Source organism: Pseudomonas sp. KH_040 (assembly GCF_057839305.1).
The window spans coordinates 1,656,298-1,713,043 of record NZ_CM174487.1 but is presented as its reverse complement, the minus strand read 5'-3'; the positions used below and the strand labels follow the sequence as shown (position 1 = coordinate 1,713,043).

The window sequence follows — 56,746 nt, the reverse complement described above, 5'->3', positions numbered from 1 at the left end:
GAGCCGGGTCGATAGATTCGACGGCACGCGGTGCAGGCGTTCGGCGGCGCGGGTGATTGACCCCTCTTCGGCCACGGCCTGAAAGATCCGCAGTTGGCTGAACTCCACAACCTTTCTCCAGAACAGAACAAGTTACTCACTATTATTCAATTTTAAAGAAAGTCAATCAGTCCTAGCCTGACGGTCATTGATCCTTCAACGGAATCCCGACCATGTCGCCATTGATTCGCTTATCCGCCTGCTTCGTGGCCCTGATGATGGCCATGGGCATCGGGCGTTTCGCCCTCACCCCGCAAATGCCACACCTGCTCAGCGAAGGGCAGATCGACCTGACGGCCGCTGGTCTGATTGCCGCGGCCAATTACCTCGGTTATCTGCTCGGCGCGGTGGACGCGATGTTTGCGCATCGCCCGCAGCAGGTGCAACGGCGCCTGCACGGCGGCTTGTGGTTGTGCGTGCTGCTGACCCTGGCGTCGTTCTGGGCCAATGGCTTCTGGTCGCACTTGCTGTTGCGCTTCGGCACCGGGGTGGCGAGCGCCTGGGTGCTGGTGATGATCACGTCTTTAAGCCAACCCTTGGCGGCGGCAGCGGGTCGCCCAGGTTTGGGTGCTCTGGTATTTGCCGGGCCAGGTCTGGGGATTTTTCTGACGGGGGTGTTGGCGCTGGTCTCACATCTGCTGAATCAGACGTCCGCAACGTTGTGGCTGATTTATGCCGCAGCGGCGTTGGTGATGATGTTGGGTGTCTGGCGTCTGCTGCCAACGCCTGTCGCAACGACAACGGCGGTTGCTGCGCCGGTCAGTCCGTCGAATCGGGGCATTGGCCGGCTGGCGGTGATCTATGCGCTGTACGGCGTCGGCTACATCATTCCGGCGACCTTCCTCTCGCAAATGGCCAATGCGCAGTTTCACGGGCAATGGCAGGCGGATCTGTTCTGGCCCTGCTTCGGTCTTGGCGCTGCGATTGGCGTGTTGCTGGTGAGCCTGCGGCGTCAAGATCGCGCAACGACCCGTCACTGGTTGATGGCGACGCTGTGGCTGCAAGCGGCCGGGGTGTTTGCCTGTCTGCTGGGCAGCGGACTTGGCCTGGCAATGGGTGTGATCCTGTGTGGCATGCCGTTTCTGGCTTGCATGCAACTGGTCATGCAGCGCTCGCGGGAACTGGCGCCGCACGCCACCCAGCGCAACGCAGGGATGCTCACTGCCTGCTTTGCGGTCGGCCAGCTCAGCGGCCCGCTGCTGGCCGCGTTGAGCAGCCATTTCAGCGGCGGTTTGCAGCCCGCATTAGTGATCGCCGGCAGCGGTTTGCTGCTGGCCGGCGGCCTGGCGATGCAATCGACTAACGTTGGCCGAGCGCTTTGCGCAAACGCCGGCGCAACCACTGCTCGGCGCTGACAAAGGTGATACCGAGCAACACCAGCACCGCGCCGATGATGAAGTTCACGCTCAGTTGTTCGCCGAGCAGCAACACGCCAAAGGTCACGCCGAACAGCGGCGTCATGAACGAGAACACTGCAAGGTTCGCCGCCAGATAACGGCGCAGCAACCAGAACCAGATCAGGTAACTGAAGAACGATACGACGAGCCCCTGAAACAGCACACTGGCGACGGCCACAGTGGTGAGGCTGACATGAGTGATCTGGCCGCTGAAAAGCGCGATCAACAGCAGGCCGAGGAAACCGACGATCAACTGATAAAACAGGGTCAACGTCACCGGCGCTTCCGACAATCGCGAGGCGCGCACCACCACCGTGGTTGCGCCCCAGCAGGCACCGGCCAAGACACCAAAGGCATCGCCCAGGAGCATGCGCCGATCAAGGTCATTCCAGGACACGCCGCCAGCGAAAGCAATCGCAATGCCGATAAACGCGAGCAGAATCCCCAACCATTGCAACGGTCGCAGTCGCTCACTGGCCAACAGGAAATGCACGCCCAGCGCGGTAAAAATCGGCGCGGTATAGAGGAACACCGACATGTGCGCGGCAGTAGTCAGTTGCAACCCTTCGGCGATGAAGAAGAACTCCAGACCGAACAACGCACCGGCCAGCAGCCCGCCACGCCAGGTCACGCCAACCTGATCCCAGCCGCCTTTCCAGCAGATCAGCAATCCCACCAGCAACGCAGAGATCCCCGAGCGCGCGGCCGCTTGCATGACTGGCGCGATGTCGGGCGCCGCCCATTTGATCATCACCTGCTGCACACCCCAGATCAGGCACAGACCGATCATCACTTGCAGGGCAAAACTGTCGGCATTGCGCCGCTCGACACTCACCGCAACACCTCGAACACACACAACATGGCAGGCCATCCAATGGTCAAAAACAATGCCGGGGATTATCAATCAGTCAGAGGGAAAAAGCCGTCTGGAAAAGACATTTAGTTCTTCAGTGGCGGCAGGGGTGAATGGCTGTCGGCTGCGCCGCCATTCGCTGGCAAGCCAGCTCCCACAGTGACAGGTTGTCCGCTATTCCACTGTTCGACACAAAACCCTGTGGGAGCCTGGCTTGCCAGCGATGGCGTCAGTTCAATCAACCCTGCTCATGGATCTGAATGCAGTCGTTTAGCCAACAAAAACCCAACACTACAAGCCACTGCCGTGGCAAACGTCCCCCACGCCCAATCCATCAATGACACCTGCACCGACCACCCGCGCAACGTCGCCCAATTGGTCAGGTCGTAAGTGCCATACGCCACCAGCCCCAATAACGCCCCCCGCTTCGCCGCCCATTGCCACGTCACGGCCGGCAGCACCACAAACACCACACAACCAAAAACATACAGGCAATAAAAAACCGCTGCCGGAACCAGCAGCGGTTTTTCGAGCATCAGCGGACCGAGCAGTTCGCGATAGGTCGGCGCCATCAACAGGCCGAGCCAGATACCGTCGAGCAACAGAAACGTCACCAGCGTGGCAACGTAGGCAATCAGCGCTTTTTTCATCGATCCGACCTCGTGTGTGCCCCATGCAACATGGGCCACCCAAGGCTCAGGTTAGTTCAATGCGATCGGCATGAATGACGATCTTGCCTTCCTTGTACAGCGCACCGATGGCCTTCTTGAAGTTGCCTTTGCTGACGCCGAACAGGCTGCTGATCAATGCCGGATCGCTCTTGTCGCTGACCGGCAATGTGCCGCTGTTGTCGCGCAACTTGGCGAGGATCTTCGAGTTCAGGCTGCTGGCCGCTTCCTGGCCAACCGGTTGCAGGCTCAGAGCGATCTTGCCGTCGGCACGGATTTCCTTGATATAGCCCTTCTCGATCATGCCGGCGCGCATGAACTTGAAGATTTCGTTCTTGTGAATCAAACCCCAGTGCTTGTTGTTGATGATCGCCTTGAAGCCCATGTCGGTGGCTTCGGCAACCAGCAGATCAACTTCCTGGCCCTGGCTGTAGTTGGCCGGGGTCTTGTCGAGGTAGCGATCCAGACGCGCGGTCGCGGTGATGCGGCGGGTGTGCTTATCGAGGTAGACATGCACCACGCAGTATTCGCCGGCGGTCATCTGGCGCTTTTCTTCGGAATACGGCAGCAACAGATCCTTCGGAAGCCCCCAATCGAGGAACACACCGATGCTGTTGACTTCAACGACTTTCAGACTGGCAAATTCGCCGACCTGAACTTTTGGTTTTTCCGTGGTGGCGAGAAGTTTGTCTTCGCTGTCCAGATAAACAAATACGTTGAGCCAATCTTCATCTTCGGTAGGAATATCTTTCGGAATATAACGATTGGGCAAAAGAATCTCGCCGTCAGCACCGCCGTCCAGATATAAACCGAAGTTAGTGTGTTTCACCACTTGCAAACTGTTGTAACGCCCGACTAAAGCCATTTTCCGAAACCCTCATTGCGTGGGCGGCATTCTACCCGTTTTTGGCGTGCCCGTCGGGCGGCAGATCCGCACGCTGTTGAAACCCGCTCAACGCCTTGATTTTCCTTGCTCACGCCAGTGCTTGAGTGCCGCTCGTCAGGCAGGCACAAGCGCTCGCGGGTGAAAACCTGAATGTCGTAACACCTGAATGTTCTTATTTAAAACAGCAGGTTAGCCGAATATTTCGAACATTTAATCGAGAATAATGCAGCAATGAGGTTGGTTATTCCCGGGGATATTTACCAAGCAATTGTCAAGTTATTCCTGTACGATGCCTGGCCGAGTTACTTTTCTACAGGTTAATGGCCGCCATGCGTGTAAAAGCATCCACCAGCAAAGCAAAGCCAGCTCCAGCCGTTGAAACCAGCGAATCGATCAACGATCAGATCGCAGCGTTCCTCAAGTCCGGCGGCGAGATTCAGCAAATTGCCAAAGGCGTCAGTGGCCAGACATTCGGCCCGTCCAAGCAGATCAGCCTGGGCAAGAAGTAATACCCGGTTTACACCCGTCCAGAGGCGCTTTGAGCTTCGAAGCGTCTGGACTGGCACCGCGCAACATACCCTCCGCATTAAACAAAAATCCTTTTAAATCGACGAACGGCCTTCAACGCCGAGCATTCGCCGGTATCCTTGCACGCGTCTAGATCAAGCGTTTCAGCAGGCCCGCCGCCCTGCCCTCGCTGTTCATGGAGTGACGCATGCGCAAACCATCTTGTTTATTACTCGTAGGCCTATTGGCCAGTGCGACCGCGCACGCGCAGATTTTCCAGCGTGAACTGGGCGACTTCGACCTCAAACTCGGCACCACGCCGACACGTAGCATGGCCCAGGGTCTGGTCAAACCCGCGGCAATCGGTTCCTTCCACGGCGGCCTCGACCTGAGCCACGACAGTGGCCTCTACGTTGGCCAGTACGCGCCGAGCATGGGCATCACGCCGGGCAAGAACCTCGAGATCGACTCCTACGTCGGCTTTAAACAGCCTTTCGATCAAACCCTTGGTTACGAAGTCGGGATGATCCACTACAGCTATCCCAAGGTAGAAACGCTCGACAGCCAGGAGCTGTTCGGTGGTTTGACCTTGCTCGGCAGCCGCTTCGGCGTGGCCTTCAGCAACGACCCGGATAAACAGAACAACACCTTGTTTGCCGATCTTGGCGGCAATCAACCGTTCGGCATCGGCGTCAGCATGAAATACACCACCCACCAACTGAACACGCCGGTAGCTGTGGACGGTGGTTATGTCGGCAGCTTTACCGATTGGTCAGTGAAATTGTCCCGGCCATTCATGGGCGTCGATCTCGACCTGATCTACAGCAACTCCAGCCTCAGCGGCAGCGATTGCTCGGCCTACTCCGGGCACAACAGTCAGTGCGACGGCCTCGTCACCCTCAAGGCTGAACGCGCGTTCTATTGATCGGCTGAACTGCCGGGTTCATTCTGCGTTCACATAGGAATCAGTCCCTCGAAGCCAGGCTCACGCAAGGATTCGCCCATGTCTCGCTGGTTCAAACACATCGCCGCGCTACTGATCTTCACCCTCGCCCTCGGCGCCTGCAGTCGCGTCGGCCTGGCCTATCGCAATCTCGATGTGATCATTCCATGGACGCTCGGCGATTACCTGGACATGAACGGCGAGCAGAAAGACTGGTTCAACGAACGCCTCAAGGACCACCTGAGCTGGCATTGCACCACGCAATTGCCGGGCTACCTGGACTGGCTTGATCGCCTGCAGACAATGGTCGAAACCAATCAGGTCACCGATGCCGCGCTGCAGGCCCGCACGGTGGAGGCCAAGCAGGCCATCGCCGAAACAGCGCGGGAAATCACCCCGTCCGCCGTCGAGCTGTTGCAAGGTCTGGACGACAAACAGGTGGCGGAAATGAATGACGCGTTTGCCAAGGATTTGCGCAAGCGTCAGCAGGAATACCTCAAACCACCGCTTAAGCAGCAAATTGCCGAACGTGGCGCGCGCATGGTTAAACGTCTGAACGATTGGCTGGGGCCACTGAGCGCCACGCAGGAGCAGCGGGTCATGGCGTGGTCGACCGCGCTGGGCGATCAGTACACGCAATGGATCGCCAATCGCGCCCATTGGCAGAAGCAGTTCAGTGCCGCAGTCGCACAACGCAAAAGTCCCGAATTCCCACAGAGAATCGAGACGCTTCTGGTCAATCGCGAGACCTTATGGACAGCGGATTACCGCAAGGCCTTTGCCGATACTGAGGCGCAGGGACGCTCGCTAGCAGTGGATCTGATGGCCGAAAGCACGCCGCAACAGCGGCAGCGGTTGTTGAAGAAGATCGAAGGGGTGCGCAAAGACTTCAACGACCTCAAATGCCTCAAGGCCGCGAAGCAGAATTAGAAGATCAAAACATCGCAGCCTTCGGCAGCTCCTACACCGATTTCTGTAGGAGCTGCCGAAGGCTGCGATCTTTTGCCCTGTGGAAAATCAGGCGATCTGGGCTTTTGACGCCACTCCATCAAACGTCGCCTCAGCCAGCGCATCCTCCTGCTCATCCAGCACCTGACGCGGGTGATCGTTGCCGGGAATGCTGCTGTCGATCAGGCTCAGCAAGCTGGAACCGCGCGGCGTCAGGACAAAATTGTTACCCGTGCTGCCCTCCTCATCCGGACGCGGTGCGATGTAGCCGCGCAACAGCAGCAACCTTTCATAGTCGCAAGCCAGCGTTTTCAGATGATCCAGATTCTCGATCGGCTCGCCAGCGCTGGCTTTCGCCGCGGCATAGTCTTCGGCGTAGGCCCGTGGGGCAAAACTGTGGCCGGCGCTGTTCTGCACTTCGTGCAGCAAGCGTTCAATCAAATCCCAGTTATAAGTCGTCATCCTGATACAACCTCCGGTGCGCGTGATTTATGGCGCGTTCATAGGTTGTGACCGGAGTGGCTGTCAGCCGTTCAGCCGCATTTCCCGAGCCGACCGACCGGCGGTCTGTCGATTTTCAGCAGGGTTAAACGACTAGTCTGAAACAGACGGTTTCAACCCCGCAGGAGAAATCATCATGAACATTGAGAATCATCCGGTGGTATCGCGCGAAGAATGGCTCGCCGCCCGTAAGCAACATCTGATTCACGAGAAAGCCTTCACCAAGGAACGCGACCGGCTGAGCGCGGAACGTCGCGCTTTGCCATGGGTGAAGGTCGACAAGGACTACCACTTCCAGGGTTCGAACGGTGAATTGAAACTCACTGACTTGTTTGGCAAACACAGCCAACTGGTGGTTTACCACTTCATGTTTGCCAAGGATTGGGAGGAAGGGTGCCAGGGTTGCTCGTTCCTCAGTGACCATATCGATGGCGCCAATCAGCATCTGGCCCATCACGACATCGCCGTTGTGGCTGTTTCTCACGCCCCATTCAATGAGTTCCAGGACTTTAAACGGCGCATGGGCTGGAAGTTTGATTGGGTGTCGTCAGAGGGTTGTGACTTCAACTACGACTTCGGTGTTTGCGCCCGGGCAGAAGATGTCGCGGCGGGAAAGGCTACGTACAACTACGAAAAAACTGACAGCGCCGAGGAAGAAATGCCCGGGCTGAGCGTGTTTTATCGCAATGCGAATGGCGACATTTTCCACACCTACTCAACCTATGCTCGCGGTCTCGACATGCTGGTCGGTGCCTACAACTACCTCGATCTCACGCCCAAAGGCAGGAATGAAGACGAGATCATGGAATGGGTTCGGCATCATGATCGTTATGAGCAAGGTGCTAAATCGAGTTGCTGCCACGAAGAGCAATAAGCACTGAACTTTTCCCGCGCTCAAGGCCTCAACCGGTTAACCCGCCTTAACCGGAACTGAGGCCTGCCCCGATGAAAACCCTGATCAAGCTCACCCTCGCCGCCACCCTCGCTTGCGCCCTGCCCGTCTGGGCCTGTACGCCGGAGGAGGCCACCGCCAAACGTGAACAACTGGCCAAGGAAGTCGCCAAGCTCACCGAACAGAATCCGGCCAAGGCCAAAGAGATCAATGCCGAGTTGCAGAAAATGGATCTTGGTACGGCCAGCAAGGACCTGCCGGACAAGTGCCAATTGATTGATCAGCGGTTGAAAGAATTGAGTACGGCTGAGAAAAAAGCCGAAAGCTAAAAGCCAGGTCAAAACATCGCAGCCTGCGGCAACTCCTGCATCGATCGCTGTAGGAGCTGCCGCAGGCTGCGATCTTTTGCGCCTGAAAATGCATTAATGCATTTATTTATTTGCATTACTGCATATCCCTGACTAGGGTTACCTCGAGCAAGGAGATCGGAACCGGCCACAGAAGATGGCAACCGTTAAGCACCGATCGCTCAGCAATACCGCAACACCCTCACAAGCAAGATGCTTGTTTTCATTCATGGAGGATTGAAAAAATGTTAACCACAGTAGCAACACGATTCACCGGCGAATCACTGCCAAGGTGCCTGGCCAGCCATCTGCTCGACCCGCAACTGGTCGAAGTCGAGGCCGCTGAACAGATCAGCGCCCTCGCCGCTGGCAGCCTCAACTTCAACATGCAGAAACAGACCCAGACCAACTGGTGCTGGGCCGCCGTGTCCGCCTCGGTTGGCAACTATTACGGCACCGGAAACTGGACGCAGTGCGGCGTGGCCAGCACCCAGCTCGACCGCAACTGCTGCAATCAGCCGGGCCCGTGCAACGTCTACGGCTATCTGGATTCCGCTCTGCAAACCACCCGCAGTTACAACGGCATGAATCAGGGCTCGCTACAGATGTCGGCCATTCAGAACCAGATCAGCATGGGCCGCCCGGTCGGCTTGCGCTGCGCCTGGTACGGCGGCGGTGCGCACTTTCTGACGATCTACGGCACCAATGGCGATTACGTATTGGTTGCAGACTCGATCTACGGCTATTCGACCCGCGCGCTGAACGCGTTCCCCCGTGCCTATAACGGCGGCGGCAACTGGACCCACACTTACTTCACCGTGAAAAACTAGGAGGGCGACATCATGCAACTGACTTATCCAAAGGCGCCTTCCAACGGCGTACAGACCTTGCGTCCGGCGCTGCACGCCGCTTTGCAAACCCAGGGCTTTGGCGCCAATCGCCAGTTCGCCAATGCAGCACCTGCGAAGATCAGCCTTAGCGAGGCCTATCGTGGCTACTCGCTGAGTCTGGATGACCTGAGCCAAGGCAAAGGCCTGAAAGATGCCCGCCTCGGCGACTGGCATTACCTGGTGTTTGCCGACGGCGTAACGATTGCCGATGCGCAGTTGGCCGAGGTGCGCGGGCATGTTGAATTCGCCTCGCTGAATCACGGCGATCACGCCGCAGCTACGGTGGGTGCGCTGAAACTGGCGGAACAAGCGCCGCAATTACACGGCAAAACCGTTGAGCTGCGCGTGCTGTTTGTCTCGGCACTGCACGTTGTGGCGATCTGGCTGCATGCCGATGGGGAAGATGTGCTGATCCCGATCGAGCCGACGCCCAAGGAATTGGCGGGTACCGGGTTGTACAGCGAAGCAGCACTGCTTGCCGCATTGAAACCAGCGGCCGATCAGGCTAAACGGCGCTTTGACGCCGACACCAGTGGCCAGCTCGGCAACTGATGGACGAAAAAAAACCGGACAGTGTCCGGTTTTTTTTGTGCGCCTGAAACGCCTTACTCAGCCGCAGGTTCTGCCGGCTTGCGGCGCTTCAGCGGCGCCATGCCATCGCTGCTCACCAACGAGTCCGGCTTCGGACGGTTGGCGCTCTTGCGCTTGGTCGGCGTCTTGGCAGCGGTTTTTTTCTTGTCGCCCTTGGCGTCAGTCTTTTTCTTCTTCACGCCAACGGCTTTGCCCGAAGCCTTGACCTTTTTCGGTCCGCCGTAGGTGCCTTTGACTTCCTTGATGGTACGGCGCTCGAAGCTCTGCTTCAGGTAGCGCTCGATGCTCGACATCAGGTTCCAGTCGCCGTGGCAAATCAGCGAGATCGCCAGACCGTCGTTACCGGCACGGCCGGTACGACCGATGCGGTGCACGTATTCGTCGCCGCTGCGGGGCATGTCAAAGTTGATCACCAGATCCAGACCATCCACGTCCAGACCACGGGCCGCGACGTCGGTCGCTACCAGAATCTTCACGCCACCCTGCTTCAGACGGTCGATCGCCAGTTTGCGATCCTTCTGGTCTTTCTCACCGTGCAGCACGAACGCTTTGTATTCCTGAGCCACAAGGCGGCCGTAGATACGGTCGGCCATGGCGCGGGTGTTGGTGAAGACGATGGCCTTCTGATAGGTCTCGTTGGCCAGCAACCAGTTCACAATCTGCTCTTTGTGCTGATTGTGGTCGGCGGTGATGATTTGCTGGCGGGTGGTCGAGTTCAGTTGGCTGACCGCGTTGAGCTGCAAGTGCTCAGGGTTGTTCAGCACCTTGCCGATCATGTCGCGCAGGCCAGAACCACCGGTGGTGGCCGAGAACAGCATGGTCTGCTGACGGTTCGGGCATTCGTCCACCAGACGCTGGACGTCTTCGGCGAAGCCCATGTCGAGCATGCGGTCGGCTTCGTCGAGCACCAGCACTTCGACTTCTTTGAGGTCGAGGTTGCCGGCGTTGAGTTGCTCGATCATCCGGCCCGGGGTGCCGATGAGGATGTCCGGCACTTTGCGCAGCATCGCGGCCTGGACCTTGAAGTCTTCACCGCCGGTGATCAGGCCGGACTTGATGAAAGTGAACTGCGAAAAGCGCTCAACTTCCTTCAACGTCTGCTGGGCCAGCTCGCGGGTCGGCAGCAGGATCAGCGTCTTGATGCTGACGCGAACCTTGGCCGGGCCGATCAGGCGATTGAGGATTGGCAGAACGAAAGCGGCGGTTTTGCCGCTACCGGTTTGCGCCGTCACCCGCAGATCACGCCCTTGGAGCGCCAGCGGAATGGCCGCGGCTTGCACAGGCGTTGGCTCGACAAATTTCAGCTCGGCCACAGCTTTAAGCAGGCGTTCGTGCAGGGCGAATTGGGAAAACACGGGTGCTACCTCGAAGATATGCAAAAAAACAGCTGCATAGGTTACCGGTTTCGAGCGCTCAGGCCGAGTTTCTTTATACAAACGGCAAAAAATAACGCCATCGGGTGGACTCAACAGCGTCCTGAAAACGCCTTCCGAGCCATCGAAACATCTTCTATCTGTCAGCACACCTCAGGAAGTCAGAGAGCGAGCTTTTGAGTCAAGTCGCTGTTCCTTATCACGAAAAATCACCAGCAAAACCATGCCTGCAAACGTGAATAAATGGCCGGCAGCCATGCCATACCATATCCCTTTGGCGTCAAAACCTCCCGCATAAGCCAGCGCAAGTCCCAAACCGAGACCTATCGGCCAGTTACCCAAGAGGCTGATAAAAAGCTGTTTTCCGGTTTCACCATAGCCCTGCATAACTCCGCGCAAAATAATGGCTACCGAATCAAAGACAAACAAGAACAATGCAATCTCGATGAAGTCTTCGGTGAGCTGCAAGGTATCAGCTGACCCAGAGGAATCGGGTAAAAACAAAATGGGAATATCCCCTTTGAAAGCAAACATAACCAACAGCAATACGATCGAAAACAACAAACCAGCAAACAGGACAGAAATGATGTTGCGCCGTGATTCCGACAACGAAATAGACTTTGAAACCAATATCGCAGAAGCGTCACTGAAGCCGAACATCAAAACGATGACGATTTCTATAGAGAGCACAGCCAAGGCATTGGCCGCAATCGCCGACTCGCCGAAGGGTGACATGAAAAACGCAGCAACCATGGTCGAGGCAATAGTCGAGAGTTCGAGCAGCCCGATCGGTGTGCCAATAGAAAGAACCTGCGATACCAAGTGCCGACTGAATTTGAATCTATTCGCAGAGAACACGATTCGCCGCTTTCGATACAGATGATCACCCGCCACCAAAATCGCCATGAAGCTGCAGAGCAATGTCGAAATCCCGACACTCGGAAGCCCCACGTCGAACACCGTGAACAGACAGTAGCCAACGAGCAACTTCGCCAACAAATACAGCAGCGATTGCTTGAAAACCTCCCATGGTGCATGCAGCACAGAAAGATAAGTAACCAGAATGGTAAATACAAAAGACGGCAGCAAACTGATCGTGAGAGAGAGAAAAAGCGGAAACATAAGACTGGTCAGTTCACGCGGCTGCTCGAGAACATTGAGCAACCATTCGCCACCTATCAAAAAGGGACTCGCCAGCAATGACACAACCGCCAACGCGATTACACTGTTCAGGACAACCTGCGTGGCCTCTTTATACGCGCCGGCCTCAACCAACTTCCCTAGCATCGGGATGATCGCAAGAATAATTCCATCCCCGAGAATTTTTATAAAAAAATACAGGTTAAACGCCAGGGAAGCGGCCGCAAGTTCTTGCTCCCCCAGTCGCCCAATAAAAAAATAATCGATCGCTCCCGAGGCAAATACGATCAAATTCGAAACAGCCAGAGGCAGCGCCAGTCGGTAAACACCTAATATATTACTCAAGCGAATCATCAATAGTCCTTTAGCGTCTTTCTGGCAATGCACTGTATTAAACAATGAGGGCCACCATCGTCCATTATAAATTCAGACAGATCTACTTCGACCAACGTACAGCCGAGCTTCTGGAACACTGCCCTGGTTGCGGGGCAAAGTACAGTTGTCAATAGCACACCGTCGCCGAGATTGACAAAATTACAGGCAAACGGCGTTTCGGTTACGTCCACTGGAATGCAGTCAATCCCTTCCGTCCTTAATCGGTCTATTTCCTCTTCGTCAATCTTTCCAGCAGCATAGACAATCGTATGCTTATCAATAACGCCCAAGGCGACGTCGAGATGCCTCAGTGTGACGTCGTAATTGACTATTAATGCCTTCCAGCCGTTGTCTATGAATAAATCCTGAATTTCAGTCGCACCTGAATGGGATGTCCTCAATTGGTTCGTCCCGATGACAACCAGACCGTTTCGTACAACGATGACGTCTCCGCCCTCCAACGTCCCTTGTTGAGCCTCATGTGCTAGAGGCCATCCATGATCAGATGCAAACTCTTTGATCAACTGCGTCTCTTTCTCTCGCTCACAAAAACCCATGTTATTTACATAGACGCCGAACGGCGTAAAAATGCTGCTATCTCGGGTATAACATTGATAGGGCAAATCAAGCTCAGACTTTACATATAGGCAGTGAATATCCCGCTTTTCCAACTCACTGACTAACCTGGCGTACTGGCCCAAGGACTTCTCGGTCGGAAACTCAGGACAGGCGTGACTGAGCAAAGGCTGAGACAACAAAACCGCTTCGAGTTTTTCGTATTCGTTATCTATACATGGTGTAATCAAGATTCCGCTCCCTTGGATATCTTCCTGCACCAAGACTCAATTACGCTATGCGTCCCGGTAAAATAAGTATAGCAGTGTTCTGCCTTGTTATAATCCGGCACTGCCAATAGTACCTCATGAACTTTCTTGAGGTTGTGATACGGCACCGTCGGCAATAAATGGTGAGTCAAATGCAAACCATTGAAATGCGGATGAACCATTTTCCTCAGGAACCCCGTGGAAGGATGGTTTCTGGCGAAGCTCATGATTCCACCGGGAACAAGACCAACATGATCCGATATGATCACAAAGCTGATGATCGCGTGATAAACGGTTGCTCTGGAAATAATCCAGAGCCCGACGAAAACAGCAACGGCCTCCAGATCAGAAAAATAAAATATTAATCCAAGGACTGCACTCCACCATAGCAAACAATTCAATGCCAACTTCAGTTGCACCGGCAAACCAAAAGCATTACCCAACCACGACTCCAGGCTTAATAGCTCAGAGCAGTAAAGCTTTATCCAGCCCTTTTCAACCAACTGGGGATCATGCAGATAGTCACTGTCTTTTTCCGGATCGCCGAGATATCGATGGTGCTGCCCGTGAATACTTCTATATGAATCAAGCGATAGGATCATCGGCAATGCACAAAACAACTTGGTCATGACGTCATTCAGTAAAGCACTAGCGGAAAGATTACGGTGTGAACCTTCGTGCACCAATACGACGAGTGCACGCTGCCGCGCGCCCATAAGAATGACGCTTAACGGAATGAACCAATAACTGAAATTCAACACCAGGCAAACCGAAAACGCAATGATGAAATATTCCAAAGCGATATAGCAGATGCTTTTCAGAGTCGACTGACGCATGAGAGCAGAGATATCCTCGCGCAACTTCAACGCGTCCAAATCTGATCTTAACTTCTTTAAATCCAGTCTGATCTTATCCTCAAAAAGATTCCTCTCCATGAAAGGCCCCCTCCACCAGAACACCACCTTTGATTGAAAAAAATCTGTTCCCGACATTCTCAACAAAACGTCGATCGTGAGAAACAATTAATGCCGCAGAGTTCATGCGCCTGATTTCATCCTCCAACATTTCCTGGGACTTGATATCAAGGTGGTTCGTGGGTTCGTCCAACAGCAAAAAATTTGGTTTGGTCTGCCGTAGCGCCAACAGAGACAGTCGCGCCCTCTCGCCGAAGCTGGTTCGCAGCATGCTTTTTTTTGTATCAAGATAGGTGAAGCCCGCCGAAGCCAGCAGTGCAACAGCCCTAGTTGAATCGGGCTCAGCGTTTTCTAAAACAAAATCGAGTATGGACTTATCAACTGATAGCCTGGACGGGCTCTGCTCGAAGTACCCGACTCGAGCGCTAGGAGTCAGTTCCAGCGCGTCGCTCGACAATCCCGCGATAACACGAAGAAAAGATGACTTGCCAGACCCATTGGCGCCGGTGATAACAATCCTGTCACCTCGTTTTATTTCCAACTCTGGAACCGTGAACAACAACTCTCCCGAAGGATTATTCACCTTGAAATCATAGAGTTTGATCAGATACTTCGCCTCGATCGACTCGGTTTCCAATTTGATTTGCACAGTATCAACGGTCTGCCGATCGGGTAACGTCGTCTTTAGCACTCTTATCTTTTTTTCGATCTGCTTGGCTTTCTGAGAGGCCTTGTCAGAAAAATTATTGACACCCAACTGACGTTGTAATTTCGCACTTTGAGTCAATCTTTCAATTTCTGACTTTCGGTCCTGCAGGGAGTTCTCGAGTTCGCGTTCCTTCTCATACATAAAGCCTTTTGCACGAGAATACGAGTAGGGAAATCTGTATACCCCTATCCGATCAAGGAAAAGTGTTTGCTGAGTCACAGCGTCGAGAAAAAAACGATCATGGCTGGCAACCAACAACGTATTGACCCAGCCAACGGTTTGCAAAACATCAACGAGAATATCTGTCCTGTACATATCCAAGTGATTGGTCGGTTCATCAAGGATCAACAGATCAGGCTCGGATATCAGAGCAGCTGCAAACATCAACATTTTGTTCCAGCCACCGCTTAACTCACGGATTTGCAACTCCCGATACTTCTTCGGAAATTTCAATGACTCAAAAGTGTAGTCAATTTTCCAGTCATCCACGGCATCCGTGAGATAACCACGCAGAAAAACGTCGCATGTCACATTACCTTGAGCGAGCTCAATCAAACCTTGATGGACATAGAAGGATTTCAGACCTTTTTTTCTGGTCAGTGATCCGCTGTAATCATCTGAACTACCGGAGATACATTTGAGCAGGGACGACTTGCCGGAACCGTTGCTACCCACCAGGCCTAATCGGTCACCCTCGGCAAGAGACAGCGCCACGCCTTCAAATACCGGTTCTGCGCCGTAACCCAAAGATAAATCTTCTAGTTTAACCAGGGACATGATTAGATTTACTCCAGTCTCTTACCAGGCACTTTCTTTTATATGATTTCACATCGGCCAATGCTGCGACTTCCTGATGATGCAGATTTACAGAGTAACCAAACAGAGCGATCAGTCTTTCGTTGAAATGACCAAGCAACTTCGGCATTTCGCAGTATGTCGGGCCGCTGTAAATCGTCTGCAATAAAACGTCGGTAGCGCTGGTTTGAATAACGCGAAACTCATTCAGATTAAGATCGTGTTCCACCAGGACATCATCGACAGCTGCGAGAATCGATGCACTGGGCACTACGCGATTATCCGCAGTCAGAAACGCGTCATCACTTCTGCCGTTGACTTCAGAAATCCGCGCCCCATGACGCCCACAACTGCAAGCTTCATGAGCAGAAACTTCGCGAGCGAGATCACCGTGTTCAAATCGAATCAAGGGCATGAACCAGTTGTTCAGATCTGTACAGATGACCGTCCCCAACTCGCTGGCATCTTTATCAATAATTTCGACATGCACACCGTCCTCAACCACGTGATACATACCGTGACTGCATTGAGTGGCGATTAAACCAAACTCCTCGGAACTGTACTCATCAAACACGGCAACACCCAACTCCCTAGCGTAAAAATCACGCTCGGATTGCGGGCTGTATTCAGAATTTGTCACTATTGCCTCTACACCATAGTCGCTCAGCCGCAGGCCCATTTCTTTGATGAGTGGCAGGTAACTCGGTAACGTCGATATTACGCGTGGCCGGAGAAACTCGAGGTGTTGACCCAGCGGTGTGGCCGGGAAGAGATCGGGCAATTGAAATGTTCGATACGTTCCGTCAAAGGAAGAAACCCACAACCCGGCGTGGTGGATCAAATAGATCCAGTCACCTGACTCCAGCGGACGTTTCAGACAGCTGTTATAAAACCGCAACACCTCCGAGTAGTCCCGCAAGATATCCGGTTGATCGTGAAAGCTGATAAACGGTGTGCCGCTGGAGCCGGAGGTCCTCGTGGAGGGTGTACTGATTATTTTATCTGGCGAGGAGACTCGTTCGACCATCTCAAATTCCCGCAACTGCCTTTTTGTCACGATCGGCAACTTGGAAAAATCCTCAAGGCTAGCAATCGCCCCGGGCTCATACCCTACGCTCGTGTAGAGCTGCCGATAGAACGGTACTTTTTCATAAGCGAAATCAACCAGGCGCTTCAATCGTTCAAGTTTGAACTGATTGATATCTTCTTTAGAAAAATGCTGGAACTTCTCCATCGCCTGCGCGTTGGCTGACCAAAAACGCAACGCATCAAGTTGTATGACCCGGGAATCGGTATCCGGTTTCGAAACGCTCTTCGCCAGTTCTTCAATCTGTTCGATCGCATTCGTAAACTTCTGACAATCGTATGTCATTAATCCGGCATCCATGCTCAAGTTACTAATCCTCTACCGTGCAAGATTTATGATGCATCAGTACACACAGCCTGGATGAGCGTCCAGGTTGATCCGGGGAGATATGCGGAATGCCTCTGCTACCGCAAGCCTCACCGTCCTTGATCTGTCCATCGTAGATCAGGATATCGCCCGAATATGTCTTCCACAGAGCGTGTTCAAAGGCAAGTTCAAACGTTTCCTGCAGGCCTATCGATTCATCGTCTTCGCCAAAATGAGCCATTTTCACGTCAGGCATGAACAACGCCCCGCCATGCCCTTCCCAGCCAGTCTCGAGAAGTGAAGTAATGGCTGTTTCGCGAACACCGTAATACATATCCGAATGGAGGAATGGCGTTAGTGTTCCTTGTGACGCCATTTCGTCTTTAGAGATGATGATCGACAGTTGCTCAACGAAGAAGCTTGCTCCAGAACGTTCTACCTCCGCCAAAACGTCAAGGAGCCTGTTGACGAACAGGTCGCCAAGTTCAGTTTTACCGCGAACAGAATGCGCACGACTTTGCCACCAACTCAGACCTCCCACCTCTGAGTCGCGGACATCGTAGCTCCTCAACTCCAGCGTAAGATGAATATTCCCGTCAGGTCGGCCGGTAAGTCCTGCCGCTTTTTCCAGAATCGACATTGATTCTGCGACCAGATCGCCCTCCTCCGGATACTTCATCACCCAACGCCATTCAGAAGGTGCGAACGCTTTGACTAGCTCAATAGGCCAATCGGCGCGCGCGAAGTGACGCTTCAACCCTTCGTTCAAGAACCCTTCTTTCCAGACCAGCAATGCCGACTGATGACCCAGTGCACCGTCGCGTTCAGACAACGCTGCATAATCGCCATCGACAATCACGCTCTCGCTGGAATGACAAAGTTCATAATTCTCTACTATCGACGGTAGTCTATGCATTAACGTAATCCTCAAATGCATAAGCCTTGATATTTTTTATCTTGTTATCCGAAGACCACAGGTAAATATCCGGCTTGGCTACACCATTGAAAAAACTGCTTTTAACCATAGAATAAGGGAGCATGTCTTCAAACACGACTTTGGAGCCGACATGGAGCTCGGCATCAAACTCATAGGTACCCACTACATCACCCGACATGCAGGACAAGCCACATAACGTGTATGAAAACTGACTCACTGCAGCCACTTTTCCATTGATGACGCGCGGGCTATATGGGATCTCGAGCACATCTGGAATGTGCGCAGGTACGGAAATATCCAATATCGCGTTTTTATTTTCCCTTCCGTTAATATCCAGCACCCCTGCTACCAGGTACCCGGCGTCCAGCACCCATGCTTCGCTCGGTTCCAGGTAAATGTCCAGATTATACTTATCGCGAAACGTCTTTAGTCGGTAAATGATCCGATCCAGATCGTAACCCGGCGAGGTGAATAAACTTCCTCCACCAAAGTTTATCCACGTCAAATTCCCGCCTCGTATGACCACGTCGAGTTTTTGCTCGATGAGGTCCAGATTAGTACAGAACTCCTGTGCATCTCTTGACTGGCACATATTATGGATTAGGATCCCGCTGTAGGCAGTGTCCAAAGCATCGAGTTCGGTAAGCTTGATTCCCAAGTGAGAGTTGGGTCTGCAAGGATTATATAAATCCTTTTCCACGACGGATATTTCCGGATTAACCCGCACGCCGATTCTGGCATGTAGCTTTATATCGTGACTCGCTTGCAAGCTCTGGAAAAGCTTGAGTTGCTCTGCAGAATTAAAAACCAGAAAATCAGCTTTCGCGGAATATTCCAGAATTTCCGCCTGGGTAAATGCGGGCTTATAAATACTCAGCACCGCTGGTTTTCTCAACCCGCCTTCAGTGACACTTCTGAATTCGAAAGACGAACCTGTTGAGTAACCAGACACACGCCCATCAAAAAACTCATTGAGGATACCGACAGCATTGAACGACTTCATCGAAAACAGCACCGTACATCCTGCACGTTGCTCAATCATGTTCATAATGGATACATTGCGCTCGAGCAATGACGAATCACATAAATAATAAGGCGTCTTAACTTCAGTGTTCATGGCCATCAAGACATCTTTCATGTCGCATGCCCGCCCAGCTTGACAAGTTTATGATAAAAACCATGTTCCATCTGTCCATACTCTGGCCACATTTCTGCCAACCAGTTATGAGCTTCCTGCATTCTTTTATTCGGAATAGCAGGAAACAAGTGATGTACCAGGTGAAAACAGTCATGTCGTGGAAATGCTATAGATCGCATAACCGGGTTCTTGATATAGCAATTCCTGGATTTATAGAGAGCATCCACATTATCAAGGAGGCCACCATGATCAAGATAATCTGTCAGGTATTTTATAACTTGGTATGCAGTGGCAAATGGCACAAGGAAATAGGCAAAAAATACCAGCGGGGAAAAGGTTGCGAAGATAATGAGAAGTACGATATAGCTGCCCCGGACAATTTTCGCCCACAATGGATCTCGCTTCACATAGATCTTCACAAATATATATTCACGCACGTGTCGCAACGACATGGCAAACAACAATTGCTTCCATACCGCGACGGGCGTAACCGCCTGAGAGAACCCAAACTTTTCAAAGCCACGGAAATCCCCGTCCGCTTGGTAGTCTCCCAAATATCTGTGATGGCTGGCATGCTCCTCTCTGAAGTCATAGTAAGAGCCAAACTCGATAATCCCGAGAATGACTCCAATCCGTTCGTTCCATTTTCTTTCCCGAGTGAAATACAAATGAAAACACTCGTGCGACATGTTATTTATTGCCCGCCATCGAGTACCAATGAAGAATATCAACGGGAAATACAAGACCATGCCCAGCATCAGGCTATAGGTAAAGACAAAATAACTTAACGCCGCAGCCACGATACCGGCGGAGATATGCATAATTGCAATACCGCATGCCATCAGCCTGGAGACTTTACCTCCTTTGAACTGAGCAATTCCCTGTTCTAGCATTTCCCATTGAGTATTCATAAGCGATCCTTCGCTATTCAAGTGTACCGTTGATATTTGCCTGACCTTCTCACATCCAGTGTTGCACAATGGAACGAGCCACCGAATGACTGAAAGTTTCGGAAGTCACAAGGAATCACCTCGTATCCCCAACGTCTGAAGGCGGCAATAAAATCGGCTTCCTGCCGTTCGACAATAACAGTGCGGTCATCCAGCGAGAGCACGTTGGTGTGAATCCATTTGCTGGTCATATATAGCGGGTGCGAGTCTGGAATCGTACTGGGAGGCGGGACCAAAATTTCCCAATCCTTGAAAAACTCCGGCAGTTTGCTTACCCATGCCTTATTGACCAGCACTCGACCGGGAGACAGCGGCATGATTGTGGTGTCGATGTGCATGGGTGAGGCGTCATCAAACTCATAAATATGTATTTTATAGTTTTCTCCAAGCTCTCTTTGCAGCCACTGCACCCCCAACATGTTAGTGACATGGCTGCGTTGCCCGACGATGTCTGCACCAATCCGAAGAAAATCGGCAGCGTCAAAGAGAGGCTCATGCTCCTCGATCACTTGATCAAAGTACTCCTCGGGAAAGGAGTGCCCCTGTTTCCACATCGTATCCCTGAGCATTGGCTTCGGCGCGGATGTAATGTGCGCACCGCGTTTAAAGTAATCGTTCAGAATATCCCTGAATGGAAAAGTCTCAAAGTAGCGACTGCGCCAGGCCATGGGTGTTTCGATAATCTTGTTGCCCAACGCAAACATGCCATCTCTAGGCATGGCGCTGTAATACCCTCCATTCGTAGAGAAGAATGGCGTGACAATGGGTCTGAAATGATCGTGTTCGTTAGGCCTTTTGACCGTAATACCCAATCCTTCGAGCAGTGATGCCAGCCCATCAACCTCTTTTCGAGCGCGCGTCACGTGTTCTTTGTCAAAGCGCTTGCCAGAGTTATCAATAAAAAACTGCTGGGTTCTTTGAGGTATCACTGCCTTCAGGTTCGTGTCCCACTCTGGAATCCTGAAGTCATCAATAATACCTACGATGACCTCTTCCAGCGGATCCCACTCGGTGTAGACACTCACAGGTGATTGAGTGACTTCCTGTTCGATCAATTCACTCTTTTGAATACTTTGAAATTCCATTTTCAATAATCCATGCGCATTACTTTGGGGGCGATCACCGATCTCGATAGCGATACCGCATCGATGTACTGTGGATCGTATTTGCTGCTACTGAGTTTTCGCTGCATTTGTTCAGTAGACAGTTCTACTTTCCCCGCATGGCCAACCAGCCAGACCCAATCCTGTTCATCAACTTCGAAGTAGGTGACGTGGTGAAATACCTTCTGCATCCGCTCGTAAGACTCTTTCAGGGTCTTGCACCGCCATAAGCAAGAGTTACCTGCCTGGGTAATGAATGCGCCATCCGGACTCAGCAAGGATTTTACATCGGCCCAAAAAGACTCATTATAAAGCCCTTCTGTTTCCGGCCCTTCATCGGGTATATCCATCACGATGAGGTCGTAGGTTTTTCCCTTGCCGAGCAAGTTCGTTATGTACTCCTTGCCATCACCGATAATTATTTTTATGGCGCTGTCATCATTGGCACTGACATACCTTTTTATTTCTTCTTCGGTGTATCCATACGGAAGGTGTTCACCGCAGGCTCGCATGCACTCTTCGTCGATATCTACATGAGTGATTTGACTCACCCCTGCTTCCTGAAGAATTTTTACCGCCACCCCCTCGGACGAGCCAATAACCAACGCCGACTGCGGTAAATTTGGCATACTGAGAAGCGCTGGCATTACTTGCCCTTCATGATAAGCCAATTGGCTTAACTCGGAGCTTTGCCGCTCGTTATTACAGAACAGGGTTCTACCGTGGGCGGTATCCGCAATAAGGATATCCTGAAATCTCGTGCGCCCCTGGAAATGCGTTCTGTATATCTGCCACGTTCTGCTGACCCCATCCGATATAGGCTCTTGCAACAACATAGGTTCAGAAACTTCGCTCATCCTCACTACCCTCCTCATGCTGTAACATCCTCATCCATTGATGACTTACATTGAGCTTTACTTACTGACAGCCACGCCTCACAGTCTTTATTTGATGCTCATCACAATCGAGTGCAGCACAGATAAACTCGAAAGCCTTATCCGGATCGCACTGCGTCCCACAAGTGAAAATATCGAGAAATAGCGCGCCGAGTTCCGGGTAGGTATGAAAGGAAGCATGAGACTCTTCCAGTAAAACCAGAACTGTAACGCCTTGCGGATCAAACTGTTTGGACACAGTTCCACAGACTGTTGCGCCCGCTTTAGTCGCCGCAGCGCACAAGAGCTCAGTCAGAAAACTTAGGTCGTTTAGTTTTTTCGGAGCGACATTATAAAGCTCGCCAAGAGTGTGCTTTCCGAAGAAAGCTCCAGAGTTGTTTTCCATGCAAGTTCCGTCTGCAAGGTAGAAAGTTTTTGCAGACTACATTTGCGTTGAACGATAAGTAAATCCGTAGAAGTGTAACTGAATGTTACATTATTTAAAGCACTTCAAAATCATCAACTTAAAACTATTAATAGGCGCTAAAAACCCATAACTAACGATTAGTCAGGATGGTGCGACGTCCATTTTGCTGACCTCTATCAGTGCAAAACTTATTTATTGTGACTTGCCAAAATTAACGTTCTGGATAGATACGCTTCGAGTTCCCAGGCGCTTTACAGGTTTCGCGCCAACCGACAACTTTCTGACGTCATTAATCAATCTAAAAAAAGACGTAAATTCACAAATTCATCTATGCGAACAGCGATCATTCACACCTTGTACGGCGCGCCCGGACAGTGCTATGCCGAGCCCCCCACACACCAATGCAGGCGCATTTTTTGTTGCCTGATTTATCATCAACGGCAATACCGCGCGTTTTAAATGCTCTAATTACTCATCGCGTCTCACAGAAGAATCGTTCTCCCATGGATTTCAAACAGCTCTGGCTTACAGCCCAAGACCTCTGGGGCACCCTGGAACAGCATCCGTTTCTGCAATCCGGCCTGGCGCTGATGTTGCTGTTGGTCATCGCGCTAGTGCTCGGACGAGTTGCGCGCTACCTGATCCTGCACGCCAGCCGCATGCTCGGCCGCCAGCCGGCGCTGCACTGGATCAATGACTTTCGCCATAACAAGGTGTTTCAGCGCCTGGCGCAGATGACGCCGTCGTTGGTCATCCAGTTCGGCCTGCATCTGGTGCCGGAATTAAGCAAAACCGCCATGATCTTTCTTGGCAATGTGGCGTTGTCGTTCACCATTCTTTTCCTGCTGCTCTCGGTCAGCGCCCTTCTCAATGCGTCGCTCGACATCTATGCACGTACCGAACACGCCCGGACGCGCTCGATCAAAGGCTACGTGCAACTGGCGAAGATGGTCTTGTATGTGTTCGGCGCGATCATCATCGTCGCCACACTGATCGACCGCTCACCGCTGTTGCTACTGTCTGGTCTGGGTGCAATGTCGGCGGTGATTCTGTTGGTCTACAAGGACACGCTGCTGTCGTTCGTTGCCAGCGTGCAGTTGACCAGCAACGACATGCTGCGTGTCGGCGACTGGATCGAGATGCCACAGGTCGGCGCTGACGGCGATGTGGTCGACATCACCCTGCACACGGTCAAGGTGCAGAATTTCGACAAGACCATCGTCTCGATCCCGACTTGGCGGCTGATGTCCGAGTCATTCAAGAACTGGCGCGGCATGCAGCAATCGGGTGGGCGACGGATCAAGCGCAGCCTGTTCATCGACGCCAGCGGCGTACGTTTCATCCGTGATGACGAGGAGGAAAAGCTCTCCCAGGTGCATCTGCTCACCGATTACATGAGCCGCAAGAAAGCCGAATTAAAAGCGTGGAACGAGGCCCAGGGCAATGTCGCGGCGATGTCGGCCAACCGTCGACGCATGACCAATATCGGCACTTTCCGCGCCTATGCGCTGGCGTATCTGAAGAGTCATCCGGAGATTCAGCCAAACATGACCTGCATGGTGCGGCAGATGCAGACCACTGCGCAGGGCATTCCGCTGGAGATCTACTGCTTCACCCGCACCACGGCGTGGGCCGATTACGAGCGGATTCAGGGGGATATTTTTGATTATCTGCTGGCGGTATTGCCGGAGTTCGGGCTGAGTCTGTATCAGCAGCCGAGTGGTGGGGATTTGCGCTCTGGATTGCTGCCGGCGGTGCTCGGCGCAGCCAGCATTCCTGAACCGCAGAAACACCTCATGTAACCCCACCACTCCTACAGGGGTTATGCAGTGGCTGGGGATTTGCGGATGCCCAGTCGGCTGATCCATACGGCGGCAAGGATGACGCTGCCACCGAGGAACAATCTTCCAAGTTCCTCATGCTGATTCCAGATCAGCAGATTCAGCAGCAACCCCACCGGTACATGCAAATTGTTCATCACCGCCAGCGTGCCGCCGTTGACCATGCACGCGCCCTTGTTCCACCAATACATGCCCAGCGCGGTCGAGACCAGGCCGAGGAACAGCAACACGCCCCACTGCAACGGTGCTTCCGGCAGGAAATTCGCTTTGCCGAACATCAGGAATGCGGGCAACACCACCGCCAGTGCACCGAGGTAGAAGAAGCCGAAGCGCCGATAGTGCGGTAGATCGCTCGGGTGCTTGGCCACCAGATGCTTATACATCACCTGCCCGGCGGCATAGGTGAAGTTGGCCAGTTGCAGGAGCAGGAAGCCCATGAAGAAGTCCGGACTGATGCTGTCGAAGCGAATCACCGCCGCCCCGCTCACCGCCACCAGCGCGGCGATCAGCGCCCATGGGTTGAAGCGGCGGTTCAGCGCATCTTCGATCAGCGTCACGTGCAGCGGCGTGAGGATGGTGAACAGCAACACTTCGGGCACCGTCAGCACCCGGAAGCTCAGGTACAAGCAGACGTAGGTCACGCCGAACTGCAAGGCGCCGATCAGCAGCATGCCGCGCATGAATGAAGGTTCCACCGAACGCCAGCGGGTCAGTGGAATGAACACCAGCCCGGCCAGCACCACACGCACCAGCACCGCGAAATAGCTGTCGACATGACCGGCCAGGTATTCGCCGATCAGACTGAAGGAAAACGCCTGGATCAGCGTGACAAAAAGTAGATAGCCCATGCTCGCCTCGAAATCGAATGGCGGCGACGATAGCGGTTTTTCCACCCCGCAACCAACAAAAATCCCCCTGTAGGAGCTGCCGCAGTCTGCGGCAGCTCCTACAGGGGATCGGTGAGTTACGGGCAAAAAAAAGCCCGATCTCGCTAATGCGTTCAATCGGGCTACAGCACTCAGGAGCAACAAGTGCAAAGGGAGGTTCGATGCGCGTAGAGCCTTGAAGGGGTTGCGCCAGGTCACTTAAACAATCGGGGATTATCTGGCGATTAACCTATCAAGCGACCTGGGACAGCTTGGCGTTGGCCTGATTCAGGCCTTTCTCCTGGAAGTCGCCACCGAGATTCATGCCTTCGGCGTGAATGAATGTCACGTCGTTGATGCCGATGAAACCCATGACCTGACGCAGGTACGGTTCCTGATGATCCGCCGGGCCGCCGGCGTAGATGCCGCCGCGAGCGGTGAGTACGTAGGCACGTTTGCCGCTGAGCAAGCCTTGCGGGCCGGTTTCGGTGTACTTGAAGGTCACGCCGGCACGCAGCACGTGGTCGAGCCAGGCCTTGAGGGTGCTCGGGATGGCGAAGTTGTACATCGGCGCGGCCATGACCAACACGTCGGCGGCGAGCAATTCATCGGTCAATTCGTTGGAGCGGTTCAGCGAGGCTTGTTCGCTGTCGTTGCGCTGCTCGGCCGGCTTCATCCAGCCGCCCAGCAGGTTGCTGTCCAGGTGTGGCACCGGGTTCGCGGCGAGGTCACGTACGGTGATCTGATCGTTAGGATGCGCCGCCTTCCACTGACTGATGAAAGTCTGGGTCAGTTGACGGGAAACCGAATCTTGTTGGCGGGCGCTGCTTTCAATGATCAGAACGCGGGACATGGTGTGTAGCCTCCATCCGAGAATGTTGTAGGTCGATGGAGTGAAGGTTAAACAGAGTCGAATCGATGAAAAAGCGCAAATAATTGCTGCAAAGTATCGAATAATTCGTTTAGATGCTGAACCATGCTCCTATAGGAGTGAGCCTGCTCGCGATAGCGGTGTGTCAGCTACATCTGTGCTAACTGAAACACCGCTATCGCGAGCAGGCTCACTCCTACAGGGATCGGTGTTATTTCGGGCTGCAGGTCAGTTTGATGCGCAGCTTGATGATCTCGCGGGTGAACTTGGCCGTGGCGTTTTTATGTTTGCCGGCCGGTACCTCGATTGTGCGGATGCGCGGTGCTTCCGGACCATTGCTGAACACCGCTTTGCAGGATGCATCGACATCACCGTAGTTGGCCACCCGAATCGAGCCGATGTCGTTATCGGTGTCGAAGGTTTCGTAATCGATCTTCATGCCATTGAGATCTTTCTGCACATCGATCGGGTACGCAAAAGCAGTCAGCGGAAGCAACGCCAGCAGCACACAACAGAATTTTTTCATTCGGCAGTCTCCATGAGGGACGGCCAGCTTAGGACAAGAGGAGCTATTGATGAAAGCGCCCCGCGTGACCCTGGATCAATGGCGAACATTGCAGGCCGTGGTCGACCACGGCGGATTCGCCCAGGCTGCCGAGGCCTTGCACCGTTCGCAATCGTCGGTGAGTTACACCGTCGCCCGTATGCAGGACCAGCTCGGCGTGCCGTTGCTGCGCATCGATGGGCGTAAAGCCGTGCTCACCGAGGCCGGCGGCGTGTTGCTGCGTCGTTCGCGACAATTGGTGAAACAGGCCAGCCAACTGGAAGATCTCGCCCATCACATGGAACAGGGTTGGGAAGCCGAGGTTCGGCTGGTGGTCGACGCCGCCTATCCAAGTGCGCGGATTGTCCGCGCGTTGACCGCGTTCATGCCGCAAAGTCGCGGTTGCCGCGTGCGTCTGCGCGAGGAAGTGTTGTCGGGTGTCGAGGAAGTGCTGCTCGAAGGTGTGGCCGACCTGGCCATCACTGGCCTGAGCATTCCCGGTTACCTCGGTGCGGAATTGAGCGACGTCGAGTTCGTCGCCGTCGCCCATCCCGATCACCCGCTGCATCGACTCAATCGCGAACTGAGCTTTCAGGATCTGGAGACCCAGATGCAAGTGGTGATTCGCGACTCCGGCCGCCAGCAACCACGGGACGTCGGCTGGCTCGGCGCCGAGCAGCGCTGGACCGTTGGTAGCCTTGCCACGGCGGCCACGTTTGTCAGCAGCGGCCTCGGTTTTGCCTGGCTGCCACGGCACATGATCGAGCGCGAACTGAAAGATGGCTCGCTCAAGCTGCTACCGTTGGACAGGGGCGGCAACCGCAATTCCAGCTTCTATCTGTATTCGAACAAGGACAAACCCTTGGGCCCGGCCACGCAAATCCTCATCGAACTGCTGCGTACCTTCGACACTTTGCCGCTGGACGCACCGTTCGCCGCCCCTGAACAAGCCTGACACGGAGTTCACCGATGGCGTATTTCGAGCACGAAGGTTGCAACCTGCACTACGAGGAATATGGCCACGGTACGCCGTTGCTGCTGGTTCACGGGCTCGGTTCGAGCACACTGGACTGGGAAATGCAGATCCCGGCACTGGCCGCGCATTACCGGGTGATCGTCCCGGATATTCGCGGCCACGGGCGCTCGGACAAACCGCGCGAGCGCTACAGCATCGCCGGTTTCAGTGCCGATATGCTGGCGCTGATCGAGCACTTGAACCTCGGCCCGGTGCACTACGTCGGGCTGTCGATGGGCGGCATGATCGGCTTCCAGTTCGGCGTCGATCAGCCGCAAATGCTGAAAAGCCTGACCATCGTCAACAGCGCACCCGAAGTCAAAATCCGCAGCCGCGACGATTATTGGCAATGGTTCAAACGCTGGAGTCTGATGCGACTGCTGAGCCTCTCCAGCATCGGCAAAGCCCTTGGCGGCAAACTTTTTCCGAAACCGGAACAAGCCGATCTGCGGCAGAAAATGGCCGAACGCTGGGCAAAAAACGACAAACGTGCTTATCTCGCCAGCTTCGATGCGATTGTTGGCTGGGGCGTTCAGGAACGACTTTCCCGAGTGTCCTGTCCAACGCTCGTCATCAGCGCCGACCGTGACTACACGCCTGTCTCGCTGAAAGAAACCTATGTAAAACTGCTGCCGAATGCGCGGCTGGTGGTGATCGCCGATTCGCGCCACGCCACCCCGCTGGATCAACCCGAACGCTTCAACCAAACGCTGCTGGAGTTCCTCGCCGCAGCCGATACTCAATCTCAGGATCACTGACCCATGTTGAAAAAACTCGCCCTCGCCGCTGGTACTGTGCTGTTTGCCGCCAACCTGATGGCTGCCACGCCGGCCAAAGCACCGCACGTGCTGCTGGACACCACCAACGGCCAGATCGAAATCGAACTGGACCCGGTCAAGGCGCCGATCAGTACCAAAAACTTTCTCGATTACGTCAACAGCGGCTTCTACAACAACACCATTTTCCACCGTGTGATCCCGGGCTTTATGGTCCAGGGCGGCGGCTTCACTCAACAGATGCAGCAAAAAGAAACCAAGGCCCCTATCAAGAACGAATCCAAAAACGGCCTGCATAATGTCCGTGGCACACTGTCCATGGCCCGCACCTCTGTACCTGACTCGGCGACCAGCCAGTTCTTCATCAACGTCAAGGACAACGACTTCCTCGACCAAGGCGACGGCTACGCAGTATTCGGCAAAGTGGTCAAAGGCATGGACGTTGTCGACATCATCGTCAACTCGCCAACCACCACCAAAAGCGGCATGAAAGATGTACCTGCCGACCCTGTTTTCATCAAGTCGGCCAAAGTCATCGACTAAGCTGTACAGGGCGTATCGAGCGGCGCTGGCCTGATCCCGCGCCGCTCACACCGATAAAAGGAGAGCCCGTACTCCGGGCGGTTATCTGATGCTCTATCGCCGTTTCGAACAACTGATCGACATATTCCGCGAGGCGCCGACGGCGTCCCCTCCAGATCGCGTCTGGCCCTTCTATACCTATTACCTCAAACAAGTCTGGCCAAGTTTTGCCGCCCTGCTCGTCGTCGGCCTGTTCGCCGCGTTGATCGAAGTGGCACTGTTCAGTTACCTGAGCCGTATCATCGACCTGGCCCAAGGTACACCGAACCCGAATTTCTTCAGCGACCACGCCCTCGAACTGACGTGGATGCTGGTGGTTGCCCTCGTCCTGCGGCCGATTTTCTTCGGCCTGCACGACCTGCTGGTGCATCAAACCTTGAGCCCCGGCATGACCAGCATGATCCGCTGGCAGAACCACAGCTACGTGCTCAAGCAAAGCCTGAACTTCTTCCAGAACGACTTCGCCGGACGCATCGCCCAACGCATCATGCAGACCGGCAACTCGCTGCGTGATTCGGCGGTGCAAGCGGTGGATGCGCTGTGGCACGTAGTGATCTACGCAATCAGTTCGCTGGTGTTGTTCGCCGAGGCTGACTGGCGCCTGATGATCCCGCTGCTGACGTGGATCGTCGCCTACATCGGCGCGTTGTATTACTTCGTTCCGCGCGTGAAAGATCGCTCGGTGGAAGCTTCCGATGCGCGCTCGAAACTGATGGGCCGCATCGTCGACGGCTACACCAACATCGCCACGCTGAAGCTGTTCGCCCACACCAACTTCGAACAGCACTACGCCAAGGAAGCCATCGAAGAACAGACCGTCAAAGCGCGAATGGCCGGCCGCGTCGTCACCAGCATGGACGTGGCGATCACTGCCATGAACGGCCTGCTGATCGTCGGCACCACCGCGTTGGCCCTGTGGTTGTGGACGCAGTCGTTGATCACTGTCGGTGCGATTGCCTTGGCCACCGGCCTGGTCATCCGCATCGTCAACATGTCCGGCTGGATCATGTGGGTGGTCACCGGCATTTTCGAAAACATCGGCATGGTCCAGGACGGTTTGCGCACCATCTCGCAACCGGTCAGCGTCACCGATCACGAACAGGCCAAACCGCTGGACGTGGCCCGTGGCGAAGTGCGTTTCGAGCACGTGGATTTTCACTACGGCAAGAAGCGCGGGATCATTGGCGACCTCAACCTGAACATCAAACCGGGCGAAAAAATCGGTTTGATCGGGCCGTCCGGTGCCGGCAAATCAACGCTGGTCAACCTGTTGCTGCGCCTCTACGACGTCGAGGGCGGGCGGATCATGATCGACGGTCAGAACATCGCCGAAGTCGGCCAGGAAAGCCTGCGCGCGCGGATCGGCATGATCACGCAGGACACCTCGCTGCTGCACCGTTCGATCAGAGACAACTTGCTGTACGGTAAACCCGATGCGACCGATGCCGAGTTGTGGGATGCGGTGCACAAGGCGCGCGCCGATGAGTTCATTCCGCTGTTGTCGGACGCTGAAGGTCGTACCGGGTTTGACGCGCATGTCGGTGAGCGCGGGGTGAAATTGTCCGGTGGCCAGCGCCAGCGCATCGCCATTGCGCGGGTACTGCTCAAGGATGCGCCGATCCTGATCATGGACGAAGCGACCTCGGCGCTGGACTCGGAGGTTGAAGCGGCGATTCAGGAAAGTCTGGAAACCCTGATGCAGGGCAAAACCGTAATCGCCATTGCCCACCGTCTCTCGACCATTGCGCGCATGGATCGGCTGGTGGTGCTGGAGAACGGCAAGATTGCCGAGAGCGGCACCCATGCTGAATTGCTCGCCCACCGTGGTCTGTATGCACGGCTATGGGCGCATCAGACCGGGGGGTTTGTCGGCATCGACTGACCCCTCCAAGAGCGTGGGAACGATCACCGCCACAGCCCGCCAACCACGGGCGCTGGCGGTTTTTTTGTGGCCGCTGGAAATCGGCAAAAAGCCTGCTGTACTCAGCCAAGGCTCCGGAACGGAGCCTGTCGTAAGTCTGCAAGGACGCACAACTCGATGCAGTCTCGATAGCAGGGCTATCAAGGACGCCTCTCATGTCTCTGTTCAAACGTTCAGTCACTGAGTTGTTGGGTACGTTCTGGTTGGTATTGGGTGGTTGCGGCAGCGCGGTGATCGCCGCGTCTTCACCGTTGGGAATCGGGGTGCTGGGGGTGGCCCTGGCGTTTGGTCTGACGGTGCTGACCATGGCGTTCGCCATCGGCCACATCAGCGGATGTCACCTCAACCCGGCCGTTTCGGTCGGTCTGTTCGTCGGCGGTCGGTTTCCGGCCAAAGAGCTGCCCGCTTACATCATTGCCCAAGTGCTCGGCGCAATTCTCGCGGCAGCGCTGATTGCGCACATCGCCAGCGGCAAAGAGGGCTTCGATATCGCCGCCGGCCTGGCGTCCAACGGTTATGGCGAACACTCGCCGGGCAAGTATTCGATGGCCGCCGGGTTTGTCACTGAGTTGGTGATGACCGCGATGTTTGTGATCATCATCCTCGGCGCCACCGATAGACGCGCACCACCAGGACTGGCACCGATCGCCATCGGCCTGGGCCTGACGCTGATCCACCTGATCTCGATTCCGGTCACCAACACTTCGGTAAACCCGGCCCGCAGCACGGGGCCGGCACTGATGGTCGGGGGCTGGGCGATCGCGCAACTGTGGATGTTCTGGGTCGCGCCGTTGATTGGCGCGGTGGTCGGTGGCGGGATTTATCGCTGGTTGGGCAAGGAAGCAACCTGAGGGGGTGCCTAAGATCCCTTTGTAGGAGCTGCCGAAGGCAGCTCCTACAGGGGATTTATGTCTGACGGTAGGGTAAGGCTGTTTTGGCTTCTTCGGCGTAGGCGAGGATGCCGGCGCGTTCCTGATGCAGGAAATCTTTCACTGCTGCTTTCAGACCTGGATGCCGCAGATAATGCCAAGAGTGGGTGATCACCGGTTCAAACCCACGAATCAGCTTGTGCTCGCCCTGAGCGCCAGCATCGAAACGCTGATAACCCTGTGCAATCGCGTAATCCATGCCCTGATAAAAACAGGTCTCGAAGTGCAGTCGATCAAACTCCGCCAGACAACCCCAATAGCGGCCGTAGAAACTGTCGCCACCGACCAGACTGAAGGCCATCGCCACCGGCCGTGAGCCCTGTTTGGCCAGCACCACGCGGATTGCCTCGGGCATGCGCTCGGCCAGCAGACTGAAAAACTCTCGCGTCAGATATGGCGTTTGCCGACGCACTGCATAGGTATTGGCGTAACAGGCGTAGACAAAATCCCACTGCGCCTCGTCCAGCTCGCGCCCCTCCAGCCATTCGAACTCAAAGCCCTGCCCCGCCACCTGCTCGCGTTCCTTGCGCATCTGCTTGCGCTTGCGCGAACTGAGCACGTCGAGGAAATCCTGGAAGTCACGATACCCACGATTCTGCCAGTGATACTGACAGCCGATGCGTTGCAGCCAGCCCGGTTGTTCGGCCATCGCCGCGTCGGTAAACGGGTCGGTGAAATTGATGTGCGCGCTGGAAAGCCCTTCAATTTCCAGATAGCCGGGCAGGCTCTTGAGCAGTTCAAAACCGTCTTCGACATTGGCCGCCAACAAGCGCGGGCCGCTGACCGGACTGAATGGTACGGCGCTCAACAGTTTGGGGTAGTAATCGATGCCGGCGCGGGCGCAGGCGTCGGCCCAGCCATGATCGAACACGTACTCGCCGTAGGAATGCCACTTGCGATAACTGGGTAACGCGGCGATCAGACGATCATCTTCGATGTGCAGCAAATGCTCAGGTTGCCAGCCGGTGTGGGGGCCAACGCTGCCGCTGTCTTCCAGCGCGCTGAGAAAGGCATGGCGCAGAAATGGCTGGTTTTCAGGCACCAGCGCATCCCAGCTTGCGGGAGCGATTTGCGACAGGTTTTGCAGGCGTTGCAACGGCATCAAAAAGCTCTCCACAACAGGACTTCAGCGCCCGGCGAGTATCGCCGATTGCGCGGCATTGCACACCCGCAATCGGCCGACAGCGCTCTAGATCAATAGTTCAGGGCGAATCGATATCGTCATCAACCTGCCATCACTGTGCCACTGCTCTGTCATAAACCATCGCGATACTGGCGCCTGTTTTTAGAGCGCCGGGTTCTACCCGGACACTGTTTTCCGACGTTCGAATCGTCGGTTGTGCCCCGGATGGTTCAGCCATCCCCTCTCATCTTCGGAGATTGCTATGCGTCTTGCTTCCACGAAAACTGCGGCGGCCCTGTGCGGTGGCTTGTTGCTGGCCATGAGTGTTCCGGCCAGTGCTGCAGTCGACGCCAAACTGCTCGACATGCTCAAGGCTAACGGTTCCATTTCCCAGGCGCAGTACATCGAACTGCAAACTGAACTGGCCAAGGATCAGAAGGCTCAGCAAATCGCGCAGCAGGCGCAGCAAGAGACCAACGAACAAGTCGCTGCTGTTGCGAAGAAGACCAACGAGCAAAGCGTCTTCGACCAGAAACTCGCTTGGGCCGCAAAGACCCAGTTCAAGGGCGATGTGCGGATCCGTCAGGAAACCATCAAGATCGACGGCGAACCGAACAACGGTGGCCGCGACAAGGATCGTCAGCGCATCCGTGCCCGTCTGGGTGCCTACACCGAGATCAACCCGCAAGTCGACACCGGCATCCGTATCGCCACCGGCGGCGGCGATGATGCCCGTTCGACCAACCAGGACCAGGACAACTACTTCGACAAGAAGCAGATCTGGCTCGACCTGGGTTACATCGACTACCACCCTGACCAGATCAAGAACCTGCACATCATCGGCGGCAAGATGCTCCAGCCGTGGGTCAGCATGGGCGACGTGATCTGGGACAGCGACATCAACCCGGAAGGTCTGGCCGTTACCTACAAATACCCGTTGGGCAGCAGCGCCGAATTGTTCGGCAGCCTGGGTAACTACAACCTCAAGGACAACGTCGACGGCGATGGCGTGCAATTCCGTCACGACCTGCGTCTGACCGCTGGCCAGTTGGGTAGCCGCTTCAACATCACCGACAACCTGAAAGTCACCTTGGGCGGCAGTGTCTACGCCTACCAGAACGACGAAGACAGCCGCTGCACCGGCACTTCCACACCGTGCGCCCTGGCGGTCAACGGCAACTCGGCCAACAACGAATTCCGTCTGTATGAAGGGTTCAGCCAGGTTGATATCGGCGGTCTGCCGATGCCGCTGTCGTTCTACGGTCAGTACGTGAAGAACAACGATGCCGTAACCGATCAGGACACCGCGTGGCTGTTGGGTGCCAAGTCGAAAGTCTTCGGCCTGAACCTCGATTACAACTATCGTGACGTGCAGCGCAACGCTGTGGTCGGCGCCTTCACCGACTCTGACTTCGCCAACGGCACCACCGGTTCGCGTGGCCACAAGTTCAAGGTCGGTTACGACATCGACAAGAACTTCGCCATTGGCGCGACGTACTTCCTGACCAAGGCCGACTTCGCCAGCCGTACCCAGCGTGACGCTGACGCCAACACCCTGCAGCTGGATGCGGAAGCCAAGTTCTAAAACGCTTCACCCTTTAGCCCGGTGCGGGCGGGACGATCCCCATCATCCGTTCGTTTCGCTCGCGCCGGGCTATTTCTGCAGGATGCAAAAATCCCCTATAGGAGCTGCCGAAGGCTCGGGCCGCGATCGGACGATCGTTTGATCTTGATCTTAAAAAAGATCAAAAGATCGCAGCCTCGTTTCACTCGACAGCGCCTACAGGGGATTATCTTTTCGTCGTTGCTCGGCCAGACGTTCGGCCAGTTCTTCGACGCCTTCTTCCGGATTCTCCGGCAGCGCCTTCAAGGTCGCTTGCATCAAACGCATCTGACGAATGAAACGCCGACAGTTCGGGCAAAACATCAGGTGATGACGCACCATCAGCTTTTCGCGAAAGCTCAATTGGCCATCGAGATAATCACTGGAGCGCGCCACTTGTTCCTTACAGGTCAGCATTCTCCGGTCTCCTCAAAATGCTCCACGGTCGCGAAGACTTTCAGCCGCGCACGATGCAGCAGCACACGGACATTGGAGAGCGAGATCTCCAGAAGATTACAGATCTCCTCCAGCTCCAATCCCTGGCGCTCGCGCAACAGCAAAACGCTGCTTTGCAGTTCCGACAGGCTCAGCAGTGTGTGCTCGAGACAGTCGCGCAATTCGCCTTCAGTGAGCAGCGCTTCGGGGGTGTCCTGGTGCCAGGCGAATGGAGCGACCAGCCAATGGCCGTCACCGGGAGAAAAGCGGTCGTCGTCGATCGTGCCATGAGGCGATGGCAAATCATCCATCAACACTTCCCGGCGATTTTGCTTATAACGACTTTTGGCCGAGTTGGCCGTGATGGTCAACAGCCAGGTCTTGAGACTGGAGCGGCCTTCGAAGCTGGCAATGTGACGCACCACCGACAACCAGGCGTCCTGCACCACTTCTTCGACGTGACGCTGGCCGACAATCGCATACGCCACAGCGCGCATGGCGCTCTGATACGTCGTCACCAGTTCCTTGAAAGCCTGTTGCTCGCCCGCCAGCAGGCGCGCAAGCAGTTGGGTGTCGTCAGCCGCCATCCAGAAATTTCCTTGTGCCGATTCCGAAAATGATAGCGGCAGGTCTTCACCTGCCGCCATTTCCGAAAAATTACAGCGTTTGAGCCGATTCGGATGTAGGAAAGGTCGGCGCGATTAAGAGGAAATTAAACCTCTTTTCAACGCTTGCGCAGAATCACGCTGCCGATCGAATAGCCCGCACCGAACGAACTCAAGACAGCCAGCGAACCGGCAGCCAGATCGTCCTGATATTTGTGGAAGGCAATCACCGAACCGGCGGAGCTGGTATTGGCATAAGTATCGAGAATCACCGGCGCTTCTTCTTCGGTGGCCTCGCGGCCGAGCAGTTTGCGCACGATCAGGTGGTTCATGCTCAGGTTGGCCTGGTGCAGCCAGAAACGTTTCACGTCACCGACATTGAGCTGGTTCTCTTGCAGATGCTCGCCGATCAGCTCGGCAACCATCGGGCAGACATCCTTGAACACCTTGCGGCCTTCCTGCACGAACAGCTTGTCGCGGGTACCGATACCCTCTTCCGCTGCGCGGTTGAGGAAGCCAAAGTTGTTGCGGATGTTGTTGGAGAACTTGGTCAGCAGTTTGGTGCTGACCACGTCGAACTGGTGCTTGGACGTCGCAGTGTCAGCACGCTCGATGATCACCGCAGTCGCGGCGTCGCCGAAGATGAAGTGGCTGTCGCGGTCGCGGAAGTTCAGGTGACCGGTGCAGACTTCCGGGTTGACCATCAGGATCGCCCGGGCCTGGCCCAGTTGCACGCTGTTGGCCGCTGCCTGAATGCCGAAGGTCGCCGAGGAGCAGGCCACGTTCATGTCAAAACCAAAGCCTTGAATGCCCAAGGCTTCCTGGACTTCGATGGCGATGGCCGGGTAAGCGCGTTGCAGGTTGGAACAGGCAACGATCACACCGTCGATGTCAGCGGCAGTTTTGCCGGCGCGTTGCAGGGCCTGTTCGGCAGCGCCAATGGCCATTTGGCAAAGCACCGACCATTCGTCGTTGGAACGCTCCGGCAGGCGTGGGGCCATGCGTTGTGGATCAAGGATGCCGTCCTTGTCCATGACAAAGCGGCTCTTGATGCCAGAAGCCTTTTCGATGAACGCGGCGCTGGATTCGGTCAGGGCCTGGACTTCGCCGCTGGCAATGGCCTCGGCGTTGTCGGCGTTGAACTGGGCGACGTAGGCGTTGAAAGACTGCACCAGCTCTTCGTTGGAGATGCTGTTGGCCGGGGTGTACAGGCCGGTGCCGCTGATGACGACGTTATGCATGGTCGTTTCTCTAATCTGTTCAGGCAGAAAGTGCTGGAACCGTCGTACCAACACACAAAGGGTCTATTCCCATCCGGGGGACGCAAACCTGGCATCGCTTTATTCCGTCTCGCACCACGGCCGAAGGCTCTGGGTCGCGAAACCGGCGTTTATGGTCGCGAAGTTTGCCATAAACGCGGACTTTTGGCGCCTTTCTCAAGATCAACACGGATGATCGTTCCCACGCTCCTGCGTGGGAATGCAGCCCGTGACGCTCCGCGTCACTGGACGCGGAGCGTCCCCAGAGGCATTCCCACGCAGAGCGTGGGAATGATCAGCGTTACGGTTCGACCTGGCTCCACTGTTTGTTCAGGCGTTTGTCGGAAATCGGCACTTTGGTGCCCAACTGTTGGGCAAACAGTGAGACCCGGTATTCCTCCAGCCACCAGCGATACAGCTCAAGCTGCGGGTCGCGTTTGCCTTCCTGCGCATGTTTGGCGGCACGGGTCTGGTATTGCGCCCAGAGGCCGGCGAGCTCACCGCTCCAGACGCGATCCTTCTGCACCTGCGCGCCGAGTTTTTCGAAGCGCTGTTCGACCGCTTTCAGGTAGCGCGGCAACTCCTTGAGCCACTGCATCGGCGTCTCGCGGACGAAACCCGGATACACCAGATTGTTGATTTGCTGCTTGATGTCATTCAGCGCCACGGCTTGCGCCAGATCGATCTTGCCCTTGAAGCGCTTTTGCAGGCCGTGCCAGAGCTTGAGAATCTCCAGCGTCAACCGGGCCACGCGCTCGGCGTGCTCGGTCCAGTTGCCGCGTTTGCGCTCGGCCAATGCCGCCAACCCGGCGCCATCACGGGGCAACGGGTCTTCGCCTTCAAGAATGCAGCTGTCGAGACTGGCCAGCAGAATGTCTTCAACCAGCGCATCAACGCGGCCCAGCTCGCGATAGAGCAAGCCCAGTTCGGTCTGCCCCGGCAACTTGCCGCGCAAGAATTTGGCCGGCTCCGCCAATTGCTGCAGCAACAAACGCTGCAAGGCGCGACGATGCTGGAACTCAGCCTCGGCCGGGGTCGAGAAGCGCCCTTCCTTGACCGTACCGCCCTCTTCGACCAGTGCCGGATACACCGTCATCGACAGCCCGGCGATCTTCTGCTGGGTCTTTTCCGCCACCGGGGCGAAGACTTTCGCCTCCACCGGTTGCTGGCTTTTCGCGCTCTGCGGCACGGCCAGTGCAGCCTGACTGGCTTCGGCAAACCGCGCAGTCAGCTCGGCCAGGTCGCGACCTTCACCGAGGAATTTGCCCTGACCATCGACGATTTCCAGGTTCATCCGCAGATGCCCTTCGACGCCTTGCTCAGCTTCTGCCCACGCCTCATCGCTGACCCGCGCGCCGGTCATGCGCAGCAATTCGCGGCCCAGCGCTTGCGGCAACGAACCTTCAGCAAAGGTCATGCGTTGCAAGGCAGCCTTGATGAAGTCCGGCACCGGCACAAAATTCTTGCGCAGCGCTTTCGGCAAGTTGCGCACGAGTGCGATGCACTTGGCCTCGATCAGCCCCGGCACCAACCACTCCAGGCGTTCCGGCGGCAGCATCGGCAACAGCGGTGCCGGTACGCGCAGGGTCACACCGTCACGCGGGTGATTGGGTTCGAAGTGATAGGTCAGCGCCAGCTCCAGATCGCCGATGTGCAGAGTGTCCGGGTAATCGCGCGCGGTGACTTCACTGGCCTCGCGGGCCAACACGTCTTCTTCGCGCATGATCAACAGCTGCGGATTCTTCTGGCTGTTGATCCGGTACCAACTGTCGAAGGTCGCGGTCTGGTGAATCTCCGCCGGCAGCCGCGCATCGTAAAACGCATACAAGGTTTCTTCGTCGGCGAGAATGTCGCGGCGACGAGCCTTGGCTTCCAGTTCGTCGAGCTGTTCCAGCAGTTGCTGGTTGGCGGTCAGGCACTTGGCTTTCGACTGAATCTCGCCACGTACCAGACCTTCGCGAATAAACAACTCACGGGAAACCACTGGATCGACCGGGCCGTAATGCACCGGACGGCGGCCGACCACGATCAGCCCGAACAGGGTGATCTGTTCAAACGCCACGACCTGACCGCGCTTCTTCTCCCAGTGCGGTTCGAAATGGTTTTTCTTGATCAAGTGCCCGGCCAGCGGCTCGATCCAGTCGGCGTCGATCTTGGCGACCATGCGCGCGTAAAGCTTGGTGGTTTCCACCAGTTCGGCGGTCATCAGCCATTGCGGACGCTTCTTGCCGATGCCCGACGACGGATGAATCCAGAAGCGTCGCTGACGCGCACCGAGGTAGTCGCCGTCTTCGGTTTTCTGGCCGATCTGGCTGAGCAACCCGACCAGCACGGCTTTGTGCAGTTTCGGATAATCCGCCGGCTCTTTATTCAGGCTCAACTGCATGTCGCGGCAGATCAGGCTCAACTGGCGGTGAGAATCACGCCACTCGCGCAGACGCAGGTAGTTGAGGAAATTCTTGCGGCACCAATTGCGCAATGGGCTTGCGGTCAACGCCTGGCGCTGCTCTTCAAAACCACGCCACAGATTCACCAGACCGGCGAAGTCCGAATCGACATCCTTCCACTGTGCGTGAGCCTGATCGGCCGCTTGCTGACGCTCCGGCGGGCGTTCGCGCGGGTCCTGGATCGACATGGCGCTGGCGACGATCAACACTTCCTGCAGGCTGCCGAGCTTGGCCGCTTCAAGCAACATGCGGCCCATGCGCGGGTCGACCGGCAGGCGTGCCAACTGACGACCGAGCGGCGTCAGCTGGCTGTTGCGATCGACTGCCGAGAGTTCTTGCAGCAGGTTGAAACCGTCGCTGATCGCCTTGCCATCCGGCGGCTCGATGAACGGGAACGCGGTGATCTCGCCGAGGCGCAGATGCAGCATCTGCAAAATTACAGCGGCGAGGTTGGTGCGCAGAATCTCCGGGTCAGTGAACTCCGGGCGCCCATTAAAATCTTCTTCGCTGTACAACCGAATGCAGATGCCCGGCTCGACCCGGCCGCAGCGACCTTTACGCTGATTGGCGCTGGCCTGGGAAATCGCCTCGATCGGCAAGCGCTGGACTTTGGCGCGATAGCTGTAGCGGCTGATGCGCGCGGTGCCGCTGTCGATCACGTAGCGGATGCCCGGCACGGTCAGCGAAGTCTCGGCAACGTTGGTCGCCAGCACCACGCGACGGCCCGGGTGCGACTGGAAAATCCGCTGCTGTTCGGCCGGCGACAGGCGCGCGTACAACGGCAGAATTTCAGTGTGTTTGATTTGCGCTTTGCGCAGCATGTCGGCGGCGTCACGAATCTCGCGCTCGCCGGGCAAGAACACCAGCACATCACCGGGACTGCGACGCTCGCTGCGCTCGTAAGCGGCGATTTCGTCGAGGGTCGCGAGGATCGCCTGATCCACCGTCAGGTCATCCTCGACGCGGTTGCCCTCTTCGTCCTGCTCCAGCGTCAGCGGGCGATACCAGGTGTCTACCGGGAAAGTGCGACCGGACACTTCAACAATCGGCGCATCATCGAAGTGCTTGGAGAAGCGCTCCAGATCGATGGTCGCCGAAGTGATGATGACTTTCAGATCCGGGCGACGCGGCAGCAGGGTTTTCAGATAACCGAGCAGGAAATCGATGTTGAGGCTGCGTTCGTGGGCTTCGTCGACGATGATCGTGTCGTAGCGTTCGAGGTAGCGGTCGTTCTGGGTTTCCGCGAGCAGGATGCCGTCGGTCATCAGCTTGATCAGGGTGTTGGAATCGCTTTGATCCTCGAACCGCACCTGATAGCCGACCAGCGCACCGAGCGGCGTGCCGAGTTCTTCGGCGACGCGGCTGGCGACGCTGCGAGCAGCGATTCGGCGCGGTTGGGTGTGGCCGATCAGACCGTGCTGACCGCGACCGATTTCCAGGCAGATTTTCGGCAACTGGGTGGTTTTGCCCGACCCGGTTTCGCCGGCGATGATCAACACCTGATGCTTTTCCAGCGCCTTCTTGATCTCGTCGCGCTTGGCCGCAATCGGCAGACTGTCGTCATAACGAATCACCGGCAGGCTGGCCTTGCGCGCCAGCACCTGATCACAGGACGCCTGCATGCGCGTCACCCACTGGGCCAGTTTGTCCTCGTCAGGCTTCTTGCGCAGCTCAAGCAACTGCCGCCGCAGCCGGTGACGGTCGGCAAGCATGGCGTGATCGAGGTTTTTCAGCAGTTTGTCGATGGAGGGCGATTCGTCGGTCATCGGGTAGGCAATTCGGTCGTCTATATGTGCAGGGGCGGATTGTCGCAGATTTGGGGGATTTGTGGCGTGTCAGGGGGATTGCGGCCCTCACCCTAGCCCTCTCCCTGAGGGAGAGGGAACCGATTGGGGGATGCTTCAAAGGTACATCGACCTGAAAGAGCTTTGCCGAACCCATAATCGCCAAGGCATTTCAGGTCGGCGTTTGACTTGAGACACCTCGGTCGGCCCCCTCTCCCTCTGGGAGAGGGCTGGGGTGAGGGGCTTTTAAAAGAGTTATTCGTTATCGAGGCCTTTGCGCCGATACGGGAAGACGTCGATGACTTTGCCGGCGCGAATCGCCTCCTGCAAACTCTTCCAGTAATCAGCGTTATACAACTCGCCATGCAACTGATCGAACAACTTGCGCTGCCCCGAATCAGCAAACAGAAACGGCGGAAACTCCTCGGGAAACACATCCAGCGGCCCGATCGAATACCACGGTTCGGAGGCCATCTCATCTTCGGGCGTGCGCGGCGCAGGAATGTGACGGAAGTTGGCCTCGGTCAGAAAGCAGATCTCGTCGTAGTCATAAAACACCACACGGCCGTGCCGGGTGACGCCAAAGTTCTTCAGCAGCATGTCACCGGGAAAGATATTCGCCGCCGCCAGTTGCTTGATCGCCAGGCCGTAATCCTCCAGCGCCTCGCGCACCTGCGCGTCGTTGGCGTTCTCCAGATACAGATTGAGCGGGGTCATTCGCCGCTCGGTCCAGCAGTGACGGATCAGCACCGTGTCGCCCTCGACTGACACCGTTGATGGCGCCACCTCCAGCAGTTCTTCAAGACAGGCCGGATCAAACTTGCTCAGCGGAAAACGGAAGTCGGCGAACTCCTGGGTATCGGCCATGCGCCCTACCCGGTCGACACTTTTCACCAATCGGTACTTCTCGATCACCGTGGCGCGATCGACGTTTTTCGACGGCGAAAAACGGTCCTTGATGATCTTGAACACGGTGTTGAAGCCCGGCAGGGTGAACACGCTCATGACCATGCCGCGCACACCCGGCGCCATGATGAACTGGTCGTCGGTGTTGGCCAGATGGTTGATCAGCGCGCGGTAAAACTCGGATTTGCCGTGCTTGTAGAAACCGATCGAGGTGTACAACTCGGCAATGTGCTTGCCCGGCAAAATGCGCCGCAGGAAGCCGATAAACTCCGCCGGCACCGGTACGTCGACCATGAAATACGAACGGGTGAACGAGAAGATGATCGACACGTCAGCTTCGTCGGTGATCAGCGCGTCGATCTGAATCCCGCGCCCTTCGCGGTGCAACAGCGGGATCACCAGCGGCCATTGCTCGTCGCGGGTGTAGATGCGCCCGACCAGATACGCGCCCTTGTTACGGTACAGCACCGAGGAAAACAGCTCGACGCTGAGTTCCGGGTCCTTGCACACCCAGTCCGGCAGGTTCTCGCGCAGTTGCGCTTCGAGCCGGCGCAGGTCACCCGGCAAATCGGCGTAGTCCTCGCTGAAACGGTAGTCGGCAAAAATACTCGCGAGCATCCCCGACAGTTGTCCCTGCGGCTTGTATGTGCGGGTTTGCGCAGCGCGGGCGCGGCGCAGGCTCGGGCGCGTGGTGTGGATGAACATGCAGCCGTCGCTGATCAGGTCGTGGCTGAACAGCCCGCAGAAAATCGAGTTGTACCAGGTCTCGGACAGCTCATCGTCGAAGCGCAGGTCGATGACGCTGATGTAAGCGCTTTTCACCAGCGGCCAGCAGCTGACATTCATCAGCGTTTCGTCGTCGAAGTATTCGCGCAGGCGGGCGATGGTTTCGCCGACCTTTTCTTCGTAAAGGTTGATCCGTGCTGCCGACGCCGTTTGCGTCTCCTGCCAGCGCGCCTGCTCGAAGCGCTCCCGGGCACCGTCGGTGATGCGCCGGAAATGCTCGCGGTAATCGTCAAAGCCATCGAGGATCATGCGGGCGATGTCGGTGGCTGGCCATTGCTGCGGCATAGATAAGACCTCGGCGTGCATTGGGAAATCTGTGCCTGAGCTTAGCCACGGATACGCGCGCAGGTGAAGTGCAATTTCTGCCAAATCTGCGTCAGGGTTGTACAGCGACACAGTTTTTAGCAAAGTTTTTTAAATCGACCGTTCGGTCAGTTAATCACCTTACCGGTCTTTCTGGCCGTCCTGCGCCAGCCCGCGAATTCTCTGGGCTTCGGATCCAATACTGATCAGGCGCGTCTAGTTCGTGGCTTTGCTGCCAATGCACTTACCGTCAGTGCCGATTCCAGATTGGTCTTACCAAAATAGTGGCACTTTGATATACAGCCCGCCATTACCCGCCTCATAACAAGATCCTCGCTGACGAGGACGACCTCCCCCCCTTCAAAGATCAAGGAGCACACTGATGTCTATCCGGAATCTGCGCATAGGTTTGCGCGCCAGTTTGAGCTTTGCCGTTTTGGCCGGTCTGCTGGTGGTGGTCGGCCTGTTCGGGCTGGGCCAGATGAAAACCCTGCGCGAAAGTGCAGCGGTGATCGAAGAGTCATGGATGCCCAGCATCGAGAGCATTCATGACGCGGCGGCGAATATCGCCAGCATCCGTCTCGAATCCTTGCGTCTGATCGCCATCACCCAACCCGCAGTGCGCGACAGAAGCAAAGGCATCCTCAAAGCCCAACGCGATGAGTTGCTCAAACGCCTCAACGATCACAAAGCCTTGATTGCCAACGATCAGGAACAAGCGATGCTCGACGGCTTGAACGCAGCCGTCGGCAAATACCTGAGCATTTTCGATCAGATTGTCAGCCAGATTGACGCCGGTCAGAACGAGCAGGCGGCCACCCGTTTGAGCAACGAGCTGGCACCTCAGGGTACTGTGCTCGACAAGACGCTGGAGCAGATGATCAGCCTCAATCAACAAGGTGCCGACGCCGCCGCCGATGCCGCCGCAGCCATGTACCAACGGGCATTGTGGATCGTCGCGACCATCATCGTGATTGCCCTGATTGCCACGCTGCTGTTGGCCTGGCAGTTGACGCGCAGCATCACCACCCCGATCAATCAGGCACTGGGTGTAGCGCGACGCATTGCTGCCGGTGATCTCAGCGGCCAGATCGTCAGCACTGGTAAAGATGAGGCTGCGCACCTGCTCGACGCCTTGGCCGAGATGCAGGGCAATTTGCGCTCGACCATTCGAGGAATCAGCGAATCGGCACAGCAACTGGCTTCCGCTGCCGAGGAAATGAGTTCGGTGATGGAGCAAAGCACCCGCGGCCTGCAACAACAGAACGATCAGATTGAACAAGCCGCTACAGCAGTCACCGAGATGAGCACGGCGGTGGATGAGGTCGCGGCCAATGCGGTGTCCAGCGCCGAAGCGTCCGCTGCATCCAACGAAGACAGCAAGCACGGTCATGTACAGGTCAGCGAAACCATCAGTTCGATTCAGGAGCTGGTCGATGCGGTACTCGGTGCTTCCGAACAAGCCGAGGGCCTGGCCACTCAGGCACAGGACATCAGCAAAGTACTGGAGGTGATTCGCGGGATTGCCGGGCAGACCAACTTGTTGGCGCTCAATGCGGCGATCGAAGCGGCACGCGCCGGTGAGGCCGGGCGAGGCTTTGCGGTGGTGGCCGATGAGGTGCGTTCGCTGGCGCAGCGCACGCAGAATTCCACTGAGGAAATCGAGCTGATGATCAGCAGCATTCAGCAAGGTACGGGGTCGACCGTGGCCGCGTTGCAGAGCAGTGCCGAGCAGGCTGGCCAGACGTTGCGCCGAGCCAACAGCGCGGGTCAGGCGCTGGAGAAAATCACCGCGTCGATCTCGCAGATCAACCAGCGCAACCTGGTGATCGCCAGCGCGGCCGAGCAGCAGGCACTGGTGGCGCGCGAAGTCGATCAGAATCTGGTGACCATCCGTGACCTCTCCACGCAAACCGCCGCCGGGGCGACTCAGACCTCGGCGGCGAGCCAGGAGTTGTCGCGTCTGGCGGTCGATCTCAACGGTCTGGTGACACGCTTTGTGATCTGAGCGCAAAGTTGAATGCCCGAATAGCGGTTGCCATCGTCAGGGCGCTCGGCAACACTCTCGTCCCGATCAAGGAAGGAGACCCGCCGTGAGCCCTGTCGATATTTTCCGTATGTTGTCGCTGGCGGCCATCTGGGGCGCGAGTTTTCTGTTCATGCGCATTATTGCGCCGGTGATTGGCACGATCCCGACCGGTTTTTTTCGCGTGTCGATTGCGGCCGTTGGCCTGCTGGTGATCCTCGGGCTGATGCGCGTGCGCTGGGATTTCAAAGGCAAATTGAAAACCGTGATGCTGCTGGGCGTGATCAATTCGGGGATTCCGGCGACGCTGTATTCCGTTGCGGCTCAGGTGTTGCCAGCCGGCTACTCGGCGATTTTCAATGCCACCACGCCGTTGATGGGCGTGCTGATTGGCGGGTTGTTCTTCAGTGAAAAACTCACTGTTGCCAAGTTGGGTGGGGTGTTCCTCGGCCTGTTCGGTGTTGGCGTGCTGACCCGCGCCGGCCCCGTGGCGTTCGACTTGCAGTTGTTGATGGGCGCCGTCGCCTGCCTGCTGGCGACCACTTGCTATGGCTTCGCCGGTTTCCTCGCGCGGCGTTGGCTGGATCAGGCCGGTGGACTGGACAGCAGATTGTCGGCGCTGGGCAGCATGCTCGGTGCGACGTTGTTCCTGTTGCCGCTGTTCGGCTATAGCGTAATCACTGCACCGCCAGTCAGCTGGGGCGGCTGGAATGTCTGGCTGTCGCTGTTGGGCCTGGGGTTGGGCTGTACGGCGTTTGCCTACATCATTTATTTCCGCCTGCTCAGTTCGATCGGTCCGGTGAAGTCGATGACCGTGACCTTCATGATTCCGCCGTTCGGGGTTTTGTGGGGGGCGTTGTTGCTGGATGAGCCGTTGTCGATGGCGCACATTTATGGCGGGGTGTTGATTGCGCTGGCGTTGTGGCTGGTGTTGAAGCCGGCGTCGGTGAAACCTGCGCAGGCGACAGCCCGCTAGACTTCTGGCGCTGCTGAAATGGCTATCGCGAGCAGGCTCACTCCTACAGGGGAATGCATTCCAATGTGGGAGCGAGCCCGCCTGTCAGCTAGTCAGTTTTACGGAAGACAAACGCCAGACCGACAATGATCAACAGCATACCCAGCACGCTCAATGCCGCCAGGCGATTGCCGAAAATCAAGTAGTCCATCACTGCCGTCACCGCCGGCACCAGATAGAACAGACTGGTGACATTCACCAGATTGCCTCGCGCGATCAATCGATACAGCAACAGCGTCGCCAGCACCGAGACCACCAGCCCCATCCACAAAACAGGTACGATAAAGCCTGTGCTGTGTTCAAAGTGGAACGGCTGAAACGGCACGAAGATCCCGCACAACAACAGCCCGGCCAGATATTGCACGGGCAGCGTGCCGAGGGGATTGTCGGTGATGCGCTTCTGCATGATCGAGCCCAGCGTCATGCTCGCCAGCGCCAGCAGACCAAACAGCATCCCCGCCCAGGACATCCCGGCCAGACCGATGCCTTGGTAAACCACCATGATCAGCCCCGCCAGACCCAACGCCAGACCAAACATCCGGCTCGCCGAGCGCTGCCGCTCCATCAATACCACCGTGAGAATCGGCTGCACGCCCATGATGGTCGCCATCACCCCCGGGGTGACTTTGGTGTTGAGCGCCAGCAGATAGAAAATCTGATAAGCCCCCAACAACACCACGCCGGTGGCGATCGCAAACAGCATCGGCCGTCGACCCTTGGGCAACTTCAGTTTGAGCAGCGGCGCCAGCAGCACCAGCCCGCACAAGGCAATCACAAAGCGAATCAGCAGAAAGGCAAACGGCGAAGCGTGGGCCAGGCCCCATTTGGAGAAGATCGCACCGCTGCTCCACAGCAGGACGAACAGGCTCGTGGACGCAGCCGCGAGCGCGGTTTTTTTCGACAGGACAAACATGAATACCACCTGTAGTCAGGCAAATAGCCAACTCAGCCGAAGCTGAAATTCAGTAGGTTTTTCTGGCGGGCGCAGGGGTCAGCAAAAACTGCCGATCAGCCCGAAACGCCAACGCCCGGCGGTGATACGACTGCGCACACCGGCGTGCTACTGACAGGTGGAGGGTAATGACTGATCTGCTGGGGCTGCTGATTCCCGCACGGCACGACGCCAGCGTTGACCGCTGAATCGACTACCGCGTTGATGAGGGATGCAGGCATAGGGGCAGATCTTTTTTGAAGGGCTGGAAGGTGAACCATGGGGCTCACGAGCGCCGACTATAACCAGCGGGCGACATCGATTGCAATGATTTGGGCAAAGGGCCGGCAGGGACAGTTGGCCGCAAGGTGAATAGGCTGGATCGCAATTGCGACACCCCACCATCGAGGACAAGGAATGCACGGGATCACATGCCAAGGGAACGGACGTATTTGTGCTACCAAGTGTATAAATCACAGGCCAGAAAACAGGCTGGGGTTACTTTCGCAAAGCTGCACAAAGACTTGTTGCAGCAAGGGATAGTGGATGTTGATCACTCCAGAGTTCGTTTCGAAGCAATCGATGCTCAAGCGCTGAGTGCCTATGAAGAATGGTTTGATCCTCATTTCTCTTGGCGAGATGTTGTCAGGTGGAAGGCCAAAGAACCCCTTAGCTTCAACGCCGGAGGCACCATGAAGGCTGCCGTTGAAAAAAAGGCGCCAGGCGCCAGACCGATAAAAGCTGATAGAAAACGCTCTTCTGGAAAGTTGTCTGAACAGGAGTTGCATCGAATCAGAGAAGCATTGGTGAATCCAGCCGCGGAAGAGCCAGGAGGCGTCCTCGCTGGCGCTTCGTTCACCTTCTCTTCATAAAAAAACCGCTCACAAGGAGCGGTTTTTTTATTACAACATCCAGCCTCAACCAAACAGCCAATACCCCAACAACGTCAACACCACCACCGCCAGCACCGGTCGCATCACGCGGTAGGCCTTCGGATGACGGCGTTTCCACTGTTTGACCACTCCACTGAACTTGTCGCTGAAGTTCTTGCTCCAGGCGTAAGCCTGGTTGATCCCGCCGACGCGCTCGTCGTCAAGGTTCTGCGGTGCGGTGGCGCGGCCGAGCCAGGCGCTGATCGAGCGGTTGATGCGGGTCATGAGGCGGTTGCTCAGCGGACGCTCGACGTCGCAGAACAGGATCACGCGAGTTTGTTCGGTTTCGTTCTTGACCCAGTGCACGTAAGTTTCGTCGAACATCACGTCTTCGCCGTCACGCCAGGCGTAAACCTGACCATCGACGAAAATCCGGCAATCGTCGGAGTTCGGCGTCGACAAGCCGAGGTGATAACGCAGGGAGCCGGCGAACGGATCGCGATGCGGGTTCAAGTGGCTGCCACCCGGCAACAACGCAAACATCGCACCTTTTACGTTGGGAATCGCACTGACCAGTGCCACGGTCTTCGGGCACAGGGTTTCAGCCGACGGCAGCGGTTTGTCATACCACTTGAGGTAGAAACGCTTCCAGCCCTTCTTGAAGAATGAGCCGAAACCGGCGTCGTTGTTCTTTTCCGCCGCGCGAATATAGCCTTCATCGAACAGATGCATGGCCTCGTCGCGAATGGTTTCCCAGTTGTCGCGCAGTACGTCCAGTTCCGGGAATTTGCTGCGATCCAGATACGGCTTGGACGGCACGCCGGAGAACAGGTACATCAAGGCATTGTACGGAGCGAACAGTGCCGAGTGGTTGACGAACTGGCGCAGAACCGGCAAACGCGCCTTGCCGCGCAAATGCACATAGAGGATGCTGCCCACAAACAGCAGCAGCACCGACACCTTGGCGGCTAACGAAAAGCTCATCAACGACTCCTTGAATAAAGACAACGCTGCGCAATGCCCTTTACCCGACATGGCAGCCGGCCATGATAAACACTACCGGCTTCGGACAAAACCCGCCTTACACAAGATTCAGTGTTAAGCATTGCGCAACAAAGCATTTATTAGCATAACGATCCTGAACCCCGGCTGACCTGAATCAACTGGATTACTGCTGAGTCTCCTGCTCAGTGAACAGATCGCTGAACAACATGCTCGACAGATAACGCTCACCCGAGTCCGGCAGAATCACCACGATAGTCTTGCCCTGCATCTCCGGCGTCTCCGCCAGACGCACTGCTACCGCCATCGCTGCACCGCAGGAGATGCCGCACAAAATCCCCTCTTCCTGCATCAAGCGCAGGGCCATCGCCTTGGACTCTTCGTCGGTGACCTGCTCAACCCGGTCGACCATCGACAGATCGAGGTTCTTTGGCACAAAACCGGCGCCGATCCCTTGAATCTTGTGCGGGCTCGGTTTGATTTCTTCACCCGCCAGCGCCTGGGTGATCACTGGCGACGACATCGGCTCCACCGCCACCGACAGAATCGGTTTGCCCTGGGTATTCTTGATATACCGCGAAACGCCCGTGATGGTTCCGCCCGTGCCAACCCCAGCCACCAGTACATCCACCGCACCATCGGTGTCGTTCCAGATTTCCGGACCGGTAGTTTTTTCGTGAATCGCCGGGTTCGCCGGGTTATCGAACTGCGCCGGCATGAAATATTTGTCGGCATCGCTGGCAACGATCTCGGCAGCCTTTTCGATGGCGCCTTTCATGCCCTTGGCTGGCTCGGTCAACACCAGCTCGGCGCCCAGAGCCTTGAGGACTTTACGGCGTTCGATGCTCATCGAAGCCGGCATGGTCAGCATCAACTTGTAACCACGGGCAGCGGCAACAAACGCCAGACCGATCCCGGTGTTACCCGACGTCGGCTCGACAATGGTCATGCCCGGCTTGAGTTTGCCGCTGCTTTCGGCGTCCCAGATCATGTTGGCGCCGATCCGGCACTTGACCGAATAACCGGGGTTGCGCCCCTCGATCTTGGCCAGAATGGTCACGCCACGCGGCGCGATGCGGTTGATCTGCACCAGCGGCGTATTACCGATGGAATGGGCGTTGTCAGCGAAAATACGGCTCATGGCTGGGTCCTTATGCAGCATTGAATTCAGCCTTCAAAGGTATGCCTGTTGCCCATCACAGTCCAGTCGGGTCGAACGTCTGCGCGACGTGACAGTCAATCGCTTACATCGTCAGGGAATTGCCGTCATGAAGCGTCGCTACAGTTGGCCATTAGGGATTTTCGCCGTCGTCGTTGTGCTGCTGATCGCGCTGCACATCGCCCTGCCCTACATGGTGCGCGACTACCTGAACGGCAAACTGGCGGACATGGGTGACTATCGGGGTCAGATCACTGATGTCGACTTGGCCCTATGGCGCGGCGCCTACAAGATCAATGGGCTGAAGATCGTCAAGGTCGACGGCAAGGTACCGGTACCGTTCGTCAACGCACCGCTGATCGATCTGGCAGTCAGCTGGCATTCGCTGTGGTACGACCATGCCGTCGTGGCGCAGGTGAGATTCGTAAATCCTGAAGTCAATTTCGTCGATGGTGGCGCTAACAAACAGAACTCACAAACAGGTCAAGGCACCGACTGGCGCGCGCAACTGGGCAAATTGCTGCCGATCACTCTCGACGAAGTACAGATTCAGGACGGCAAGATCAGTTTCCGCAACTTCAATTCAAAACCTCCAGTGAACATGAACGCGACCGATGTCGACGCGAGCATCTACAACCTGACCAACGTGGTCGACAAACAGGGCAAACGCGACGCCCGCTTCGAAGGCAAAGCCCTGCTGCTGGGTCATGCACCGCTGGAAACCACCGCAACGTTCGACCCTCTGAGCAATTTCGAAGACTTCGAGTTCCGCCTGCGCGCCAAAGACATTGAACTCAAGCGCATGAACGACTTCGCATCGGCCTACGGCAAGTTCGACTTCAACGCCGGCCACGGTGATGTGGTGATCGAAGCCCAAGCCAAAAAAGCCCAGGTCAACGGCTACATCAAACCCCTGCTGCGTGACGTCGAAGTGTTCAACTGGCAGCAGGACGTGGAAAACAAGAACAAGAGCATCTTCCGCTCAGTCTGGGAGGCTTTGGTCGGTGGTACTGAAACCGTGCTGAAGAATCAGGCGAAAAACCAGTTCGCCACCAAGGTCGAACTCAGCGGCAACGTGCATCAGCAAAACATCAGCGCGTTCGAAGCATTTTTGCAGATTTTGCGCAATGGTTTCGTACAGGCATTCAATGCCCGGTATGAGCGGCCGAAGCCAGATGCGGGTTAGGGTTCATTTCTGGAAAAGCATCCAGATATAGAGTATCGGCGCCAATCTGAATATCCGGGGCCGGCCATTCAACGGTCCAACCGTTATCGCCCAAGATGGCAGTCGCAAAGACTTGGGGATCAAGCAAGGGCTGCAACTGCTTATACGTTTGAATATCTCGACTCAAATCGAGTGTCAGCGCGCGACCATCAACAAAGCAGAGTGCAAGCCGACTATCAGAGAGCGCAGTAACTGCCGCCAAGCGTGGTCGTTTCATGGATAACATCAATTCAGCGCCTCCGGGCAGATGGGGACTGCTTCGCAGCCCAGCGGGAGCAAGCTCCCTCGCCACAGATTCAGTGGACATCCTGAAGGCTATCGCCAAATCGGCGATACCTGAATACTGGCCATCGGCCGAGACTGAGTCAACATGTGACGCCCCATTCAGAGACTGAATAAGCCGTCTGCGTTCACAGTCGACCGGACTGCGCGTTATAGTCGGGCATCCGATTATTTCGCCCCCGCCCTGCCCGTCAGGTCGGCGTTACCGTTCGAGGATTAGCAGATGAAGTTCGAAGGCACCCAGGCCTACGTCGCCACCGATGACCTGAAGCTGGCGGTCAACGCCGCCATCACCCTGGAGCGGCCGCTGCTGGTCAAGGGCGAACCGGGCACCGGCAAGACCATGCTCGCCGAGCAATTGGCCGAATCGTTCAATGCCAAGCTGATCACCTGGCACATCAAGTCCACCACCAAGGCCCATCAGGGTCTGTACGAGTACGATGCGGTCAGCCGTCTGCGCGACTCGCAACTGGGCAATGAGAAAGTCCACGATGTGCGCAACTACCTGAAGAAGGGCAAACTCTGGGAGGCTTTCGAGTCCGAAGAGCGGGTCATTCTGCTGATCGACGAGATCGACAAGGCCGACATCGAGTTCCCCAACGACCTGCTGCAAGAACTCGACAAGATGGAGTTCTACGTTTACGAGATCGACGAAACCATCAAGGCGAAGAAGCGCCCGATCATCATCATTACCTCCAACAACGAGAAAGAGCTGCCGGACGCCTTCCTGCGCCGCTGCTTCTTCCACTACATCGCCTTCCCCGACCGCACCACCCTGCAAAAAATCGTCGACGTGCACTATCCCGACATCAAGAAGGATCTGGTCAGCGAAGCGCTGGACCTGTTCTTCGATGTGCGCAAGGTGCCGGGCCTGAAGAAGAAGCCTTCGACCTCCGAACTGGTCGACTGGCTGAAGCTGCTGATGGCCGACAACATCGGCGAAGCGGTATTGCGCGAACGCGATCCGACCAAAGCGATCCCGCCACTGGCCGGTGCCTTGGTGAAGAACGAACAGGACGTGCAACTGCTTGAGCGCCTGGCGTTCATGAGCCGTCGCGGCACCCGCTAAGAGGCTGATGCCATGTTGCTCAACCTGTTCAATGAAATGCGTGCAGCCAAGGTGCCGGTGTCGGTGCGTGAGCTGCTCGACCTGATCAACGCGCTGAAACAGCGCGTGACCTTCGCCGACATGGACGAGTTTTATTACTTGTCGCGGGCGATTCTGGTGAAGGACGAACGCCATTTCGACAAGTTCGACCGCGCGTTCGGCGCCTACTTCAATGGCCTCGAAAAGCTCGATGATCACTTGCAGGCGCTGATTCCCGAAGACTGGCTGCGCAAGGAGTTCGAGCGCTCGCTGAGCGATGAGGAGCGCGCGCAGATCCAGTCCCTCGGCGGTCTGGACAAGCTGATCGAAGAGTTCAAGAAGCGCCTGGAAGAACAGAAGGAACGCCATGCCGGCGGCAACAAATGGATCGGCACTGGCGGCACCAGCCCTTTCGGTTCCGGCGGCTTCAACCCGGAAGGCATTCGGGTCGGCGATGCCGGCAAGCGCCAGGGCAAAGCGGTGAAAGTGTGGGATCAGCGTGAGTACAAGAACCTCGATGATTCGGTGGAACTGGGCACGCGCAACATCAAGGTTGCCCTGCGCCGCTTGCGTAAATTCGCCCGTCAGGGCGCAGCGGAAGAACTCGATATCGATGGCACCATCGACCACACCGCCAAGGACGCCGGTCTGCTGAACATCCAGATGCGCCCTGAACGCCGCAACACGGTGAAGCTGTTGTTGCTGTTCGACATCGGCGGTTCGATGGACGCCCACGTGAAGATTTGTGAGGAACTGTTCTCGGCCTGCAAGACCGAGTTCAAGCATCTGGAGTACTTCTACTTCCACAACTTCGTTTATGAATCGGTGTGGAAGAACAATATGCGCCGCACCTCGGAACGCACTTCGACCCAGGACCTGCTGCACAAGTACGGCGCCGACTACAAAGTAATCTTCATCGGTGACGCCGCGATGGCGCCGTATGAAATCACCCAGGCCGGCGGCAGTGTCGAGCACTGGAACGAAGAGCCGGGTTACGTGTGGATGCAGCGCTTCATGGAGAAGTACAAGAAACTCATCTGGATCAATCCGTATCCGAAAGACACCTGGGGCTATACCTCGTCGACCAATATCGTGCGCGATCTGATCGAGGATCAGATGTATCCGTTGACGTTGCGCGGGCTTGAGGAAGGGATGCGGTTTTTGTCCAAGTAAGATTGCGAACGTAAATACTGAAAGGCAGACCGTATGAAAGCGGCTGCCTTTCAGGCTCGCGAATTTACCAATCTGTCGCGAGATAAGACTTGCAGAGCCGGTCCATGAAAGAGGTGTCCAGAATCGCGGGGCCGACAGCAGTCGTTTTTTGCCCGCGGCGTTTTTTCTTCCCTCTGGCGACAACTTTCGCCCCGCCATTTTCCAGCGCTACCCTGCGATTTTTTTCAATGTCCGTTTCAGGACTCAGGGTCACTTCACTCTTCATTTCGCCCTCTGGCGCCAGAAAGCGAAACCTTACGCTTTTCACCTCAGCACCCGCGTTGGTCTCCACGGTCATCAGCTCCATGGCGTTACCACTCGCCTCCGTGCGGTGATTCCAGTGAAACATACGCATCATGTCGACGGTTGCGGTGGACATAAATGTCTCGATACGCGCAACGATGTCCTGATGACCGGCCCGGTCGGCGTCCAGTCGTTGCACATTGTAGAAACGATCGATGCTCGCCCGATAAATCGGCACGCAGTCCACACCCTCATAAAAACCGACAATGTGCCCATCGACACTGTTCGCACATTCACCCTTTTATTGGGCCATTACTGTCATAAAACGCATCTGTAACTTCCTTGTAAAAGATGAAGACCGATAGTTCCATACATGCTCGACAAGCGATGTAGGGCGACGTACTGATGCGCCAGGAAAAATCTCGGTCTTCCGTCCGAAGTACGGACAATTACAAGTAGGACTTCAGGTAGTTGATATGGTCATGCCATGCACGCTCTTGCATGACTGGCGTGAACCGCACCCTGTCACCCGGGAGACATTGCGCCAGCCTCGCCAGCGCCAAGGGTGTCAGCGCCCCCAAGCGTGGATAACCACCAATGGTCTGACGATCATTGAGCAACACGATCGGTTGCCCGTCCGGCGGTACCTGCACCGCCCCGAGTGGAATGCCTTCGGAAATCATCGGCTGCCCCTGATATTCCAACGCCTTGCCCAGCAAACGAATGCCCATGCGATCAGCGCGACTGTCCAGCGTCCAGGCACTGTTGAAGGCATCAAACAAACTCTGCCCACTGAACTGGCCGATCTGTGCGCCGAGCACCAGATCCAGCGGTGCATTCGCTTTCAAATCCGGTCGTAAATCCAAAGGCACTTCGCGAACACATAGCGATTTCCTGTGATAACTCAGCGTCGCGCCCTTGGCCAACGGCAAGCCCATACCGTCCAGCCCACCGAACTCTTCACGCACCACCGTCGCGCTGCTGCCCAAGACCTTGGGGGCCTCGAAGCCGCCGGGCGCCGCCAGATAGGCCCGGGCACCGAGCAACGGTTGCGTGAACAGCAACTTCTGTCCTTTACCCAACTTGAAACTGCGCCACGGCGCCAGCGGTTGACCATCAATCTGTGCGCCAAGATCAGCTCCGGCCAGTGCCAGCAAACAATCCTCTGCAGCGACGACGGCAAACCCGCCGAGGGTGATTTCGATCACCGTTGCATCGAGGTTATTGCCGAGCAACCAGTTGGCCCAGCTCATCGAACACCAATCCGCCGCACCGCCCTGGGTGACGCCCAGGTGCCGCACGCCAAACCGTCCTGCGTCCTGCAACAGGCACAACGGGGTACTGGCTTCAATCGTCAGTCGGCTCATGTCTGCGCCTCCAGTGGTGTGTCATCACCACCCAGATTGACGAACTCGGCATGACTGACCGCTTCGAATCGCACGGTGTCGCCCGGTTGCATCAGGCTGTAGCCGTCGCGATTGCGGTCGAACAACTTGGCCGGGGTGCGGCCGATCAGGTTCCAGCCGCCGGGAGAGACCACGGGGTAAGCCGCCGTCTGCCGTTCGGCAATGCCGACGCTACCGGCAGCCACTTTTTTGCGTGGTGTGTTCAGGCGAGGCGCGGCAAGCACTTCTTCGACCAACCCCATAAACGCGAAACCCGGCGCGAAACCAAGGGCGAATACCTGATACTCACGTCCGCTGTGGCGACGGATCACTTCATCCACCGCCAGACCGCTGCGCTCGGCCAGCAAACTCAACTCAGGGCCGACACTCAAGTCATACCAGACCGGCAACACATGACATTGGCCGCCAGTTCGCGCATTCGGTGACAGATCGATCAGCGCTTCGGCGATCAATTCCCGCGCCTGACCCGGACTCAGTGCAGTCAAATCGTAATGCACCATCAGCGTCGTATAGGACGGCACCAGATCGATCAGTTGCTCACCGAATACCGCATGCAAACGCTCACTGGCAGCGAGCATCCACGGCATGTTGGCTTCGGCGATTTCATCGAACAGACGCAGCATCAGGCAATCCAGTGCCACCACTTCAATCCTTGGGTTCATAAGGCGCTCTGCTGATTCAGGGCCTCGCGAATGCGCTGCACGGCCGCTACCGAACTGGCGTTGTCGCCGTGCACGCAAAGGGTGTTGGCGTGCAGGCGCAAGGCGCTGCCGTCGCTGGCGCTGAGGTTGTCGCCACGGGCAATGGTCAGGGCTTGCTCGATGATTTTTTCCGGATCGTGATGCACCGCGCCCGGCAATTGTCGTGAAACCAGTTTGCCGGCACTGTCGTAAGCGCGGTCAGCGAAGGCTTCGAACCACAATGTCACGCCATATTCATCGCCGATCTGCTGCGCCGCCGAGTTGTCGCGGGTGGCCATCAGCATCAACGGCAGGCTGCGGTCATAAGCGGCCACTGCCTGAATCACCGCACGCAATTGCGCCGGGTTGGCCATCATGTCGTTGTACATCGCGCCGTGTGGTTTGACGTAGCTGACGCGCCCGCCCTGGGCCTTGCAAATGCCGTCGAGCGCGCCGATCTGGTAATGCAGGATGTCTTGCAGCTCTTGCGCCGAATACGCCATGGAGCGGCGGCCGAAACCGACCAGATCCTGATAAGCCGGGTGTGCGCCGATCTGCACGCCGTGGCTCAATGCCAGGCTGACGGTCTTGCGCA

At 56.2% G+C, this 56,746-nt stretch carries 54 protein-coding genes and 1 pseudogene (2 of these 55 running past the window's edge); 21 read left to right on the top strand and 34 right to left on the bottom strand.

The genetic code is table 11. The features are described from left to right. Positions 1-108 carry the start of a putrescine utilization regulator PtrR gene (gene ptrR / locus AC3IUF_RS07725; protein ID WP_123376292.1) on the bottom strand. Its footprint begins 786 nt before the window's first position, so the window shows 108 of its 894 coding nt (coding positions 1-108); its start codon is at positions 106-108; the stop codon falls past the left edge of the window. Positions 109-212: 104 nt separating this feature from the next. Between ptrR and AC3IUF_RS07720 the strand changes: the two genes are divergently transcribed. Next, positions 213-1,394: an MFS transporter gene (locus tag AC3IUF_RS07720; RefSeq protein WP_489280835.1), complete on the top strand. Its 1,182-nt coding sequence runs from the start codon at positions 213-215 to the stop codon at positions 1,392-1,394. Here AC3IUF_RS07720 and AC3IUF_RS07715 read toward each other — a convergent pair. The 3 genes from AC3IUF_RS07715 to AC3IUF_RS07705 all read right to left on the bottom strand — a co-directional run bounded on the left by AC3IUF_RS07715 (position 1,339) and on the right by AC3IUF_RS07705 (position 3,822). Continuing rightward, a complete protein-coding gene (locus tag AC3IUF_RS07715) occupies positions 1,339-2,271 on the bottom strand; it encodes a DMT family transporter (protein ID WP_095113742.1) in 933 nt (310 codons plus the stop codon). The two genes, AC3IUF_RS07720 and AC3IUF_RS07715, sit on opposite strands and share 56 nt — an antisense overlap. Before the next feature lie 266 nt (positions 2,272-2,537). Continuing rightward, on the bottom strand, positions 2,538-2,939 hold the full coding sequence (locus tag AC3IUF_RS07710; RefSeq protein WP_007914485.1) for a DUF2177 family protein: 402 nt from the start codon (positions 2,937-2,939) through the stop codon (positions 2,538-2,540). 46 nt (positions 2,940-2,985) lie between these two features. Beyond that, positions 2,986-3,822 carry a CvfB family protein gene (locus AC3IUF_RS07705; RefSeq protein ID WP_007914483.1) on the bottom strand — a complete coding sequence of 279 codons (837 nt, stop codon included), beginning with the start codon at positions 3,820-3,822 and terminating at the stop codon, positions 2,986-2,988. 341 nt (positions 3,823-4,163) lie between these two features. Here AC3IUF_RS07705 and AC3IUF_RS07700 point away from each other — a divergent pair, with 341 nt between their 5' ends. The 3 genes from AC3IUF_RS07700 (at position 4,164) to AC3IUF_RS07690 (ending at position 6,223) form a co-directional block, all read left to right on the top strand. After that, positions 4,164-4,352 (top strand): hypothetical protein, encoded by a 189-nt coding sequence (locus AC3IUF_RS07700; protein WP_016985943.1) that lies wholly within the window; start codon positions 4,164-4,166, stop codon positions 4,350-4,352. Between the two features lie 206 nt (positions 4,353-4,558). Next, positions 4,559-5,275: a TorF family putative porin gene (locus tag AC3IUF_RS07695; protein WP_007914480.1), complete on the top strand. Its 717-nt coding sequence runs from the start codon at positions 4,559-4,561 to the stop codon at positions 5,273-5,275. Between the two features lie 78 nt (positions 5,276-5,353). Further along, on the top strand, positions 5,354-6,223 hold the full coding sequence (locus AC3IUF_RS07690; protein ID WP_007914478.1) for a DUF6279 family lipoprotein: 870 nt from the start codon (positions 5,354-5,356) through the stop codon (positions 6,221-6,223). Between the two features lie 87 nt (positions 6,224-6,310). Here AC3IUF_RS07690 and AC3IUF_RS07685 read toward each other — a convergent pair whose 3' ends face one another. Then, positions 6,311-6,703 (bottom strand): transcriptional regulator, encoded by a 393-nt coding sequence (locus tag AC3IUF_RS07685; protein WP_123376295.1) that lies wholly within the window; start codon positions 6,701-6,703, stop codon positions 6,311-6,313. Between the two features lie 175 nt (positions 6,704-6,878). Here AC3IUF_RS07685 and AC3IUF_RS07680 point away from each other — a divergent pair, with 175 nt between their 5' ends. The 4 genes from AC3IUF_RS07680 to AC3IUF_RS07665 all read left to right on the top strand — a co-directional run bounded on the left by AC3IUF_RS07680 (position 6,879) and on the right by AC3IUF_RS07665 (position 9,423). Next, positions 6,879-7,616: a DUF899 domain-containing protein gene (locus AC3IUF_RS07680; RefSeq protein ID WP_007914474.1), complete on the top strand. Its 738-nt coding sequence runs from the start codon at positions 6,879-6,881 to the stop codon at positions 7,614-7,616. A 71-nt stretch (positions 7,617-7,687) separates the two neighbouring features. After that, positions 7,688-7,963, top strand: a complete 276-nt coding sequence (locus AC3IUF_RS07675) for a hypothetical protein (RefSeq protein ID WP_007914473.1) — start codon at positions 7,688-7,690, stop codon at positions 7,961-7,963. 263 nt (positions 7,964-8,226) lie between these two features. Beyond that, entirely contained in the window at positions 8,227-8,811 is a 585-nt protein-coding gene (locus AC3IUF_RS07670) for a C39 family peptidase (protein WP_447784112.1), read from the top strand. Between the two features lie 12 nt (positions 8,812-8,823). Further along, the gene (locus tag AC3IUF_RS07665; RefSeq protein WP_489280834.1) at positions 8,824-9,423 is read left to right on the top strand and encodes a hypothetical protein; all 600 of its coding nucleotides are present in this window, start codon (positions 8,824-8,826) and stop codon (positions 9,421-9,423) included. 53 nt (positions 9,424-9,476) lie between these two features. On the opposite strand, the gene AC3IUF_RS07660 is transcribed toward AC3IUF_RS07665, so the two are convergent. The 12 genes from AC3IUF_RS07660 to speD all read right to left on the bottom strand — a co-directional run bounded on the left by AC3IUF_RS07660 (position 9,477) and on the right by speD (position 22,394). Then, positions 9,477-10,817, bottom strand: coding sequence for a DEAD/DEAH box helicase (locus AC3IUF_RS07660; RefSeq protein WP_007914470.1), 1,341 nt, complete (start codon positions 10,815-10,817; stop codon positions 9,477-9,479). A gap of 171 nt (positions 10,818-10,988) precedes the next feature. After that, complete coding sequence (locus AC3IUF_RS07655) at positions 10,989-12,329, bottom strand: MATE family efflux transporter (RefSeq protein WP_489280833.1); 1,341 nt, start codon at positions 12,327-12,329, stop codon at positions 10,989-10,991. After that, positions 12,329-13,156, bottom strand: coding sequence for a dimethylarginine dimethylaminohydrolase family protein (locus tag AC3IUF_RS07650; protein ID WP_007914466.1), 828 nt, complete (start codon positions 13,154-13,156; stop codon positions 12,329-12,331). Before AC3IUF_RS07650 ends, AC3IUF_RS07655 begins: the two co-directional genes overlap by 1 nt. Beyond that, positions 13,153-14,109 carry a fatty acid desaturase family protein gene (locus AC3IUF_RS07645; RefSeq protein WP_489280832.1) on the bottom strand — a complete coding sequence of 319 codons (957 nt, stop codon included), beginning with the start codon at positions 14,107-14,109 and terminating at the stop codon, positions 13,153-13,155. The genes AC3IUF_RS07650 and AC3IUF_RS07645 overlap by 4 nt, the downstream gene beginning before the upstream one ends. After that, positions 14,090-15,574 (bottom strand): ABC-F family ATP-binding cassette domain-containing protein, encoded by a 1,485-nt coding sequence (locus tag AC3IUF_RS07640; protein WP_489280830.1) that lies wholly within the window; start codon positions 15,572-15,574, stop codon positions 14,090-14,092. The genes AC3IUF_RS07645 and AC3IUF_RS07640 overlap by 20 nt, the downstream gene beginning before the upstream one ends. Beyond that, positions 15,561-16,985 carry a phenylacetate--CoA ligase family protein gene (locus AC3IUF_RS07635; protein WP_463542545.1) on the bottom strand — a complete coding sequence of 475 codons (1,425 nt, stop codon included), beginning with the start codon at positions 16,983-16,985 and terminating at the stop codon, positions 15,561-15,563. The genes AC3IUF_RS07640 and AC3IUF_RS07635 overlap by 14 nt, the downstream gene beginning before the upstream one ends. Before the next feature lie 4 nt (positions 16,986-16,989). Beyond that, positions 16,990-17,901 carry a hypothetical protein gene (locus AC3IUF_RS07630; protein WP_489280828.1) on the bottom strand — a complete coding sequence of 304 codons (912 nt, stop codon included), beginning with the start codon at positions 17,899-17,901 and terminating at the stop codon, positions 16,990-16,992. Beyond that, entirely contained in the window at positions 17,894-19,060 is a 1,167-nt protein-coding gene (locus tag AC3IUF_RS07625) for a type III PLP-dependent enzyme domain-containing protein (RefSeq protein WP_123376298.1), read from the bottom strand. The genes AC3IUF_RS07630 and AC3IUF_RS07625 overlap by 8 nt, the downstream gene beginning before the upstream one ends. Next, positions 19,057-19,971 carry a fatty acid desaturase family protein gene (locus AC3IUF_RS07620; RefSeq protein ID WP_414915345.1) on the bottom strand — a complete coding sequence of 305 codons (915 nt, stop codon included), beginning with the start codon at positions 19,969-19,971 and terminating at the stop codon, positions 19,057-19,059. Before AC3IUF_RS07620 ends, AC3IUF_RS07625 begins: the two co-directional genes overlap by 4 nt. A 17-nt stretch (positions 19,972-19,988) precedes the next feature. Next, positions 19,989-21,095, bottom strand: a complete 1,107-nt coding sequence (locus AC3IUF_RS07615; RefSeq protein ID WP_007914450.1) for an amidinotransferase — start codon at positions 21,093-21,095, stop codon at positions 19,989-19,991. Positions 21,096-21,097: 2 nt separating this feature from the next. Further along, entirely contained in the window at positions 21,098-21,970 is an 873-nt protein-coding gene (locus AC3IUF_RS07610; protein WP_007914449.1) for a spermidine synthase, read from the bottom strand. A gap of 61 nt (positions 21,971-22,031) precedes the next feature. Then, entirely contained in the window at positions 22,032-22,394 is a 363-nt protein-coding gene (gene speD / locus AC3IUF_RS07605; protein ID WP_007914448.1) for an adenosylmethionine decarboxylase, read from the bottom strand. A 524-nt stretch (positions 22,395-22,918) separates the two neighbouring features. Here speD and AC3IUF_RS07600 point away from each other — a divergent pair. Continuing rightward, entirely contained in the window at positions 22,919-24,217 is a 1,299-nt protein-coding gene (locus AC3IUF_RS07600; RefSeq protein WP_007914447.1) for a mechanosensitive ion channel family protein, read from the top strand. Between the two features lie 20 nt (positions 24,218-24,237). Here AC3IUF_RS07600 and AC3IUF_RS07595 read toward each other — a convergent pair whose 3' ends face one another. The 3 genes from AC3IUF_RS07595 to AC3IUF_RS07585 form a co-directional block, all read right to left on the bottom strand. Further along, positions 24,238-25,104 carry a carboxylate/amino acid/amine transporter gene (locus tag AC3IUF_RS07595; protein WP_007914446.1) on the bottom strand — a complete coding sequence of 289 codons (867 nt, stop codon included), beginning with the start codon at positions 25,102-25,104 and terminating at the stop codon, positions 24,238-24,240. Between the two features lie 271 nt (positions 25,105-25,375). Continuing rightward, positions 25,376-25,975 carry an FMN-dependent NADH-azoreductase gene (locus AC3IUF_RS07590; RefSeq protein WP_414915347.1) on the bottom strand — a complete coding sequence of 200 codons (600 nt, stop codon included), beginning with the start codon at positions 25,973-25,975 and terminating at the stop codon, positions 25,376-25,378. A 229-nt stretch (positions 25,976-26,204) separates the two neighbouring features. Beyond that, on the bottom strand, positions 26,205-26,519 hold the full coding sequence (locus tag AC3IUF_RS07585; protein WP_123376299.1) for a 3-phosphoglycerate kinase: 315 nt from the start codon (positions 26,517-26,519) through the stop codon (positions 26,205-26,207). 49 nt (positions 26,520-26,568) lie between these two features. Here AC3IUF_RS07585 and AC3IUF_RS07580 point away from each other — a divergent pair, with 49 nt between their 5' ends. The 5 genes from AC3IUF_RS07580 (at position 26,569) to aqpZ (ending at position 31,682) form a co-directional block, all read left to right on the top strand. Continuing rightward, entirely contained in the window at positions 26,569-27,492 is a 924-nt protein-coding gene (locus AC3IUF_RS07580; RefSeq protein WP_007914443.1) for a PA3225 family LysR-type transcriptional regulator, read from the top strand. A 14-nt stretch (positions 27,493-27,506) separates the two neighbouring features. Next, on the top strand, positions 27,507-28,310 hold the full coding sequence (locus AC3IUF_RS07575) for an alpha/beta fold hydrolase (RefSeq protein ID WP_095113747.1): 804 nt from the start codon (positions 27,507-27,509) through the stop codon (positions 28,308-28,310). 3 nt (positions 28,311-28,313) lie between these two features. Beyond that, positions 28,314-28,871 (top strand): peptidylprolyl isomerase A, encoded by a 558-nt coding sequence (locus AC3IUF_RS07570; RefSeq protein WP_007914440.1) that lies wholly within the window; start codon positions 28,314-28,316, stop codon positions 28,869-28,871. Between the two features lie 88 nt (positions 28,872-28,959). Then, on the top strand, positions 28,960-30,792 hold the full coding sequence (locus AC3IUF_RS07565) for an ABC transporter ATP-binding protein (RefSeq protein WP_007914438.1): 1,833 nt from the start codon (positions 28,960-28,962) through the stop codon (positions 30,790-30,792). 194 nt (positions 30,793-30,986) lie between these two features. Continuing rightward, positions 30,987-31,682 carry an aquaporin Z gene (gene aqpZ / locus AC3IUF_RS07560; RefSeq protein WP_123376300.1) on the top strand — a complete coding sequence of 232 codons (696 nt, stop codon included), beginning with the start codon at positions 30,987-30,989 and terminating at the stop codon, positions 31,680-31,682. Positions 31,683-31,737: 55 nt separating this feature from the next. On the opposite strand, the gene AC3IUF_RS07555 is transcribed toward aqpZ, so the two are convergent. Continuing rightward, positions 31,738-32,862, bottom strand: coding sequence for a GNAT family N-acetyltransferase (locus tag AC3IUF_RS07555; RefSeq protein WP_123376301.1), 1,125 nt, complete (start codon positions 32,860-32,862; stop codon positions 31,738-31,740). Positions 32,863-33,145: 283 nt separating this feature from the next. Here AC3IUF_RS07555 and AC3IUF_RS07550 point away from each other — a divergent pair, with 283 nt between their 5' ends. Then, complete coding sequence (locus AC3IUF_RS07550; RefSeq protein WP_007914428.1) at positions 33,146-34,468, top strand: putative porin; 1,323 nt, start codon at positions 33,146-33,148, stop codon at positions 34,466-34,468. Between the two features lie 195 nt (positions 34,469-34,663). On the opposite strand, the gene AC3IUF_RS07545 is transcribed toward AC3IUF_RS07550, so the two are convergent. The 5 genes from AC3IUF_RS07545 to aceK form a co-directional block, all read right to left on the bottom strand. After that, positions 34,664-34,903: an anti-sigma factor family protein gene (locus tag AC3IUF_RS07545; protein ID WP_095113749.1), complete on the bottom strand. Its 240-nt coding sequence runs from the start codon at positions 34,901-34,903 to the stop codon at positions 34,664-34,666. Continuing rightward, a complete protein-coding gene (locus AC3IUF_RS07540) occupies positions 34,897-35,508 on the bottom strand; it encodes an RNA polymerase sigma factor (protein ID WP_007914424.1) in 612 nt (203 codons plus the stop codon). Before AC3IUF_RS07540 ends, AC3IUF_RS07545 begins: the two co-directional genes overlap by 7 nt. A gap of 137 nt (positions 35,509-35,645) precedes the next feature. Continuing rightward, complete coding sequence (locus AC3IUF_RS07535) at positions 35,646-36,767, bottom strand: beta-ketoacyl-ACP synthase III (RefSeq protein ID WP_007914423.1); 1,122 nt, start codon at positions 36,765-36,767, stop codon at positions 35,646-35,648. A 319-nt stretch (positions 36,768-37,086) separates the two neighbouring features. Beyond that, on the bottom strand, positions 37,087-40,998 hold the full coding sequence (gene hrpA / locus AC3IUF_RS07530) for an ATP-dependent RNA helicase HrpA (protein WP_414893523.1): 3,912 nt from the start codon (positions 40,996-40,998) through the stop codon (positions 37,087-37,089). Positions 40,999-41,271: 273 nt separating this feature from the next. Continuing rightward, on the bottom strand, positions 41,272-42,993 hold the full coding sequence (aceK, locus tag AC3IUF_RS07525) for a bifunctional isocitrate dehydrogenase kinase/phosphatase (RefSeq protein WP_007918081.1): 1,722 nt from the start codon (positions 42,991-42,993) through the stop codon (positions 41,272-41,274). A gap of 400 nt (positions 42,994-43,393) precedes the next feature. Here aceK and AC3IUF_RS07520 point away from each other — a divergent pair, with 400 nt between their 5' ends. Then, complete coding sequence (locus AC3IUF_RS07520; RefSeq protein WP_489280825.1) at positions 43,394-45,019, top strand: methyl-accepting chemotaxis protein; 1,626 nt, start codon at positions 43,394-43,396, stop codon at positions 45,017-45,019. An 85-nt stretch (positions 45,020-45,104) separates the two neighbouring features. Then, positions 45,105-46,013 (top strand): DMT family transporter, encoded by a 909-nt coding sequence (locus AC3IUF_RS07515; protein ID WP_489280824.1) that lies wholly within the window; start codon positions 45,105-45,107, stop codon positions 46,011-46,013. Between the two features lie 88 nt (positions 46,014-46,101). On the opposite strand, the gene AC3IUF_RS07510 is transcribed toward AC3IUF_RS07515, so the two are convergent. After that, on the bottom strand, positions 46,102-46,965 hold the full coding sequence (locus AC3IUF_RS07510) for a DMT family transporter (protein WP_414915352.1): 864 nt from the start codon (positions 46,963-46,965) through the stop codon (positions 46,102-46,104). Positions 46,966-47,435: 470 nt separating this feature from the next. Between AC3IUF_RS07510 and AC3IUF_RS07505 the strand changes: the two genes are divergently transcribed. After that, entirely contained in the window at positions 47,436-47,855 is a 420-nt protein-coding gene (locus tag AC3IUF_RS07505) for a hypothetical protein (RefSeq protein WP_489280822.1), read from the top strand. A gap of 45 nt (positions 47,856-47,900) precedes the next feature. Here the strand turns inward: AC3IUF_RS07505 and AC3IUF_RS07500 are convergent, their stop codons facing one another. Together AC3IUF_RS07500 and cysK are read right to left on the bottom strand one after the other, a co-directional pair. After that, positions 47,901-48,839, bottom strand: a complete 939-nt coding sequence (locus AC3IUF_RS07500; RefSeq protein ID WP_007911288.1) for an aspartyl/asparaginyl beta-hydroxylase domain-containing protein — start codon at positions 48,837-48,839, stop codon at positions 47,901-47,903. A 184-nt stretch (positions 48,840-49,023) separates the two neighbouring features. Then, on the bottom strand, positions 49,024-49,998 hold the full coding sequence (gene cysK, locus AC3IUF_RS07495) for a cysteine synthase A (RefSeq protein WP_007911289.1): 975 nt from the start codon (positions 49,996-49,998) through the stop codon (positions 49,024-49,026). A 127-nt stretch (positions 49,999-50,125) separates the two neighbouring features. Between cysK and AC3IUF_RS07490 the strand changes: the two genes are divergently transcribed. Further along, entirely contained in the window at positions 50,126-51,202 is a 1,077-nt protein-coding gene (locus AC3IUF_RS07490; RefSeq protein WP_007911290.1) for a DUF748 domain-containing protein, read from the top strand. Between the two features lie 7 nt (positions 51,203-51,209). Here AC3IUF_RS07490 and AC3IUF_RS07485 read toward each other — a convergent pair. Continuing rightward, a pseudogene (locus tag AC3IUF_RS07485) lies at positions 51,210-51,467 on the bottom strand (DUF2442 domain-containing protein); the annotation flags it as partial. 279 nt (positions 51,468-51,746) lie between these two features. Here AC3IUF_RS07485 and AC3IUF_RS07480 point away from each other — a divergent pair. Next, complete coding sequence (locus AC3IUF_RS07480; RefSeq protein WP_489280819.1) at positions 51,747-52,592, top strand: AAA family ATPase; 846 nt, start codon at positions 51,747-51,749, stop codon at positions 52,590-52,592. Between the two features lie 12 nt (positions 52,593-52,604). Further along, on the top strand, positions 52,605-53,783 hold the full coding sequence (locus AC3IUF_RS07475) for a vWA domain-containing protein (protein WP_007911295.1): 1,179 nt from the start codon (positions 52,605-52,607) through the stop codon (positions 53,781-53,783). 64 nt (positions 53,784-53,847) lie between these two features. Here AC3IUF_RS07475 and AC3IUF_RS07470 read toward each other — a convergent pair whose 3' ends face one another. The 4 genes from AC3IUF_RS07470 to AC3IUF_RS07455 form a co-directional block, all read right to left on the bottom strand. Beyond that, positions 53,848-54,303 carry a hypothetical protein gene (locus AC3IUF_RS07470; protein WP_489280818.1) on the bottom strand — a complete coding sequence of 152 codons (456 nt, stop codon included), beginning with the start codon at positions 54,301-54,303 and terminating at the stop codon, positions 53,848-53,850. A gap of 211 nt (positions 54,304-54,514) precedes the next feature. Further along, positions 54,515-55,432, bottom strand: coding sequence for a 5-oxoprolinase subunit C family protein (locus tag AC3IUF_RS07465; protein ID WP_414893529.1), 918 nt, complete (start codon positions 55,430-55,432; stop codon positions 54,515-54,517). Beyond that, positions 55,429-56,133 (bottom strand): 5-oxoprolinase subunit B family protein, encoded by a 705-nt coding sequence (locus AC3IUF_RS07460; protein WP_489280817.1) that lies wholly within the window; start codon positions 56,131-56,133, stop codon positions 55,429-55,431. Before AC3IUF_RS07460 ends, AC3IUF_RS07465 begins: the two co-directional genes overlap by 4 nt. After that, positions 56,130-56,746, bottom strand: partial view of a 5-oxoprolinase subunit PxpA gene (locus AC3IUF_RS07455; protein WP_007911313.1) — the 3' portion only. Its footprint extends 136 nt past the window's final position; 617 of the gene's 753 nt are visible here — the last part of the coding sequence; its start codon lies beyond the right edge, outside the window — the gene reads right to left on this strand; it ends in the stop codon at positions 56,130-56,132. The genes AC3IUF_RS07460 and AC3IUF_RS07455 overlap by 4 nt, the downstream gene beginning before the upstream one ends.

Bases quoted from the DNA above. Each gene is read 5' to 3' on its own strand.
- AC3IUF_RS07720 (WP_489280835.1), top strand. From the start codon at position 213: ATGTCGCCATTGATTCGCTTATCCGCCTGCTTCGTGGCCCTGATGATG.
- AC3IUF_RS07710 (WP_007914485.1), bottom strand. From the start codon at position 2,939: ATGAAAAAAGCGCTGATTGCCTACGTTGCCACGCTGGTGACGTTTCTG.
- AC3IUF_RS07705 (WP_007914483.1), bottom strand. From the start codon at position 3,822: ATGGCTTTAGTCGGGCGTTACAACAGTTTGCAAGTGGTGAAACACACT.
- AC3IUF_RS07700 (WP_016985943.1), top strand. From the start codon at position 4,164: ATGGCCGCCATGCGTGTAAAAGCATCCACCAGCAAAGCAAAGCCAGCT.
- AC3IUF_RS07695 (WP_007914480.1), top strand. From the start codon at position 4,559: ATGCGCAAACCATCTTGTTTATTACTCGTAGGCCTATTGGCCAGTGCG.
- AC3IUF_RS07690 (WP_007914478.1), top strand. From the start codon at position 5,354: ATGTCTCGCTGGTTCAAACACATCGCCGCGCTACTGATCTTCACCCTC.
- AC3IUF_RS07685 (WP_123376295.1), bottom strand. From the start codon at position 6,703: ATGACGACTTATAACTGGGATTTGATTGAACGCTTGCTGCACGAAGTG.
- AC3IUF_RS07680 (WP_007914474.1), top strand. From the start codon at position 6,879: ATGAACATTGAGAATCATCCGGTGGTATCGCGCGAAGAATGGCTCGCC.
- AC3IUF_RS07675 (WP_007914473.1), top strand. From the start codon at position 7,688: ATGAAAACCCTGATCAAGCTCACCCTCGCCGCCACCCTCGCTTGCGCC.
- AC3IUF_RS07670 (WP_447784112.1), top strand. From the start codon at position 8,227: ATGTTAACCACAGTAGCAACACGATTCACCGGCGAATCACTGCCAAGG.
- AC3IUF_RS07665 (WP_489280834.1), top strand. From the start codon at position 8,824: ATGCAACTGACTTATCCAAAGGCGCCTTCCAACGGCGTACAGACCTTG.
- AC3IUF_RS07655 (WP_489280833.1), bottom strand. From the start codon at position 12,329: ATGATTCGCTTGAGTAATATATTAGGTGTTTACCGACTGGCGCTGCCT.
- AC3IUF_RS07645 (WP_489280832.1), bottom strand. From the start codon at position 14,109: ATGGAGAGGAATCTTTTTGAGGATAAGATCAGACTGGATTTAAAGAAG.
- AC3IUF_RS07640 (WP_489280830.1), bottom strand. From the start codon at position 15,574: ATGTCCCTGGTTAAACTAGAAGATTTATCTTTGGGTTACGGCGCAGAA.
- AC3IUF_RS07630 (WP_489280828.1), bottom strand. From the start codon at position 17,901: ATGCATAGACTACCGTCGATAGTAGAGAATTATGAACTTTGTCATTCC.
- AC3IUF_RS07625 (WP_123376298.1), bottom strand. From the start codon at position 19,060: ATGAAAGATGTCTTGATGGCCATGAACACTGAAGTTAAGACGCCTTAT.
- AC3IUF_RS07620 (WP_414915345.1), bottom strand. From the start codon at position 19,971: ATGAATACTCAATGGGAAATGCTAGAACAGGGAATTGCTCAGTTCAAA.
- AC3IUF_RS07615 (WP_007914450.1), bottom strand. From the start codon at position 21,095: ATGGAATTTCAAAGTATTCAAAAGAGTGAATTGATCGAACAGGAAGTC.
- AC3IUF_RS07610 (WP_007914449.1), bottom strand. From the start codon at position 21,970: ATGAGCGAAGTTTCTGAACCTATGTTGTTGCAAGAGCCTATATCGGAT.
- speD (WP_007914448.1), bottom strand. From the start codon at position 22,394: ATGGAAAACAACTCTGGAGCTTTCTTCGGAAAGCACACTCTTGGCGAG.
- AC3IUF_RS07600 (WP_007914447.1), top strand. From the start codon at position 22,919: ATGGATTTCAAACAGCTCTGGCTTACAGCCCAAGACCTCTGGGGCACC.
- AC3IUF_RS07595 (WP_007914446.1), bottom strand. From the start codon at position 25,104: ATGGGCTATCTACTTTTTGTCACGCTGATCCAGGCGTTTTCCTTCAGT.
- AC3IUF_RS07590 (WP_414915347.1), bottom strand. From the start codon at position 25,975: ATGTCCCGCGTTCTGATCATTGAAAGCAGCGCCCGCCAACAAGATTCG.
- AC3IUF_RS07585 (WP_123376299.1), bottom strand. From the start codon at position 26,519: ATGAAAAAATTCTGTTGTGTGCTGCTGGCGTTGCTTCCGCTGACTGCT.
- AC3IUF_RS07580 (WP_007914443.1), top strand. From the start codon at position 26,569: ATGAAAGCGCCCCGCGTGACCCTGGATCAATGGCGAACATTGCAGGCC.
- AC3IUF_RS07575 (WP_095113747.1), top strand. From the start codon at position 27,507: ATGGCGTATTTCGAGCACGAAGGTTGCAACCTGCACTACGAGGAATAT.
- AC3IUF_RS07570 (WP_007914440.1), top strand. From the start codon at position 28,314: ATGTTGAAAAAACTCGCCCTCGCCGCTGGTACTGTGCTGTTTGCCGCC.
- AC3IUF_RS07565 (WP_007914438.1), top strand. From the start codon at position 28,960: ATGCTCTATCGCCGTTTCGAACAACTGATCGACATATTCCGCGAGGCG.
- aqpZ (WP_123376300.1), top strand. From the start codon at position 30,987: ATGTCTCTGTTCAAACGTTCAGTCACTGAGTTGTTGGGTACGTTCTGG.
- AC3IUF_RS07555 (WP_123376301.1), bottom strand. From the start codon at position 32,862: ATGCCGTTGCAACGCCTGCAAAACCTGTCGCAAATCGCTCCCGCAAGC.
- AC3IUF_RS07550 (WP_007914428.1), top strand. From the start codon at position 33,146: ATGCGTCTTGCTTCCACGAAAACTGCGGCGGCCCTGTGCGGTGGCTTG.
- AC3IUF_RS07545 (WP_095113749.1), bottom strand. From the start codon at position 34,903: ATGCTGACCTGTAAGGAACAAGTGGCGCGCTCCAGTGATTATCTCGAT.
- AC3IUF_RS07540 (WP_007914424.1), bottom strand. From the start codon at position 35,508: ATGGCGGCTGACGACACCCAACTGCTTGCGCGCCTGCTGGCGGGCGAG.
- AC3IUF_RS07535 (WP_007914423.1), bottom strand. From the start codon at position 36,767: ATGCATAACGTCGTCATCAGCGGCACCGGCCTGTACACCCCGGCCAAC.
- hrpA (WP_414893523.1), bottom strand. From the start codon at position 40,998: ATGACCGACGAATCGCCCTCCATCGACAAACTGCTGAAAAACCTCGAT.
- aceK (WP_007918081.1), bottom strand. From the start codon at position 42,993: ATGCCGCAGCAATGGCCAGCCACCGACATCGCCCGCATGATCCTCGAT.
- AC3IUF_RS07520 (WP_489280825.1), top strand. From the start codon at position 43,394: ATGTCTATCCGGAATCTGCGCATAGGTTTGCGCGCCAGTTTGAGCTTT.
- AC3IUF_RS07510 (WP_414915352.1), bottom strand. From the start codon at position 46,965: ATGTTTGTCCTGTCGAAAAAAACCGCGCTCGCGGCTGCGTCCACGAGC.
- AC3IUF_RS07500 (WP_007911288.1), bottom strand. From the start codon at position 48,839: ATGAGCTTTTCGTTAGCCGCCAAGGTGTCGGTGCTGCTGCTGTTTGTG.
- cysK (WP_007911289.1), bottom strand. From the start codon at position 49,998: ATGAGCCGTATTTTCGCTGACAACGCCCATTCCATCGGTAATACGCCG.
- AC3IUF_RS07490 (WP_007911290.1), top strand. From the start codon at position 50,126: ATGAAGCGTCGCTACAGTTGGCCATTAGGGATTTTCGCCGTCGTCGTT.
- AC3IUF_RS07480 (WP_489280819.1), top strand. From the start codon at position 51,747: ATGAAGTTCGAAGGCACCCAGGCCTACGTCGCCACCGATGACCTGAAG.
- AC3IUF_RS07475 (WP_007911295.1), top strand. From the start codon at position 52,605: ATGTTGCTCAACCTGTTCAATGAAATGCGTGCAGCCAAGGTGCCGGTG.
- AC3IUF_RS07465 (WP_414893529.1), bottom strand. From the start codon at position 55,432: ATGAGCCGACTGACGATTGAAGCCAGTACCCCGTTGTGCCTGTTGCAG.
- AC3IUF_RS07460 (WP_489280817.1), bottom strand. From the start codon at position 56,133: ATGAACCCAAGGATTGAAGTGGTGGCACTGGATTGCCTGATGCTGCGT.